The following is a 57,671-nucleotide window of genomic DNA, read 5'->3' as shown; positions in this document are numbered from 1 at the left end:
AGCCGATCGCCGGACATACCTGAATTGCCGACGTGAGTGTGCGTCGCTGCAATGAGCACATTTTGAGAGGTGTACTTGTCCCCAAACTTTTTCTGCAGTTTGGCAACCACGGCAGAGGTGATCGAGGGGAACATAGCCCCCATATCTGTGGTCACCATAGCCACTCGTTTTCCCGATTTCTGATCAGCCACGACGAAAGCACGTGAGTACAAGCGCATATGCAAGCCATCGACTTCTTGTGATGCCGCATACCCGAACATTCCTGTTTCCGCAGCAGCACCGGTGATGTCATACATACCTGAACCAACAAGATAGGAACCTGACCCATCAGTCTTCACCGCAGACGTGTGAACGCCATGTGGTTGTGCAGCAAAAGCTGTTCCTACAGGTAAGGCGAGCGCGACAACCACTGCTGGAGCCATGATTTTTGACAGGGTGATTTTTCGAGTACTTCGCGTCATTGCGGGCCTTTCAATTCCTGTGGGCATGAGGTCGATCTCAGATCGGGAGTACATCGTCCGCTGTGTGGTTCGAACTGTGTGGTGCACCACAGGAATCCAGGTTTTTTGATGTGCCAGGAACCATATGAAGTTCACTTACGCAAGCCTGGTTCAAAGCTGGGGGTATTAGCGTTAGGTATCAGTGATGAATGAGCACACATCCGTGTTAGATGTTTAAAGATTTTGCAGGCTTCAAGAGCGAGTGAGTTTTCTTTTAAATAAAATTTGGGGGTGATGGTTCCATAGAGTCGAACATCTCCCATGAGCAGCTAATGACGGGAGGCGCGCATATGGGACGTCATGTTTTTCGCGGTTATATTGCCGGGGTTGGAACGCAAGAAGGCACTCGGCTCGTTGTTGGCCGTTGGGTGGATTCTCCTTTAGGGACGTTTACTGATGTGATGGTGGAACGCGCCAATGGCTGGCGAATATTACTTGCTCCCTCAGCTGAGGTGGCTGATTTTGTGACAGCCACCTACACATTCGATGAGGTCATCACAGTTCCGGTTTCCTGTGAAGTGACCACCGTTTCACCAGGTGTAGACCATTGGGGCCTGAAGGCTGGGCCATTGGAGCTGTCATTGACGACGGGAGAACGCACTCCGTTGGGGTGGTTGCTGCACCTGATCCCCACCTACATCGCCACAAGTCCAGCATTTTGTCGTTTAACTGACGTGCCTGCTCGTCTCGTCGGGTTACGTACTGCAGGTACGGCCGGTCATGGGCGCCGAGAGTTCTATGGGGCATGTGATGTGCACGCCATCACCGACTCGATTGCTTCGTGGCAGAGACAGGATCTGGGCTCGTTGCAACGGGTGGCTCCCCCGGTGCGTTTTGGTTTTGGGTCCACTCCCCCACGTCCTGCGATGACGTCAGTAACGACAACGATTATTGACGCAAATTAACGATCAATGATAGCATCGCTACAGAGTTCAGCCCCAGAGCGTCCACGCTCTGGGGCTGAAGAAACGGCTGATTCCGGAGGCGTTAGGCTGCTTCGCTCTCGTTGAAGTTATCGATGATGGAGTGCATGCGGCCGATGAGGGTAGCAAGGCCAGCGTCGTCGTGGCGGTCAGGCAGGTGGAAGCAACGCGCCGCAACATCGTAGAAGCGGCCAAGTTCAGCGAAACCGGAGGCTGAGTTTTCCGTGAGCGCAGCCAGTGCCGGAGCAAGTGCAGCAGCAACGTCTCCCTCGGCTTCACCAGCTTCACCGCGCCACTTTGTGGAAAGACGCAAAGTGCGGTCAGCATCACGCACAGCGTCTTGAACTTGGTCAGGAACAGCCGCCAAAGCCCCACGCACCTGGGTAATTGCCGCAGCAAGCTCATCAGCCTCTTCGCCGAGGGCCTGGGTCAGGATCCGCAATGAGGGCAGAGCATCGAACGATTCTTGACTGTCGATGACCTCAACGCAGAAGCTACCGATCATGCGGTTGTGCAGGCGCAGCAGCGCAATCCGGAACCGAAGACGCGCAACGTCGGTGGCCAGGGCGGTCAGTGCTTCATCCAGCCCAGCGAGTTTGTCGATGGCTGATTCGACTTTCTCCGTCAGACGTGTGGTGAAAGTAGCAATCATCTCCGGAACATCTTCAATGTTTGCCCCGTTTTGTGCAGCGTCAGCGATGATGGTGAGCCGGTCAGAAGCAGGGCCTGCATCAGCAGCAGAAGCTTCCAAGACAGAAATGAGTGAGGCGTACTCATCGAGTTGTGCGACAGATCCAGCAGTGATGTCGTCAATTTCATGCATGAGGTGCAGCATTTCGGCTGCATAACCAGTTGCTTCAGGACGCTGAGGAATGCGTCCTACACGCTCGTGCGCTGCAACCTCTGCGGGAAGAATGCGATAGGCGAGATCTTCAGGAGACCTAATACCTGTTTTAGACAGCTCAGCAATCATGAGCTCCAGGCCCATTGTGGCCGCCTCATCAGCGCTAGCCCCGTTTTCACGAGCCTCATGCTCAGCAGCACGAATATCGGCGTATAGCTTTTCGGCGGCTTTTTTGGACTCATGAACGAGCGTGCCCATACGCACCGAAAGGAATTTCTCCCCCACCGGGATCAACGTGGAAATAAGCCAGTACGTGCTGCCGTCAGCAGCCATGTTTTTCATATAGGCGCAAGCAGGTCGGCCTGCTTTGAGCTGGCCCCAAATAGATTTGAAGACACCGGCGGGCATATCAGGGTGTCGAACGATGTTGTGCGGCGACCCTTGCAGCTGATCGTGTTCATACTGCGAAAGACGGACGAACACGGCGTTCGCGAGTTCGATGATGCCCTTGCGATCAGTGGTGGAGAAGAAGTAATCGCTCTCGCCAACGATAGTCTCAACGTTGGTCGGTTGCGGTGCTTCATGATGCGCCATGCCGTGTTCCCCTCTTTCCCGCCGCTACGCGGCGCGGCTCGTCCCGGTGTCCCCAGATGCACCGGTCATGGACGAGTGTCCTACTACGTACTCCACGTTAGGGGTTTTCACCCCAAAGTTGCGCGTCGCTGTGGGTTAACGCAGCGCACTTTCATGGTTTTGGTGCCGTTCCCTAACTCCTCAGTTCTGGCGGCACACGGCGCAGGGAACCATCTTCCTCAATACATGCCAGCGTCGTGAGAGCTTTGACCAGTACTTTTCCGTCCAGGCAGATCTTCTGATGGAAAAGAATCTTGAACGGTGATGGGGTAGAGAGAGAAGAAAGCACCTCTATGGTGTCCCCCAGGCGCGCCGACGCTTTGAAGTCAGCTTCAACCTTGGCGACCACAAAGACAATACCCGCTTCGTTGAGTGCCGAAATCGTTTGGCCTCGCTCGGAGAGATACTCGGTGCGGCCACGTTCGAGAAACCGAAAGTAGTTCGCGTAGTAGACCATACCGAGACAATCCGTGTCCTCGTAGTAGACCTTATAGAAGACAGAGCTGTACTCACTTTCGCGAATTTTGTTTGATTGACTCCCCATTCGTACACCCTAAAGGGGGCAGGGAGTCAAGAATTCACGACCTTGCCGACCGCTCCAACACATATGCCCGCACAGCAATAATCGCCCACGTCACGATCACAAACGGCCAGGTGTACATCGGAAAATGCGCTGCTTCGAATAGCTCTTCCAGCGGCAACGTCACCACTGCTCCTACTGCAGCCAGTACCCATGGAATCCACGCAGGCTTGACGTCAGCGGTGAAAACCGCCAATGCAGCAATCCCCACCAACACACCCGAATATTGACTTAGCCCGTGAGCCACCACATTTGGGTCGATCCCGAAAATCGGCGACACCAATGTCATGACCACCGCTCCCACCACTGCCCCGGCCGCAGCGCGCCAGGAACCTACGAAAAGTCCCAGAAGAATCAGCGCTCCGGCTACATAGGAATCAGCGAAGTGGACTTGCCCGATTCCTTCAAGAGCTTCTTCTACCAGCTCAGCAATACCGCTCACCCCCAGCATCTGCAACGGTGAGGCTGGCGGATGTGGAAAACCTCGCGCAATGATCGCGCTGATACCGCTGACAATGCAGAACGGTGCTGTCAGAACCGGTAGACCATACGCCGACAACTTGCCCGCCCGCAGTAGACGAGCCAATCCAACCTGAACCGGAACCACCACAACTGACCCCAACACGGCCGCAACGATGCCACTGCTCCCGCTACCCCACGTCACGAACGCGGCAGCGCCAACCAGTGCAGAGCAATACCCCCATAAGCCGTTCTCGATCTCATTACGGTCAACGCCCATCACCCATGCGGTGGACATACCAACGAGAATGCCAACCAGCGTGAACAGAGCCAGTTGAACATCGGCTATGCCTACACCGATCAGCATGAGCAGACCTGCTATCGGTTTGTCGATAAAAAACACCTGCCCCTGCCCGCGCAACACGGCCCGTATCCAGCGCACATAGTCGTGACGAGGAGCAGCCTGTGTCGGAAGAGACATGAAGAAAACCTTTCTTACCCGGCCGCTGTCACGCGGCCAAAAATGTCAGTATTTGCGCCGCGGTAGCGGCCCCCACCCAAACCAGTCTGCGCGGAGCTGATCAATCACCGCCCCAATGGCGCCATCAATCACGGCCGTGTTGACTCCCAAGGCACGGATGAGAACCCCGTTGATAGGCATCCTGCTCACCCCTGTACGCAAATGCAGATGCTTACTTTCGTGAGCAGCTAAAACGTCACGAATCGCATCGACAGTCTCGGTATCCACGTGGGGCGAGACGATAAGAAGACTTCCCACGTGAGTAAAGGTTTCTGCCAGCACTGTGTGATCAGGAGAAATCCCGAATCGCTCCGGTGCTAAGAAAAGGTTGTCGCGGGCTAGCAGCTTGCCTCGATGGTGCTCTGACGTAGGCATGCCAACTACGTCGAAGATTGTGTGCAGTTTTCGGTATTGGAAAAGTCGACCATCTGGAGCCCACCCAGGAGTGACGACGTCCTTAGCGAATAATGTCGCTGTTTTGGCCAGTTGGGCACGTGTGCGCTGCACATATCGGGCATCGGCATAGCCAATGAGTTCATCTGGCACATAAGTCAACACAGCGTCGTCTTCCACGACGAGCTCGGTGTCTTGAGTCACTTCGCTGTGCGGTGTGCGGTAGACCCGGGTCGCGGACTGGGTTGTCACAACTGCTTTAGCCCCGGCTTGGAGGGTTATGTGCTGCCGATACACATCTCCGCCGACATAGCCGCCGCCAGGGTTGAGCACGGTCAGTGTTGCTTCTGCGGCAGCAGCACCATCAGAAAGGTAGAAGGGGCGAATTACTTTCAGTGCTCCCCGATGGTGCTGGCGGGACAGGATGGTGCGTTCGTTTCGCACCGCGAATGTCACGTCAAGACTGCCCGTTGTTTTTTCAGGCTCCGCAGAGGCTGGGGCAGATGAAGGTAAGCGGGGCTGTGCTGAGCCAGATGTGAGCGTCATGCGTCGGTGAGGTCGGTCATGAGAATGTCGTGGTCAATCCACTCAATGACTTTTTCTAGCCCTTCATCGGTGCGCAGATTGGTGAAGCAGAAGGGGCGATCACCACGGAATTTTGCTGAGTCTTCCTCCATGACTGACAAGTCCGCGCCTACATGAGGTGCTAGGTCTGTTTTGTTGATGACGAACAGGTCAGATTTGATCATTCCCTGGCCTGCTTTTCGGGGGATTTTTTCCCCTTGGGCCACGTCAATGACGTAGATGGAGAAGTCCACTAGTTCGGGGGAGAACGTGGCGGACAAGTTGTCGCCGCCGGACTCGACAAAAATGATTTCTAGGTCAGGGTGTCGGCGCCGTAGTTCTTCGATCGCGGCGGTGTTGAGTGAGGTGTCTTCCCGGATTGCTGTGTGCGGGCAGCCTCCTGTTTCCACTCCGATGATGCGGTCTTCGGGCAGAACGGAGTTACGGGCGAGGATTTTCGCGTCTTCGATGGTGTAAATGTCGTTGGTGACTGCTGCCATCGATACGCGGTGACTCATCGCGCGGGTGAGACGTTCCACTAGCTGGGTTTTCCCGGCTCCGACGGGGCCGCCGACACCGATGATGATGGGGTCTTGTTCTAGAGGTTCGGTGTGTGTGTCTGTCATAGGTCTTCCTGCGTCAGGTGGTTGTTGTTCTCGGGTGTGGATGCTCACAGTCAGCTGGTGAACATTCGAGCATGCTGTCGTTCGTGCCTCATTTGGTCGATTTCCAGATGTGGGCAGGCAGCTCCCAGCAGATCGGTGGGCAGAGTGAGAGCTTCTTCGCATACTGCGGCGATCACTGGGTGGAGGTAGGCGATGACACGTTGGCCTGCCACCTGCCCGAGCGGGACCGCACGTACTGCGTTCTGCGCAAGTCCGATGCTCAGGGAGGTGGCGTAGGTGTGCAGTGTTTCAGCAAGACCGACCCCCATACCCGCGACTGCTAGGGCGTATGCGATGGCATAGTGCCCGTCCGCGTGTTTTTGTCGAACTAACTCGTCGTATGTGGTTAGCGCGGGGGTAGGGAAGCATTCGACGGCTAGCTCTAGCAGTCGTGCACCCATTGACCAGGATGCTTCTCGTACTTGAGATGCCAAGGACACGGCGGTCATCGTGGCATCCAGGTCGAGAAGCTTTCGCTTATCGACGTTTTCTTCCTTAACCAGAGCGAATGTTTCTCGCACGGCTAGCAGGTCAGTGGTCAGGACTTGCGATTTCAGGAAGGAAGCCAGCCATGCCGCTACCTCTGCCTCGTCTGTGACTGTTCCATCCGCCAGGGCTGTCTCCATACCGAAGGAGTGCGCGAATGTTCCTACCGGTAGGGCGGAGTCAGCGAGTTGGATGAGGGCCAGGTGGGGGTGGGTAGCAGTGGGCGTCAGTCTGGGGGCGTGGCGTCGGGAGCGCCTGGTCGTGGGTGTGGTCACGGGTTTTATGAGTTCCGGTCAGTGTTGGTGTTCTGCGTGGCGGAAGGGGGTGTCGAGTTCGACATCTTCGATGGTGTAGTCGACGTGGAGGCTTTCGAGGTGGTCGGTGACGGTGTGGTCGTAGGGAGTGAGGAAGACGACTTGGCCGAACTGTGCCCCGAATTGCGTGCTGTCGTCGAAGAACTGAACCTGGCGGTGCCGGTTCCCCAGGGCGTGTGCGGCTTCTCCCATCTGACGGATGCAGCTGGGCCGCACAACGATGACTCGTGTGGTGGTGGTTTCGATGGTGATGAAGCTGGTGTCAGTGACGGCAATGACATCTCCGGGGCGTAGAGCTGGCGATCCGGAGGGCAGGCGTAGGGATATTTCTCGGCCTTTGTCAGTACGTAGTCGCTGGACTCGTTTGGCGAGAGCTTCGTTGTGGAGGCGAATGGTTTCGCGCTCTCGGTGACCGTGATGGTCTCCGGGAGTGTGGATGAGGTGTTCAGGTGTGCCGTCAGTGATGTTGAAGATGACGGCGGTTGAGTGAATGGGGGGTAGTGATTCCTGGGTCTGTATTGCTGGGGTGTTGGGTGTGTCAGTCATTAGAAGAGCCAATACCTTTGTGCGCCTGCCAGGGTGGTGGCGGGGGTGGATGTGATGCGTTCGCCGTCTACGCGCACTTCGTATGTTTGTGCATCGACTTCAATGTCGGGAGTGGCGCTGTTGAATTTCATGTCCGCTTTAGTGAGCTGACGGATGTCTTCAACGGGGGCCACATGCCGTTTGAGGCGGAGCCTGCGGGCGACGCCAGCGTTGACTGCTGCCATGGACATGAAGGAAATGGAGGATTCAGCCAGTGCGCCGCCGTAGCTGGCAAATTGCTGTCGGAAGGTTTGTGGCTGGGGGGTGGGAATGGATCCGTTGGGGTCGCCCTGCATAGCGCCGAGGATGAGTCCACCTTTAATGACCAGATCGGGTTTGACGCCGAAGAAGGCAGGTTCCCAGAGCACCAGGTCTGCCCATTTTCCAACTTCGACTGATCCGATGAGGCGGGACATACCTTGGGCGATAGCGGGGTTGATTGTGTATTTGCTGATGTATCGCTTGACGCGGTTGTTGTCGTTGTATTCGCAGTCTCCAGGCAGGTGGCCGCGGGTTTTGAGCATGTGGTCGGCGGCTTGCCAGGTGCGAAGCACGACTTCGCCGACGCGGCCCATGGCTTGGCTGTCGGAGCTCATCATGGAGAACACACCCATGTCGTGCAGGACGTCTTCGGCAGCGATGGTTTCTGGGCGGATGCGAGAGTCGGCGAATGCGACGTCTTCGGGGATTTCTCGGGAGAGGTGGTGGCACACCATGAGCATGTCCATGTGCTCGTCGATGGTGTTGCGGGTGAAGGGCATTGTGGGGTTGGTGGATGCGGGGAGCACGTTTTTCAGCCCGGCCATCGTGATGATGTCGGGGGCGTGGCCACCGCCTGCGCCTTCGGTGTGGAAGGTGTGAATGACGCGTCCATCTATGGCACGAATGGTGTCTTCGACAAAGCCACCTTCGTTGAGAGTGTCGGTGTGGATAGCTACCTGGATGTCATATTCGTCGGCAACTTTGAGGGAGTTGTCGATGGAGGCATGGGTAGCTCCCCAGTCTTCGTGAATTTTTAGACCGCAGGCCCCCATGACGATCTGTTCTGCCAAGGGGGAGGTCATGGAGGCATGCCCTTTGCCGAGGATTCCCACGTTGATGGGTAGTCCTTCAAAGGCTTGCAACATGCGGCCGATATGCCAGGCGCCGGGAGTGATGGTGGTGGCCTTGGTTCCTTCGGCGGGACCAGTGCCTCCGCCGACGAAGGTGGTAACTCCTCCGGCGAGCGCGGTGGGGACTTGTTCTGGGCTGATGAAGTGGATGTGGGTGTCAATGCCGCCAGCGGTGAGGATTTTGTGTTCGCCGGCGATGATTTCTGCTGATGGGCCGATCGTCATGTCGACGTCGTCCATGATGTTGTTGTTTCCGGCTTTGCCGATGGCGCAGATGCGTCCGTCTCGGATGCCAATGTCGGCTTTGTAGATGCCGGTGTAGTCGATGATGAGGGCGCCGGTGATGACGGTGTCTGGGATCATTTCGGCGCGGTTGACGTTGCCGTCTTGGCCCATGCCATCGCGGATGGTTTTTCCGCCGCCGAAGACGGCTTCGTCTCCGTATCCGGTGAGGTCTTTTTCGACTTTGACGAACAGGTCTGTGTCGGCGAGACGGACCGAGTCGCCGGTGGTGGGGCCGTAGAGGTCGTTGTACTGGCGGCGGGGGATCCTGAGGGTCATTTTTCTGCCCCTTTCAGGGTGGTGGGGTGAGCCCAGGCTTGTTCTTCGATGATTTCGGGGGCGTCAAGGGGGCCGTTCACGCGGTTTCGGAAGCCGTAGACGCGGCGCAGTCCTGCCAGGGCGACGAGTTCGACGTTTTTGTGGTCGCCGGGTTCGAATCGCACAGCGGTGCCGGAGGGAATGTTGAGGCGGAAGCCACGGGTGGCGGGCCGGTCAAATTCCAGGGCGCGGTTGACTTCATAGAAGTGGTGGTGGGAGCCGACTTGTACTGGTCGGTCGCCGATGTTTACGACGTCGATGGTTTTTGTTTCTCTGCCGTGGTTGGCGACGATTTCTTCGTCGCTGGCCACGATTTCGCCAGGGATCATGATTGTCCTTGCTGGGGGTGTTACGGCGGGTAGTGTTTAGCGGATGGGGTCGTGCACGGTGACGAGTTTGGTGCCGTCGGGGAAGGTCGCTTCGATTTGTACGTCATGGATCATTTCGGGCACTCCTTCCATAACGTCTTCGCGGGTGAGGATGGTTGTTCCCCAGCTCATGAGCTCATCGACAGTGCGGCCATCGCGGGCCCCTTCGATGAGTTCGTAGCTGATGATGGCAACGGCTTCGGGGTAGTTGAGTTTCAGGCCGCGGGCTTGGCGTCTGCGGGCGAGGTCGGCGGCTACGACGATGAGCAGTTTGTCTTGCTCTCGTGGGGTCAGGCGCATGGTGCTCCTACGGGGCGGGACGGTAGTTCGTTCAGACCGTAAACCCGATGGGAGGCACCTATGGCACACAATAAGCGCAAATTATTTTCGCAATAATTTGCATTTATTCAGCAAGGACTCAGTTGTTCCACATGCAGGAATAGATATTAGAAATATCCATCGATAACCCGGCGAGGGCAGAAAATGAGCCCACTTCAAAAATCACCAAAAAGCTCATTTGGTTGGATTTTTCGCGAATAAGATTCGCGCAACCAAACCTCTGCACATCTTCAGACAAAAGGAGGGAGTGGACTGCTTTTCAGCCCACTCCCTCCTTAAAGAAGCATTAATGAAAGCTATTTACAGCCGCCTCACTGAAAAGCGTGGTATTTGCGTCTATTTCCAGACATCGGTAGGGATATCACGCGGCAAATTCGAGTTACCTTCACCGCAGAAGCGTGGCTCATCAATACCAGCCGCCTTTTGAGCTTCGTAGTCACGGAGCGCTCCAACAACCCACTTCGAGAGTGCAATGAGACCAATGATGTTGATGAGCGTCGTTAAAGCCATCGCGGTGTCCATGAGCGCCCACACTGTTTTTAACGCCAGTACAGCCCCGACTCCGGTGGTCAACACAACCAAGGTGGCAGCTAGGCGGTTACGTGTGTTGTAACCGCGCAGGAAGTCGACGTTGACGGAGGCATACGCGTAAGCACCCAGAATCGAGCTGAATCCGAAGAAAAAAATCATGATCGACATAGGCCACACGGCCCAGCTGCCCAGCTGTGAAGTAACTGCGTTAACGGTCAGGCTGGCGGCAGCATTTTCAGCTTCCGATGCAGCTGGCACTGCACCTGGCACATACACGTTTGATCCGCTGGACAAAATGATGAACGCAGTGGCAGTGCAGATGATCATTGAGTCGACGAGAACACCGAGAGATTGGATGAACCCCTGCTGCACCGGATGAGCAACCGTGGCAGTGGCGGCCGCGTTGGGATTGGTTGCCATACCTGCTTCATTGGTGAAAAGCCCGCGTTGAGCACCGTTAAGCACAGCTGCGGTGACTCCGCCTGCCACCCCGGCCAAGCCAGGTCGAATCCCAAAGGCACCGGAGATAATGTCAGATAGGAACCCCGGAACACTGCCGATGTTCATGATGACAACTGTGACAGCGATACACACGTATCCGATAGCCATCATGGGGCTGAGGATTTCTGTCGTGCGGGCTACGCCGCGCATCCCTGCAAAGACCACAAGCGCTGTTAGAGCCATGAGCAATAGGCCAGTAGCCCACGCCGGAATACCGTGAGCGTTTTCCAGAGCGAGGGCGATGGTGTTGCCTTGAACCATGGGCATGGCGATGACCATGCAAAACACGAGTGCAGACGCGATACCTACTCCCCATGCACGAGATTGCAAGCCGTAAGAGAGGTAGTAGGCGGTGCCGCCACGATAGGTGCCGTCTGTGTTGGAGACTTTAAATACCTGGGCCAGGGTGGCTTCAAAGAATGAGGTTGCCATGCCAACAGCGGCGATCACCCACATCCAGAAGATCGCTCCGGGGCCGCCGAGCACGAGCGCCAAGGCCACACCGGTGATGTTGCCGATGCCGATACGGGTGGCCATGCCCATGGCGAATGCCTGAAATGAGGAGATCCCTCCGTTGGCTCCTTTGCGTGAAGCTAGTGAGTGACTCAGCAGGTGGTGAAAGTGACGTATCTGCACGGCACGGGTGCGCAGGGTGAAATATAGGCCTCCGCCGATAAGGAGGGCGACGAGGAAGTAGGTGTATACGAAGCCGTTGAGGGCGCCAAGGTAGGCGGTGAGGGCGTCAATCATGAGGCGGCGGGTCCCTGTGTTGTTGTGGGCGAATCGGTGTTGCTGTGTTGAGGTTGTTGTGGTGATTACGCGCTTACCCTGTCACCCTTTGAATCTCGAGCTGGATGTAGTCCTTTGAGCGAGATGTTGGTCGGGGTCTGCGTTGCAGAGTGCTAGTCAGTGCGCCAGACGTCCCAGTAGAGACTGTTCACGCAGTTTTTTGCGTGCTTCGACGGCAGGTCGGCGCCGAGAAAGTGGCTGGCATACGGGGCACCAGAAGAGGTTGCGGTTGCCGATGACAGTGCTGCGCACCTGGGTGTGGCAGATGTAGCAGGCCTGTTCGGCGCGGCGGTAGACATAGACTTCGCCGCCGTGGGGGTCTTCTCGAGGTGGCCGGTTCATGGCTTCAGGCGTGTGTTCTGGGCGGACGGTGTCGATTTGTCCATGGTTGACGGCATAGCGCATGAGCTGGACTAAGTCTGTCCAGAGGTCATCGAATTCGCTTTTTTTAAGGGCCAGTCCCGGCAGCATGGGGTCTAGGCCTGCGCGGTAGAGAGCTTCAGCGCGGAAGATGTTGCCTACTCCGGCAAAGATTTTTTGGTCCATGAGGAGCAGGGCGATGGGCTGTTTGGATTTACGAACTAGGTTCCAGGCGCGATCGGGGTCTGCGTCCTCGCGCAGTGGGTCAGGGCCCAGGCGTTTGAGAACTTTGTTGAATCCGTCGGAATCGAGGATTTCGCAGATGGCGGGGCCGGATAGGTCAGCCCAGGCGGTGTCGTTTTCTAGTCGCCACCTGATCGCCCCGAGAACGGGACGGTCCGTTTCGCCAGAGAAGGCAGGGGTGGTTTGAGGGTCGAGAGTGATTTTTTCGCCGAGGCGTTCGGTGGCGTCTGTGGTGTGGTGAACGCTGATGCGTCCGGCCATGCCGAGGTGAACGTGGATGGTGCGTGGGCCGAAGTGGGCGAAAAAGTGTTTACCGACTGCTTCAGCGCAGACGAGTTCGAGGCCGTCGATGCTGGCTGCGCCGTCGCTGAAGCGTCCTTGGGGACTGCTGGAGCGGGTAATGGTGCCGGCGAATGCTCGGTCGTATGCGCTGGCCATGCGGTGAATGACGTGTCCCTCGGGCATGGGTTAACTGTAGTGATTCAGTGGTGCGCTGATGCTGGCCAGGCGTAGTCCTCGATTGGTAGGTGTGTGAGTTGGTGGGTGGCGACGCGTGTGACTGGTGCGTCGCCACCGTTCCCCTGCGGTTCGCCGTCGGTTCCCGTTAGCCGTCGGCGGTGGCCGGTCGCGAATCCCCCGATAACGCGTTCGGCCTGCTGGGACGCTTCATTACCCGCCTTGGTTGTGAAGCGTTGACGGTGCCGTGTGCACCGGTTTCACGGTTGTCGTGCCTCAGCCAAGGTGTGGACGGACCCCCGTTCGTCTTTTCCTCGCTGTTGTGGCTGCCGTGTAGTGGTGTTCTTTCGTGTCACGTGTCTTATCGGTTTCCGGACGGGTGACTTGAACTTTTGGCTGAAATTTTTTTGGCCGGTTGTCCAGGTTGGGTGTTTCTAGATCCGATTAGGTTTTGCGGCAGGTTGATTGGCGAATGATGAGGCGGGATCCGGTGAGGGGGGCGGGCTCGATGTGGCGGGCTTTGTGCTCAATGAGGGCTGCGAGGGTTTCGATACCGGCTTGCGCCATTTCGGTCACGGGCTGGGTGACGCAGGTTAGTGGCGGGTTGGTCAGTTCGAACCAGGGTTCGTCGTCGTAGGCGGTGAGACCGACTTGGGGGCCGACGTCGATGTTGCGGCGTTGGAGCTCGTGTAGGGCTCCTTGGGCAACGAGGTTCGATAGCGCCACGATGACATCTGGTGGCTGTGGGGATTCGAGGAGTTTTGTGGTGGCTTGGGTTCCGTGTTCTGCGGTGAAGTCCCCGTGGTGGATAGGGATGGGAAGGTCGTTGTAGCCAGCACGGGTTAGCGCTTGGAGGGCGATGTGGGCGCGGCCGTGACCGGTGGATACGGAGGTGGGGCCGCTGATGATTGCGGGGCGTTGGTATCCCTGCTCGTACAGGTGGGTGGCGAGGTCTCCCAGCGCGCAGGTGGGGTCGTTGAGGATGCTGGCGTGGGCTTCGATGGTGGTGCGTCGGTCGATGGCGACGATGGGGGTTCCTGATTGAGCAATGCGGTCTAGGCTGCCGGTGCTGTTGTCTGCTAGGACGATGAAAAGTCCGTCAACTTGTTGCCTGAGCAGTATGGAAGTCACGCGGGCTTGCTCGTCAGGGTCTTCACTGCCGGTGGCGATGGTCAGTGTCCATCCTCGGGCACGACATTGGGCTTCAATGCTGGCAGCCAGGCGGGTAATGAAGGGGTTAGCTAGCGAGGCAACAACGAGTCCGACGGTGCCGGTGCGTCCCGTGCGCATTGCTGCTGCAACAGCGTTGGGGTGGTAGTGAAGCTCAGCGGCTGCGGCTTGGACACGTTGACGAGTGGCAGGGGTGACTCGATCACTGCCGGACAGTGCGCGGGAGACGGTTGCTACGGACACTCCGGCTAGTGCCGCCACGTCACGAATAGTGGTCATCGAGTATGAGCCTAAAGGGGCTGAGGGATGCCCTGTCACGCCCCACAAAACAAGGGCACACCTAGGCGATGTGTTGGTGTGCGCTGGTGTGAGCGTGTTGTGTTGTGTGTTTGCGGTTTGATGGGGGTGTGATGTCGCAGGTATTTGCTGGTTTGTGTTGATGGGTGGGCTGTGCGGTGAAAGCTCGTTGGCTGATCGCTGGTGTGGTGGTGGCGATGTGCATAGCTGGGTGTGGTGGGAAAACGTTGGAGCCGAACGGTTCATCGGGGGTGGTGACTGTGTTCGCTGCAGCATCGTTGAAGGAGTCGTTTACGCGTATCGGTGAAGAGTTCTCGCGTACGCATCCGGGGGTGCAGGTGCGGTTCAATTTCGGTCCTAGCTCTGGCTTGGCGCAGCAGATTGAAGCGGGGGCGCCTGCGGATGTTTTTGCTTCGGCTAGTCCAGTTCCGATGGAACAGGTGCGTGGGGCTGGTCTCGTTGATGAGCCGGTGTCGTTTGCGCGCAATTCTTTGCGTATTGCTGTTCCTGCTGGTCGCGCTGGTCGGGTGGAAAAAGTGGAGGATCTTGGGCGCTCAGAGGTCAAGGTTGCCATGTGTGAACAGTCGGTTCCGTGTGGGGTTTTGGCGGCGAAGGTGTTGGAAAAGGCATCTGTAAATGTGCAACCGGTTACGCGTGAGGTCGATGTGAAGGCAGTGGTGACGAAAGTTGTTTTGGGGGAGGTTGATGCCGGGTTGGTGTACGGGACGGATGTAGTTGCCGCTGCTGGAAAGGTCAAAGGGGTGGAGATTCCCGAGCAGATGAATGCGTGGACTTCATATCCGTTGGCAGTGGTACGCCGGACACAGAATGAGCCTGCCGCGCAGGCATTTGTGCAGGCGGTACGGGGAGAAGTGGGTAAAAAAATCTTGACTTCGGCGGGGTTTGGTGCGCCGTGAGTAACGGTCGTTCACCGTTGGGGGGTACGCCGTGGCCAATGCGTGGGGTTGCGCTGGTAGGGGCAGCGTTTTTGTTGCTTCCAGTTGTGGCGTTGGCGGCGCGGGTGCCGTGGGGAGAGTTGTTTTCGTTGGTGTTCGCGCCAGCGGTTTTAGTGGCGCTACGGCTTTCGTTGGTAAGTGCCTCGGTGGCGACAGCGCTGTCGTTGGTTATGGGGGTGCCGTTGGCGTGGGTGTTGGCGCGGTCACGGCGCCGTGGTGTGGGGATTTTGCGTGCGTTGGTGACGTTGCCGTTGGTGTTACCGCCAGTAGTGGGGGGAGTGGCGTTGTTGTTGGCGTATGGGCGTGCAGGGCTGGTAGGGCGGTGGCTGGATGTGTGGTGGGGGATCAGTCTTCCTTTCACGGTGGTGGCGGTGGTGGTGGCCGAAACATTTGTTGCGATGCCGTTTTTGGTGGTGACGGTAGCTGGTGCGTTTGCGGCGGTGGATCGGGGGCTAGAGGAGGCTGCGGTGACGTTGGGGGCCTCGAGGTGGCGGGTTTTTTGGTCGGTGTCTTTGCCGTCAGTGGCGCCGTCATTGGTAGCCGGGACGGTGTTGTGTTGGGCGCGGGCGTTGGGTGAGTTTGGCGCCACAGTCACGTTTGCGGGCAGTTTGCCGGGCATTACGCAGACGATGCCGTTGGCAGTGTATTTGGCGATGCAGTCAGATCCGCAGGCGGCGATTGCGTTGTCGCTGGTGCTACTGGGTGTGTGTGTGACTGTGTTGGTGGGGTTGCGTTCGTATTGGTGGCCGGGGGTGGGGCGGTGAAGGAGTTGCTTTTTGATGGGCGGGTTCGTCGTGGTGGGTTTGTGGTGCAGGCCTCTTTTGAGGTGTATCCGGGGCAGGTGTTGGCGTTACTGGGGCCCAATGGTGCTGGCAAGAGCAGTGTGCTGCGTGCGGTGGCGGGCCTGGAGGTGCTGGATCGTGGACAGCTGCGGCTAGGTGAAGTGACGGTGGATGATCCGGAAGCGGGCGTGTTTGTGTCTGCACAGCAGCGGAATGTGGGGGTGATGTTTCAGGATTATCGGCTGTTTGGGCATATGAGCGTGGTGGGAAACGTTGCTTTTGGGCTGCGGATGCGGGGGGTGTCTAGGCGAGAGGCAACGGCGCGGGCGTTTCAGTGGCTGCAGCGGTTGGGGGTTGGGGATCTTGGACGCAGGCGTCCAGGGGAATTGTCAGGAGGTCAGGCTCAGCGGGTGGCGCTGGCAAGGGCGTTGGCTTGTGAACCGGATGTGTTGGTGTTGGATGAACCGACTGCTGCGTTGGATTCAGCTACGCGCCGGGAGGTACAGGGATGTGTGCGCGAGCATGTGGCGCAGTTTCGTGGGCCGGTTTTGCTGGTCACTCATGATCCGGTGGAGGCGATGGTGATGGCCGATGCGGTGATGGTTGTGGAAGAGGGCGAGGTAGTTCAGTACGGCCCCACGGTGCAGGTAGCTGAGCATCCGGCAACAGAGTTTGTGGCGGATCTGGTGGGGGTGAATCTCTTTGAGGGGGTTTGGGGGCACGGCGGTGCGATACGCCTTGCCGGGGGTGGGGTGTTGCATGCGGCGGCCGGGGTGAGTTTTCCGGATGGGGCACGTGTGTTTGCTGCGGTTCGGCCAGAGTCGGTGTCGGTGTTTGGGGAGCGTCCGGGGGTGGGCTCACCGCGGAATGTGTGGTGTGGCCGAGTGCTCACGGTCGACATGGTGGGTGCGCGGGTGCGGCTTCATGTTGCTGGGCCGCCTGATATTCGGGTTGAGGTGACTACTGCTGCGTTGGTTGAACTGGGATTAGCTCCTGGCATGCAGGTGTGGCTTTCGGTGAAAGCTACAGAAGTGTCCGTGTATTTTCCAGACGCCTAAAAGGTCCTTTTCTGCGACGCACCGACCCAGCAAGTTATGCCGTACGTCTTTAACGGAATTTCTGTGACAGTAACCAGGTGTGCAGATAATGACTTTATAGGGCAATGAATTAGCCTGCTTTTCTTATCAAGCTCGGTGCGCTCATCTTTTCTGCTTCGCCACAACGCAGACTCGCATATCACGTGGCCGGACAACTGTTCAGATTCACATTCTTTCTGCTCCAACGAAATACCCACCCAAAGAGCATGGACGTATACGCAGCCCACGCCGTGGGTCACTGCTGCGCTTCTAGTCTGAACCGTGAACAGGCCCACCGACTGGGTGCACTGCCCTACCGGGCCAATCCGTGTGTCAGGAACACCTCACACGACACAACACGCAGATCACGAGGTACTACCTACATGCCCACCAACACACGCCCCACCCTTGGCAAGTTCGTCGCAGCCGAATGCCTCCAGCAGATGCGTCTGCACGTCGAAGACCTCGCTGGCCCGGGTCCCGTCCTCGGCGCTGGCCGTATGCGCGGCGCTGGACTGGTCGAGCTTTTGGGAAAAACTGGCGCTTCCCCCTCTATTGATGACGCCACCGAAATCCTACAGAAAGCTCTGGGCCTGGATGGCACCCGTTTAGCCATTGTCGATGACATCACCGAAGACAACGGCACCTACACCGTGCGCATCCACGAAGGTGCCTGCTCTTTTGACCGTAAGTCCGACGAGCCAATGTGCGCTTACACCCTCGGTGTTTTCGTAGGCGCTATCGGCGGCCTTTACGGCGCAACCATGACCGGCAAAGAACTCGAATGCGAGGCCATGGGCGACTCACAGTGCGTCTACCGCATCAAGCGCCACATCGCCCTGGACTGAAAACCTTCCATCCCCTCCCTCTCCTTTTCTTTACTCTCCAACACAACAACTGCTGGACCGAGTCAGCACGGAACGCCCTCCTGTGCTCACTCGGTTCACGCAAGCCCGCGCCAACACATCAGAACCTCACCCCCAACCGCACTACTTCAACTCCTTACTAGACTGATTACTAGACTGAGTCACCATGGCGGCAGAGAGCTTCAGCGTCCAACCCCTCGAGGCAACCACTCCCCTCATCCTGGCCATCGATATCGGATCCACCGGCAGCCGTGGCTGTATCTACGACGCAACCGGACGCCCCGTCGATAAACACCGCATTAAAGTCCGCCACGCCTTCACCACCGCCCCCGACGGCCACTGCACCCTGGACCCCAGACACACTCTTCACGAAGTCATCGACATCATCGACACCCTCACGAGCAGTGACATCGCACCTCACATCGCTGGTGTCGCTATGGACACTTTTGCCCCCACTCTCATCGGCATCGACACCGATAACTACGCCATCACCCCTTGTCTGACGTACGCCGACTCACGTGCCAGCAGCCAAGCTGCTGCCCTGCGCCGTCATCTTGACCCTCACGAAATCACTCAACGCACCGGAGCCCACCTACACACCGCTCACTGGGCAGCGACTATTCGTTGGTGGCATGACAATGACCCGCAAGCCGCTCACCGCGTCCACCGCTGGGTCACCCTCGGCGAATACATCTGGCTCCACCTGCTTGGAGTCACCAACATCGCGACCTCCACGGCTGCGTGGACTGGTCTGCTCAACCGTTACACCTGCCAGTGGGACGCTCCTCTTCTCGAGGCCGCAGGAATCGTCGAGGAACACCTGTCTCCCATTGCAGACCCTGACCAACCCAGCTTCCCTAGCACCTCTTATGTGCCTAACCGGTGGCCAGCGCTGGCGCAGGTTCCCTGGTACCCAGTTATCCCTGATGGTTTTGCCGCCAATCTTGGGGCTGATGCCACAAGCACTGCCACTCCCCTAGCTTCATTCGCTACTTCCGGAGCAATACGTGTCATCACCGGCAACACTCCTACAGTTCTTCCTCCTGGACTGTGGTGTTACCGCGTTGATCAACAACGCAGCATCCTTGGTGGTGCACTCAATGATGTAGGCCGCATGAACACGTGGCTAGAAAATGTTCTGCGGTTACCCGATCCAAGAACCTGTCACGACATCCTCATGGCCGAGCCCGCGTCCATGACTCCCCTGGTATTGCCTTTCCTGACGGGTGAACGCTCTACTGGGTGGGCAGGCCATGCTCGGGGCGCGCTGCGCGATGTGAGTTACAGCGACACTCCTGCCGCTCTTTACCGTGGCTGTTTTGAAGGGGTTGCTCTTACGTATGCGCGTTTGGCGCGGCAGCTTTTTGAGGTGGTTGGTGCACCTGATCGGCTCCGCGCTGCAGGGCGCGTCTCTACTAGTGTTCCGGCTCTGCTACAGCTCGTTGCTGATGCAACTGGGGTGCCGGTTGAGCCTGTGGCCATTAAACGCTCCACTATGCACGGGACTGCTTTGTATGGCTTGGCGTCGTTAGCGCCTGAGGTTCCTCGTTGTGAGGTTTTTGTTGACGCTGAGGCTAGGCCGTTTGCGCACCGCGAGCAGTACTACGCAGACCGGATGCGGCGTTTTGAAGATCTTTACGATGCCGCCATCGTGCGGAACATTGGAGGAGCGAATTTGTGATCCTTGTTGACTGGCCTCAGTGGCCTGCACACGGATTTTTGTGGGCGCATCTCATTTCCGATACGTCTGTCGATGAGCTTCATGCTTTTGCTCGCGCCAATGCGCTCTCTCCGCGTGCTTTTGATCTGGATCACTACGATGTCGCTGCTGAGAGCATCGAGGGGTTGATCGCTGCGGGAGCCAGGCGGGTTTCTTCTAAAGAGCTGCTGCGCGCTCTGGTTGACTCTGGTTTGCGGGTGCCAGCGCATCGTCGGGATGTTGAGAGGTTCCGATATCGGCAGCGGGATCTGTGTCAGCGGTGGGCTGTGCTTGGTGATGTGGTTCCTGTGCTTTCACGCTCGTTGGATTGGCGTGCTCGCTGGTCTTCTCTTGGTGAGCAGGTCTTGCAGTGGTGGTCAGAACCTCACCGGCATTATCACGACCTTGATCATTTGCATGATGTGCTGCAGTGTTTGCAACTGCTTGGTGATCTGGGTGTTGTGATCTCGGACGCGTGTGTGGCTGCGGCGTGGTTTCACGATGTGGTGTATGAGGCGTCTCCGGGTGAGGATGAGCGTGCTTCGGCGGCGGTGGCGGATGATTCTTTGCGGCGCTTGTCTGTGAAGTCGTCTTTTGTGGATGAGGTACGGCGGTTGATCTTGTTGACGGCTGAGAGCACTGCTGTAGCTGTTGATGATCCTGGGGCTGCGTTGCTGGACGCGGATTTGGCTGTTTTGGCTGGTTCGCCAGTGAGGTATCAGAAGTATGTGCAGGGGGTGCGTCGTGAGTACGGCGTGATTCCTGATGAGGTGTTTTGTTCGGGCAGGGCTGCGTTGTTGGAACGGTTCCTGGAGCAGGAGTGGATTTATCGCACGGACGCAGGGCGGCAGCGGTGGGAGCGCTGGGCGCGGGTGAACGTGGCTCGTGAGGTCGCGGAACTGTCTGTGCAGTGAGGTGTCAGCGGCGTCGCGTGGGTGGGGTGTCGGGGTTAGGGGCGGTGCCTGCGCAGATGGCCAGGAAACGTTGGGCGACGCGATCGAGTGAGTATTCCTGCATGCGGTGGCGGGCTGCTTGGGTGAGGTCGGGGGCTTCACCGGCGAGGATTGCGCGGGCTTTGTGTTCGAATTCTTCGAGGTTGCGTGCCTTGTGGACGATTTCGTTTTCGGGTAGCCAGGAGTCATAGACGGGGATGTCGCGAACGAGGGTGGGGGTTCCGGAGGCGAGTGCTTCGAGAACGACGATGCCTTCGGTCTCTTCGTGGCTGGCGAAGCAGAAGAGGTTGGCTGCTGCGTAGGCGTCGCGGACTTCGGCTGCGGGTACGTAGCCAGGTAGGTGCACGTTGGGGGGTGCGGTGTCGATGGCTCGTTTGACGGCTTTGGACATGGTGGCGCGGGGGGTGTGGCCGAACCAGTAGAACTGGGCTTGTGGGATGCGTCGGGCAAGGTTGATCCAGTCAGTGAATCCTTTGCGGACCATGAGGTGTCCGACGGCTACGACGAGAGGTGTGTGGGGGGCGATGTTGTGACGTTCTCGGAATTGTTTTCCTGCTGTTGGTTTTCCGTGGAAGAAGTCGATGTCGACGCCGTTGGTGAGGGGGTAGATGGGAGCGTCGAGTTGATAGCGGGTGAGGAGTTTTTTGGCGTAGGGGGTGGGGGTGATGATGGCGTCTCCGCCAGCGTAGACATGTCCGAGCCAGCGCCCGAAGAGCGGTGCAATGTGGTTTGCTCCAGCCCAGGAGTTTTCAAAGTCTTGTTGGGTGGAGTGGGCGAATTGGATGACGCGGATGCCTTGTTTACGTGCCCAGCGACCGACGATGACTGAGTCAGGGAAGACGGTGTTGAGGACGAGTACGTCGGGGTGTTCGTTGAGGCGGACGAGACGGATGCCAGGGTGGTGGAGCATGTGGCGTTGGTGGCGCATTGCTGCGCCGAGTCCGCTTTGGGTGACGAGGCGTCCGGTGCCGTTGTAGTGGTGGACGCGTAGTTGGTGGCGGGGGTGTGTGTCGGTCATCGGTGCTTCCTACGGGGCGGGTGGGCTAGGCGCCGATGCCGGGGAAGATGAGGTTGATGAGTGCGAGCACTCCGAAACTGTAGGCGAGGATGGACCACGGTTTGAGCAGGATGATGATGAGGGAGAAGGTACGTAGTCTCATCGTGGTCAGGCCTGAGAGATAGCAGAGGAAATCGTCAGGGGCCACGGGCATGGCGATAGCTATGGCGAAGTAGCGGGTGTAGTGGGGGTGGGTGAGCCAGCCGAGGTATTTGTCGAGTGTTTTGGGGCTGAAGCGTGCGCGTAAGACATCCATGCCCAGTTGTCGTCCGATGAGGAAGGCGCCGATGGAGCCGATGACGGTTCCGAGGTAGGCATAGATGCTTCCTTTGACGGCTCCGAAAAGTACAGGGGCGGCTATGACGGTGATCCCCCCGGGAAGGATGGGGAAGATGGCTTGGGCGATACACAGGCCGATATAGCCCAGGGGAGCCAGGATGCCGAGGCGGTCGAGGAAGTCTCGTAGGGCTGGGACGGAGTGGAAGATTCCGGTGAGGAATCCGTAAATGACAAATGCGGCGCAGGCCAGCAGGCTGATTGCGGTGATCCAGCGGGATATGCGCAGGAATGTGGCTGCCTGGGGGCTAGTGGCCTGGCGGCGTTGGAAGTGTGCGAGGCGTTTTTCGCGGTGTGTTTGGTGGTGGTGTTCGGGTGAGGGGGGTGTGCTGTTGTTCATGCGACGCGACCGATTCGGGGTGAGATGCGGCGGCGGTCGATGACCTCTTCGTAGGCTTTGATGATTTTGTGGACGAAGGCGGTTTCGGAGTGGTTGAGAGCGGTAGCGCGGGCTTCTTGACCGAGTTGGGTGCGCAGCTTTGGGTTGGTGAGTAGTTCGGTCATGCGGTCGGTGAATTCTTCGGGGCTGTGGTATTGGTAACCGTTTACTCCTTGGGTGACGAGGTCATCCAGGACGGGGTCAGCTGCGCAGAGGATGGGTAGTTCGCTGGCAAGGGCTTCGAGGTAGGTGAGTCCTTGTGTTTCGCTGCGGGAGGAGGAGACGAATATGTCGCCGATGCGGTAGAAGGCACAGACGTATTCGGGGTCGACGGCGCCGGTGAAAATGACTTTGTCGTTGAGTCCCATGCGGTGGGCTTGCTGGTGGAGGTTGCTTGCGTAGGGCCCGTCACCGACGACGACGAATCTCCATGGGATTTCCTCGGGGAGAGTTTTGAGGAGGTTGAAGGTTTCGACGAGGCCTTTTTCTTGGGCGAGCCGTCCGACGTAGAGGATGACGGTTTCGTTTTCGTTGATGCCTAGGCGTTTGTGTAGTTCGGGGCGGGTGGTATGGGCGTCGGTGGGGGTGGGGGTGTTTATGGGGACGGTTCGGTGCAGGTGGTTGGGCACTGATGGTCCGGCGTCGGTGGGGGTGGTGCGGGGATGATCTGTGGTACCTAGTTCGGTGTGGCCCAGGCTAGAGGTGAATCTAGTGAGATTAATGCCGGTAGGTATGACGGCTACTGGGGTGGTGACGCCGTAGCCATCGAGGAGACCTTTGACTTTGCGGGTGGGGGAGATGACAAGGTCGGTAGCTCCCATCATGTGGCGGGAGCCGATGGCGACTGCCCCTTTGCCTACTTTTTCGCTGGGGCTGAAGTAGTGGGTGTAGTCCTCGTAGACGGTGTGATAGGTGTGCACGTGGGGTGCATTGGTGTGTCTGGTGAGGCGTCGTGCCCAGAGGTAGGCGGTGAATTCGGTGTGTGAGTGGAGGATATCTGGGCCCCATTCGCAGATGCTGGTGAGCACTTTGCGGTCGGTGGGGCGGGCGAGCCGGGCGCCGGGGTAGATGGCCCCGATGCCGATGGAGGCGAGTCGGTAGACGTCTCCATCGAAGGAGGAGGTGCGTGCGTCACCGGGGGTGATGACGCGGACGTCGTGTCCTTGGGCGATGAGGCCGCTTTGGAGGGTGCGCACGGAGGTGACAACTCCGTTGACCATGGGCGAGTAGCTGTCGCTGAGTAGCAGGATTTTCACAGCTGTGCTCCCTGTTCTCCTGTGCGGTTGGTGTGGCGGGGTGTACTGGTGGTCTTGTTGTGGGGGTCACATGGGGTCGACCTGCCTGTGGGGCGGGTCGTTCGAGTGTTTCGCGGACTGCTGGAGGTCCGGCTGTCTCGGGTTGCGGCCATCAGGGTCAGAATGTCATGTCGAGGTGGCGAGATGCTGAAATTGGTGGGGTGTGCCGGGCTCTGGGTCGTTGTTGGTAGCTGGTATTGCGCTGTGGGCTGGGGTGGTGGTCATGTTCTTTCGTTGTTATTGATGTCGTTGTGAAGTTGGCCTCAGGAGAGGATGACGGGTTTGGTGACTTTTTTGGGGGTTGTGGGGGAGATTTCGTTTTTTGGGTGGCTGTTTTTGTGGTGATTACGCGCTTGGCGAAGGATGACCACGGCTGCGTGTTGTGAATGAGGTTGGGTGGATTTGGTCGAGTTGGTTTGACGCATGTGGCTTTTACTATGGGGTGTTTTGAGGCTGGCGCGCCAGGCAAGCGTTTCGAGCTGCTCAATGCGAGAACGCGTTTTATGGTGTGAGTATGTCGAAGATCGGTATACGGCGTTCTCCGAGTTTGGTGATGGGTCACGCAGTGAAGGTTGCTGCGGTGACGAGCTTGGCAATTCAGGCGGGGACGGTCGCGGGCCTCATTGCTTTTGATGCATATAAGAAGCGAGGGCGGCGTAAACGCGTCCAGTTCACTCGGCCGGGAACTTTCGAAAACCGTGTGGGTGAAAATGGTGTTCAGATCTTCACATATGGCGCTGATCTATATGAAGAGATGATTTCCGATATTGAGAAAGCAAAACATTCTATTTTGCTTGAAACTTACCTATGGAAGAGCGATGAGGTAGGTACTCGCTTCCGTGATGCATTAAATGACGCGGCTCGGCGAGGAGTTGAGGTCAAAGTAATTTTTGACGGAATGGGAAACCTAGTAGTTAACCCATTTTTTTACAAGTTTGATCCCTCTGTGCAGGTATTTCGCCTTCCGATTTTTCGACCTCAGTTTATTTTTAACCCAATTGATTTCTCAGGATTAACGCATCGGAAAATGCTTATTGTTGATCATGAGTGCGCCTACGTGGGGGGCTACAACTTAGGATCCCTGTATGCAACCCAGTGGCGAGACACCCACGTGAAGCTAACGGGACCGGAAACATGGGAGCTACAGCATTCTTTCCGCGTAGTGTGGAATAGGCTGGCAGCACGAGGGCGGGGCCGCGATGTGATGCCCCGAATCGACTCAAATGAGGCTTGGGATTCAAAAATTCGTTCGGTTGATAATATTCCTGCTCGACGAACCTACCCAATTCGGTCAATGTATTTGTCAGCTATAGATAAGGCCGATGATCACATTTTCTTGACCACTGCTTATTTTATCCCAGACCAGCAAGTTCTGGATGCACTTATTCAGGCCAGTCAACGTGGAGTCGACGTACGTATTTTGATTCCTAAGGATTCGAATCACATTTTGGCTGACTTTGTGTCGCGGGGATATTGGCGAAGGCTACTTGATGCAGGGGTGACAGTACTGCTGTACGAGGACGCCATGATTCACGCGAAGACGATGACGGTGGATGGAAAGTGGTCCACGATCGGCACTGCAAATATTGACCGGCTGTCTTTGTCCTTCAACTATGAAGTCAATACAGAGATCACTGATGCTGGGGTAGCCGCATCTATGGAGAAAATTTTCCACGCAGATGCAGGCAACGCTCACGCACTGACCCGGGAAGAGTGGCAGCAGCGTCACCGGTTAGCAAGGTTCGCGGAGATCGTGGTAGCTCCATTTGCCCCACTTATGTGACTCCTCCCTCCCTGGGGGATCTAGTGGTTGGCAAGAATGTCGTCATAGCGTCCGCTGTTGCATTGAATGTGCTTACGCATGAATGAGCATTCCGGTACTACCCGGTAGGTTTGGCCAGTTTTGACATCTTCCAGGGCCCCTTCAACAAGGGCGGTCCCTATGCCTTTTCCTTCGAATTCAGGCAAGACGATCACATGGGTGAAAGTGATGATGTTGTTGTCGGTTATGTAGGTGGCGATTCCAGCCAAAGTGCCGTCGTGGCGAGCTTCGTAGCGTGTTTCGTTGGGGTTATTGGTGACGCTGATCTCAGACATGAGGTAAGGACTCCCTGCAGAAGCTATCGGATTAGAAACCGTGAGCGGTAAGCCACTCTTTGGCCACATCGCTAGCGTTGCGTTTATCGATGACTACTTTGGCGACTTCTTTGGTGAGATCTTCAGTGCTCAAGGCAGCGCTGACTTTATTGAGCCCTTGGGTTGCTTTCTCGTTTTTTGCGATGTCGGCGCTTACGAGTGGGGTGATTTGTTGTGATCCGAAGAGGTTTTTGGGGTCTTTGAGCACGACGAAGTTGTTAGCGGTGATCTGGGGGTCGGTGGTGAACAGGTTAGCTGCGTCTACTTGACCGTTTTTGAGAGCGGTGACGGTCAGCGCTCCGGCGGAGTCCAGGGGTTTGAATTCTTTGAAATTGAGGCCATATTGCTTGGTTAGGCCTTGTAGGCCATCGGGTCGTTGAGCCCATTCCGGGGGGCCGCCGAGGATCATGTCACCGGCTAGGGGGGCGAGGTCTTCGATGGATGTGAGGTGATGGATATTGGCGGTTTCTTTAGTAACGACGACGGCGTCTTTATTTTCAGCTTGTGAAGGTTCCAGGGCTGCCAAACCCTCTGGTAGGGCTTTTTTAAGGGAGTCGATAGCTTCTTTGGGTGTAGATATTTCGGCGTCTTTGTTGAGGTATTTAGCAAGGTTGCCGGTGTACTCGGGAATTACGCTGACGGAGCCGTCTTTGAGTGCGCCCATGTAGACCTCGCGGCCACCGATGTTGAGTCGGGTAGTGACGTTAAGGCCGGCTTTGCTGAGGGCTCCTGCATAAATCTCTGCGAGGAGTTGGTTTTCGGGGAAGTTGGCTGATCCGACAACGATCTGGCCAGTTCCAGAGGTGTTGTTGTCAGTGGAGGCGAGGGGGTCGTTGCTAGCTCCGCAGGCGCTGAGGGCAAAGGCTGCAACAACAGATAGGGCACATATTCGGGTGCTGCGGTGCATGGTTACTCCTGAAGTGGTCGGGGCGAGGTGGGGATGAAATTTAGGTTTTTTGACGGTTTTGGGTGCGGATGCCTGGGGAGACGACAAGCCGTTCTACGGCGATGAGAGAGAGGTCGATTGCAAGGGCTAAACCGGCTACGAGGATGGCCCCGCTGCTCATCATGGCGAAGTCGCGGAAGGCTTGTCCGTCGATGAGGAATCGCCCGAGTCCGCCTACGCTGACGGTTGCTGCGATTGTGGCTGTGGCGATGACTTGCAGCGCGGCTGATCGTAGTCCGCTGAACAGGAGGGGAAGGGCGTTGGGCAGTTCGACGCGCCAAAGAATATGCATGGGGGTCATCCCCATGCCGCGTGCTGCGTCGCGGGTGGCGGGGTCCAGTGAGCTGATGCCGGTGTAGGTTCCAGTGAGGATGGGTGGGATGGCTAAAAGGACGAGTACAGCGATGCTGGGGCCGAGGAAGGCCAGGTTGCTGTTCAGGTGTGGGCTGATGAGCAGGACGGTAACGAAGAGCAGCCCGAGGGTGGGGACTGATCTCATGCCGTTGGCGAGTTGTACGCCCCAGATGCGGCCCTTTCCGGTGTGGCCGATGTAGAGGCCGAAAGGTATAGCGATGAGAGAGGCGATCAACAGACTGATTGCGCAGTATTGAAGGTGTTCTATCAGGCGGTTGGGGATGCCGGTGGTGCCTGTCCAGTTCATGGGGTCTGTGAGCCATGTCCAGATTTTGGTGATCATGTTGGGTCTTTTCTGGTCCAGGGGGTGGCCAGGGAGCTGAGGATAACGATGGTCAGGTCGAACAAAAGTGCCAGGAGTATGCAGGCGATGGTGCCGGCGATGATGGGGGCTGGGTAGGTGCGAGCGAATCCATCGGTGAAGAGGGTGCCGAGTTGGTTGACCCCGATGATGGCGGCAACGGAGACGATGGAGACGTTGCTGACGGCAGCCACGCGTAAGCCAGCGCTGATGATGGGGGTGGCCAGGGGCAGCTCGATGGTGAAGAAGCGGCGCAGGGGCCCAATTCCCATGGCGGTGGCTGCTTGGGTGATGGTGTCGTCGATGGCGTTGAGGGCGTCGGCGATGGTGCGTACGAGGAGAGCCAGGGTGTAGAGGGTCATGGCCACGATGACGTTGATGGGGTCGAGAATTTTTGTGCCCAGGATGAGTGGCATGAGGATAAACATGGCCAGGGAGGGGATGGTGTAGAGCAGCGAGCTAGTGAGGATGATGGGCTGGTAGGCGTGGCGGTATTGGTGGGCGATTCGCCCTAGGGGGATGGCTAGGAGCAGGCCTATGAGTAGCGGGGCTGCTGCTAGGAAGGCATGGTGGGTAGTGAGATTGAGAACGTGGGTCCAGTTGTCGTAGAGCCAGTTCATGGGCGTTCCTGGCTGGTGGAGTGGCTTCTCGTGTTTTCGATGGCATCCAGTAGTTGGTTGGCGTGAATAGTGCCAGCGAATGTGCCATCGGGGTGGGTGAGTACGCCGCGTCCGCTGGGTGAGGATAGGGCAGCGTCGAGGGTTCGGCGTAGGGAGGAGTTGGTGGTGGCTAGGGTGCCGCCGCGGTGGAGGTGGTGGCTGGCCAGTGGCTGGTTGAGGGTGGTTGTCTCAACCCAGCCGAGTGGTTTGTTGTTGTTATCGAGGGCGAGGATCCAGTGTTGGCCGGCTGCGGCGGTGGTGATGTGGGTGGGGGTGTCCCCGAGGCGGACGGTTGTTTCGTGGGTGAGGGGCAGGTTTGGGGTTGCGGTGAAGGCTAGGCAGCGGTATCCGCGGTCACTTCCGATGAAGTCGGCAACGAAGTCGTCGGCGGGGTTGGTGAGTAGTTCGGTAGGTGTGCCGATTTGAGCGAGGGTTCCCCCGACGCGCAGGACTGCGATGTGGTCGCCAAGGCGGATTGCTTCGTCGATGTCGTGGGTGACGAGGACGATGGTGGTGCCGAGTTCGTGTTGGAGTCGGCGTAGGTCGTCTTGGAGTTGGGTGCGTACGACGGGGTCCACGGCACTGAAGGGTTCATCCATGAGGATGAGTGGTGGGTCTGCGGCTAAGGCGCGGGCGACGCCGACGCGTTGTTGTTGTCCGCCGGAGAGTTGGCGTGGGTAGCGGTGGGCGTGTTCGGGGTTGAGGCCGACGAGGTTGAGGAGCTCGCGGGCGCGGTCGCGGGCTTTTTTCTTGGGGGTTCCTAGCAGGAGGGGGACGGTGGCGATGTTGTCTAGGACGGTGCGGTGGGGGAACAGTCCCCCGGCTTGGATGACGTAGCCGATACCGCGGCGCAGCTGGTCGGGATTCATCTCTGCGGTGTCGCGGCCGTTGATGGTGATGGTTCCGCTGGTGGGTTCGACCATGCGGTTGATCATTCGCAGGGTGGTGGTTTTGCCGCATCCAGAGGGGCCGACCAGGACGGTGACTTTTCCGGTGGGCGCTTCTAGTGAGAGCCCGTTGACGGCTGTTGTTCCGCGGGGATAGGTCTTGACGACGTTATCCAGGTGAATCATGCGGGTCTTCCCATGCTTTCGGAAGAGAGCCGGTGTGCTCTCTGCTGTGCTGGGACCTTATCGGAGTAGTGGCTGAGGACTCCGTTGGGCAGGCGCAGGTGGGCGTCGTGTCGTGGTGAGTTTTTGATGTGTATTGGGGTAGTGACGGGCAGTGTTTGGTTGGTGTTTTCGCAGGATGGGTTACTTGCAGGGTGTTACTCGTCGCGTAAGTGAGGGTTTGTGCGTCCAAAAAGGAAGGGATTTTTCATCTCTGCCGAGAAAGCGTTCAGCTTATTTTTGGTCTGCTGGGAGAGAACATTTCTATCGGATTCTTAGGGCCAGCACAGTAAATTTCAGGCGCGTTTTTGTCTATGTCCCGATAGTTACCTGTTCTTTGAAAACACCGATCTTCTGAATGGCTGTCGTACCTTCGCTGTGACTTTTTTCAAACACAAAACCCCCGATTAGACTTGGTCTGATCGGGGGTTTTGAAGATGATCTGTGGTGCGCGAGGGGGGAGTTGAACCCCCACGCCCTTTCGGGCACACGGACCTGAACCGTGCGCGTCTGCCTATTCCGCCACTCGCGCGCTGCGGTTTATCCTGGCACGTCACAACAGATTCGACAAATTCAGAGTTCGCCTCATCCGAACAGCCCATCACAGTCCCCACAAGACACCCACAAAACTGCAGGTCAACAACATCAAGTCCTCATACACCAGATACAACAGGCATACTCACACCGATAACAACGCAATTAAAGACATCACGTTCCCAAGTAGTCCACGCCATTCCGGATAATCTGGAAGGAACCGCCACCCCGGATCAACCACGTGATCCGGCACCAGCGAGAGGAGGCACGGTGGGACTCTTCGACCGCATAGAGGCCAAACTGGCCTCAACAATCAACGGAGCATTCGCACGCGCTTTTAAAGCTGAAGTGCAACCCGTCGAGATCGGCGCAGCCATGCGTAAGGCCATGGACGACAAAGCCGCCATCGTTTCCTCCGACCGGGCCATCGTCCCCAATAACTTCGTCGTAGAGCTATCCATCAGCGACTACGACCGCCTCACTGCCTACGAAGACCTGCTCACCGAGGAACTCATCGCCAGCGCTGAAGAACACATCCACACCCAGCGTTACCACCCTGCAGGGCCCATCCGTGTATCTTTCATCGACCTTGATGACCTCGAAACTGGCGTCTTCCGTGTCCGCTCCACCAGCGGATATGACAGCCCTCCCCCGGCGGAACGTCGCCGCGGCCGCGGACCCGGTGAAGTCATCGAAACTCATTACCCCCACGATGACCCCCGCAGCCGTGTCTCCCCCAACCCAGTCTTTCCTCCCGATGCCGTCGCTGACCCAGACAGTCCATACGACATCGCAACTAACGCAGCACACGCGGCCAACAGCGCTGCCAAAGGCACCGCCGAAGTCAACCGCATGTACCAAAGACGCAACGACTCATACCTCGCCCCCCACGAACGTGAGGCACAACGCCAAGATGACCTCTCTTACTGGGGGCCAGACGAGGACGACGCACGCACCGCCCGTAACCCCATTATCGAGGAAGGCCCAGCACCATTTCCTCCCGACATCCTTCCCGATCCATCCAGCCGCCCTTGGATCGACGTCGATGGCGATGCTTACCCGCTTCTAGGCCCCATCACCATCATCGGCCGTGACACCAACGCCCAGATCTCGCTCGAAGACAGCAGCATCAGCCGCCGCCACTGCGAGATCCGCGTCACTCACGACGGCCCCCACCTCATCATCGGGCTACGTGACCTGGGGTCCACTAATGGCACCTTCCTCAACGGAGAACGCGTCCCCAGTGCAAGACTGTCTGATGGCGACCGCATCACCATTGGCCGCATCAGTTTCGTCCTACACACGCGGAGGAGGTGAGTCCACTGGGTGAATTCACACTGACCGTCGTCCGCCTCGGCCTACTCATCGGCCTATGGCTCTTTATCTTCGCCATCGTTGGTGTACTACGCACCGACCTTTACGGCACTCGCATCGTCCACCGCACACGTAACGGCGACTCCATCATCCGCCCAGCCGCAAGCACCCCTAGCCGCGGCCGAGGCAGACGCCGAGCATTCACGCACCTAGCCGTCATCGATGGACCACTACGCGGCGTCACCGTGCCTCTCAAAGAATCAGGAGTGCTCCTGGGTCGTAACCCCGAAGCCACCCTGGTCCTCGACGACGACTACGCCTCAGGCCGCCACGCTCGCATCTACTACGATGGATCCGACTGGTATGTGGAAGATCTCAACTCCACCAACGGCACCTTGGTCGACGGCGCCGCCATCGACCAACCCCAGAAAATTGGAGAACACAACCAGCTCCGCATCGGCACCACCGTTCTCGAACTGAGGCGCTGACGCATGGGTATCGCGTGGAATTACGCGGCACGCACCGACGTCGGCCTCGTCCGCAGCCGCAACGAAGACTCCGGCTACGCAGGCCCCCACCTCATCGCCATCGCCGACGGCATGGGCGGTCATGCCGGCGGCAACGTCGCCAGCTCGCTAGTCATCTCCAGAATCGCCCGTCTCGACGGAGACAGCCACGGTTGCGATGACGCCCTCGAACTCCTGGCCCGTACCGTCGCAGAAGCCAACAACGACATCAACACCGCTGTTGAGGAACACCACGAACTCAACGGCATGGGAACCACCTTCACCGGTCTTATGCGCTGCGGCGCAGACAACCTTGTTCTCGTCCACATCGGTGACAGCCGCGCCTTCATGGTCCGCGACGAGCAATTCACCCAAATCACCATCGACCACTCCTTCGTACAATCACTCGTCGATGCAGGACGCATCAGCCCCGAAGATGCAGAGAATCACCCCCAACGTTCCCTTGTCACCCGTGTACTTACCGGCGCGCCTGAAGATGAACCCGACCTATCAGTACGCCGCGCCCGCCCTGGTGACCGGTACGTCATCTGCTCAGACGGCCTGTCCGACTACGTCAGCCGCAGCACTATCGAAGAAGTCATCACCGCCGGTATGCCGCCGGTTGACACCCTCAAAAAACTTATTGACCTCGCGCTCAAAGCAGGTGCTCCTGACAACGTCACCGTCGTCATCGCCGATGTCACCGACGAAAAACCAGACTCACCCCATCACCCCATCGTCGTAGGCGCTGCCGCCGAAAACGGCGAACGCCCCGACCCCACAGCTGCCCTCTCCCCCGCCCAAAAAGCAGCTGCATTCCAGGCCCAAACTACGGGCAAACGTACCGAATCTGACACTGGCGAAGAGATCGATGACGGCTCCTCCGCTACTGACCGGCGGACCCGCCGCAGCGGTATCCTCATCACCCTGCTCACCCTCGCCACCGTCACCCTCGGACTCGTCGGTGCCTACGCCTGGACCCAACAGCAGCGATACCTCGGCATCGCTGGCGACATCGTCGGGGTGTACCGCGGAATCCCCCAAAGTATCGGCGCGATTCCCCTATCCCACGTCGAACGCGACGTCAGCGACATCAAAATCGAGAACTTGCCCGACTACTACCGCAGCAGGCTCGCCGCAGCTATCCCCGCAGCTGACGACGCCGACATCGAGAACCAAATCCAAGTTCTCCGCGTGCAACAAGCACAGTGTCTGACCCGCATGGCTGCAGGAGCCCCCTGTGGAGTCGATGCAACCCCCGCACCTCCAACTTCACAGCCAAGCCCCACCAGCACTACCTCATCACCTTCAGGGTCCGCTGCACCAACCGTGATTCCCGCATCACCGCCCACAGCCGAACCTCCGCTGCGTACTCCACGCACCGCACAGCCAGTCCCCCACACCAGCCGACACAATAAACCGCCCGCAAAGGAGGTACGACCATGAGCACCATCTCTTCATTCCGGCCACGAACACGCCGTAACCTCGAACTTCTGCTCATTCTCGCCTCCGTAGGGCTGGTCCTTCTGGCCTACCTCAACGTCGGCCTGTCCACTGTCGGCAAAGTCCCCGTGGACCTCTTCACCCAAGGCGGTTGGCTCCTAGCTTTCAGCTTAGGCTTCCACGGTGTTCTTCGCTGGCGTGCCTCCTACGCCGACCCCCTCATCCTTCCCATCGTCACGCTCCTGAACGGGCTGGGAATCGTCATGATTCACCGCCTCGACGTTGCTCACCACCGTGACGCCGCCACCGCTGGCGCACCCCGCCAAATCATGTGGACCGGTGTCGCAATGGCTATCGCCATCGCGATCGTCCTCATCCTCAAAGATCACCGCGTTCTGCGCCGATACACCTTCAGCATGATGGCTTTGGGCATCATCTTCCTGCTCCTGCCGCTGACGCCCTTCCTCGGGCAAAACATCAACGGTGCCCGCATCTGGATTCACATCGGACCTGCATCTTTCCAACCCGGCGAAATCGCCAAAATCGTTCTCACAATTTTCTTCGCCGCCTACCTAGTCCAAACCCGCGACGCGCTTTCCCTCACCGGACGAAAATTCCTCGGCATCACTTTTCCCCACGCTCGTGTTTTCGGCCCCATCCTTATGGCATGGATGGCCAGCCTCTTAGTGCTGGTCGGCCAACGCGACTTGGGCTCATCACTGCTGTTCTTCGGGCTGTTCGTGGCAATGCTCTACATCGCCACTGAACGAACCAGCTGGATTGTCATCGGGTTGACGATGTTCAGCGCTGGAGCAATCGTTGCTTACACTCTCTTCACGCACGTACAACAACGCGTTTTGTTCTGGCTTGACCCCTGGTCCAAGGAAGCCCTCAGCCAATCTGACCAGCTCGTACGCGGTCTCATGGGGATGGGTGCAGGTGGCCTGCTTGGCACTGGATTCGGTCGCGGACGCCCGGATCTGACCTACTTCGCCGAATCCGACTTCATCATTCCCAGCTTCGCCGAAGAACTCGGCCTCATCGGTATCTTCGGCATCCTCACCCTCTACATCCTTCTCGTGGAACGAGGGCTACGCACCGCTCTAGGAACTCGAGACGGATTCGGAAAACTTCTCTCTGCAGGACTCGCCTTCTCCATGACCATGCAGATCTTCGTCGTCGTTGGAGGCGTCACCCGTGTCATCCCCCTTACCGGTCTAACCTCACCCTTCTTATCGCAAGGAGGATCGTCCCTCTTGGCGAACTGGGCCATCGTTGCCCTGCTGCTGCGTATCAGCGACCACGCACGCCGTCCCATCCCTGAACCTCGCCCCACACCCGAAACAAGCACCCCCACGACCACTACGGAGGTGCAAGCATGAACAACCCCATCCGTCGCGTCGCGATCCTCGCCGCAACAATGTTCGCGGCCTTACTGATCTCCACCACGATCATTCAGTTTTTCCAAGCACAAGAACTGCGAGACAAACCGAATAACACCCGCACTCTTCTGGCCTCTTACGCCACCGCGCGCGGATCAATCCTCGTTGGCGGCAACGAAATCGCCTCGTCCCGACCCGTGGATGACCAATACCGATACCAACGCGTCTACCCCAAAGGTGACCTATACGCACACGTCACTGGCTACTACTCGCTCGTCTACGGAGCAGGAGCTGGCCTGGAGAAAGCAGCTCACGATCTCCTCAGCGGCCAAGCAAGCTCACTCATCTACCGACGCCTCGGCGATCTCATCACTGGCCAAAACCCCAGCGGAGCAACCCTGGAACTGACCATCAACCCAGCTGCACAGAAGGCAGCCGAAGCAGCACTCGGTGAACGTCGCGGAGCCGCAGTCGCACTCGACCCCAAAACTGGCGCCGTCTTAGCCATGGTCAGCCACCCCACATTCGACCCCAACTCCTTGGCAGGCCACGATCGCAGCAAAGTGACCAGTGCCTGGGAACGGTTCTCCAAAGCTAAGAGCAACCCCACCATCAACCGAGCTATCGGCGGTAACCTCTATCCACCCGGATCCACTTTCAAACTCATCACAGCCGCCGCAGCTCTCGAATCACAAAAATACGGAACCCAAACCCAACTACCCGGACCTGAACGACTCCCCCTGCCAGGCAGCAGCACAAGCCTTCCCAACGCGGGAGGTGGCGCATGCGACAACGGCACAGTCACTCTCGCACGCGCTGTACAAATGTCCTGCAACACAGCTTTCGGCTACCTCGGACAGCAACTCGGCGGTGACGCCATCCGCAGCCAGGCAGCAAAATTCGGGTTCGGTGAACAACTCAAAATTCCCATGTCAGTTACCCCAAGCACCATCCCTAAGAACAGCGACACAGCACAGAACATCCAAATTGCTATCGGCCAGTTCGATGTCCGCGCGACTCCCATGCAAATAGCTATGGTCGCTGCAGGCATCGCTAACGGCGGCGAACTGATGAAGCCATACCTCATCAGCAAAACAATGGGCGCAGACCTTGATGTCATCGAGGAAACACGTCCACAAAAACTCAGCACAGCAGTCAGCAAAGAAACAGCTAAAAAACTCACCCAAATGATGGAAGGCGTCGTGGAAGGCGGAACTGGCACCAAGGCACAGATTTCCGGCGTCAAAGTCGCTGGAAAATCTGGTACCGCCGAACACGGAGAAGGGCGCCCACCACACGCATGGTTCACGGCGTTCGCGCCGGCAAACGACCCACAGGTCGCCGTCGCCGTCGTGGTCGAAGACGGCGGAGTAGCAGGAAGCGAAGGGGGCGGCGGCAAGGTTTCGGCACCGATCGCCAAAAAAATCATGGAGGCAGTGATCAACCGATGAGGTACGAGACCGGTCTAGAATTCGGCAACCGCTACACACTCGGCGATCGCATCGCAGTAGGCGGCATGGGTGAAGTGTGGCGTGCCCGTGACAAAGTGCTCGAACGTGACGTCGCCATCAAACTTCTCAGCCCCACCCTTGCTGGCCAACCCGGGTTCGCTCAACGGTTCCGCGAAGAGGCTCGCAACTCCGCAGCTCTTGGCCACCCCAATATTGCCAATGTCTACGACTATGGCGAAGACTCTGGTGCTCACTGGCTTGTGATGGAGCTGGTGGAGGGAAATAATCTCGCGCATATCCTCAAAGATGAAGTACGCATCGACCCAGATCGCACCTCTTCAATCCTTGCTCAGGCTGCGCTTGGTCTTCAGGCAGCCCACGATGCAGGCGTGATTCACCGCGATGTCAAGACCGCGAACATCATCATCCGCAACGATGGCGTCGCCAAGATCACCGACTTCGGTATTTCTCGTGCTATCGATGCGGTTCCGATTACTCGCACCGGCGAAGTTATGGGAACCGCTCAGTACATCTCCCCTGAGCAGGCCACCGGTAAACCAGTAGGCCCTGCCAGCGATATCTACTCGCTGGGTGTGGTTGCCTACGAGATGGTTGCTGGGCACCGTCCTTTCGAAGAAACCAGTCCAGTTGCTACAGCAATGGCGCATGTCCAGGATCCTGTCCCACCACTACCTGGATGGGTTCCTGAGGACCTCTCGACGGTGATCATGTCGTGTCTGAACAAGGCACCTGAGGATCGTCCTGCTTCGGCCGGCGATCTGGCCCGTATGTTGACTGGCGGCCCCTCTGCAGCTGGATTGCTCGCAACACAACGCATTACGCAACCTGGCTCTGGACAGCGCATCACCACTCGCCCCCAGACACACCCCGTCCCTACCTATTACGAAGACGACATCGAGGAATCACCTCGTAACAAAACATGGCTATGGTTCCTCATCGCCATCGCAGTCATTGGGTTGCTTATCTTCGGAGGTATGGCTTCTGGCCTGCTCGGAGGTGGCTCGAAAACACCTGATTCACCCGAAACGATCTCTCCCACGTCCACAGCTCCAACCACATCAAGCCCGAGCTCCACAACGGCAGACAGTAGCGGCGAATCCAGCACCATTGATGCACGTGACTACATCGGTCTAACTGCTGATGAGGCGAGCGCGAAACTGCGTGAACGTGGGTTCGTTCCGAAGATCAACCACATTGATGCACCACAGTCTGCTGAAACTGTTGTATCCATTGATCCCACCGGATCTGTTTCTAAGGGCTCTGAAGTCAAACTCAACGTTTCGCGAGGTAAGGGCAGCGGCAGCAGTAAGCCTGGCAGCACAGCTACCGTCACGGTGACGCAAGCTCCAAGCCACACTCGTACGCAGAACCCGGCTCCTAGTGACAAGCAACCCCCGTCAGACCAGGAGCCGGACTCTTCAGACAAAAGCCCTGACAACAGTGGGAAGCAGAACCCTGCTCCTCCCGGTGGTGGAGCCAACGGCTTCCCGCACATGCACTCGGCACAGCAGGATCAATCGGCACAGCAGGATGCAACGCCTTTGGATGAAGGAATGGCCCAAGACAAGTGACCGACGAGACCCGCAAACTCGCCAATCGCTATGAGGTCCGTGGCCTCGTAGGCCGAGGCGGCATGGCCGATGTCCACGCCGGATTCGACACACGGCTTGGGCGCGAGGTCGCAATCAAAATTCTTCGCTCCGAACTTGCTCGCGACCCCGCGTTTCTTCACCGTTTCCGCCGTGAAGCGCAAGCGGCTGCGAGTTTGAACCACCCGTCGATCGTGGCTGTGTTCGATTCAGGCGAAGATGAGCACACTGATACGCACGGTCAAACTCTTGTTCAGCCGTTCATTGTCATGGAGTACGTTCACGGAATCACTTTGCGTGAACGTCTGGCTGAGGCAGGCTGCCTTTCGCTCAAGGAAGCCTGTGACACACTGACTCAGGTACTCGCTGCGCTCGGGTATAGCCATAGTCACGGCATCGTTCACCGCGATATCAAGCCTGGCAACGTGATGGTTACTCCCACTGGCGTCGCCAAGGTCATGGACTTTGGTATTGCTAGGGCTATTGCGGACTCTGCAGCAACAATGACGAACACTTCCGTAGTCATTGGCACTGCTCAGTACCTCTCGCCCGAGCAAGCCCAAGGCCGTGAAATCGATGCGCGTTCAGACATCTACTCGGCGGGTTGTTTGCTCTATGAACTCGTAACTGGGCGCACCCCGTTTATTGGTGAGTCGCCGGTGTCTATCGCCTATCAGCACGTAGGTGAGCCACCTCAGTCTCCTTCTGTTTTCAATGAAGAGATCCCCGCAGCGCTGGATCATGTGATTCTTCACGCGTTGGAGAAGAGCCCCGCAGATCGCTATCAGAGCGCTGAAGAGTTTGATGATGACATCAAGGCTTTTCTCAAGGGCGATTCGCCTCGGGCACATGGATCAGATTCAGCGACTGCGGTATTCGGCGCGGCCAAAAATGGCGAAGCAACTGATGTTCATCAGGTGGTAACGGCTAAGCCACAAGAACCTGCTCGCCGCAAGCGACGCTGGTTAATCCCTCTGGTAGCTACTTTCGTAGTTGTTTCTGCTTTCTTAGGGGTCCTTGCTTCTCAAGGTTTGTTGACGTTTGCGGAGAAAACTGTCGCTGTGCCCAATCTGGTGCAAAAGACAGATGCCCAGGCACAACAGGCTCTTTCTGAACTTGGGCTAGCTGCGGGGAAAGAGACGACAAGTAATCCTGCCAAGGCCGGGACTGTACTTTCTCAAAATCCGGCGGCAGGCAATCATGTTCAGGTTGGGAGCACCGTGTCGTATGTGGTCTCTTCAGGACCAGCGACTTTACAGGTGCCAGACTTACGTAATTTTGAGCAGGCTGCTGCACGTCAGACGCTGGAAGATCGTGGTCTTGCAATTCAGGCTGTCGAACCTATCGATAGCAAGGATGTTTCGGCGGGTAACGTTGTCTCTACTGACCCGCCAGCAGGAACATCGGTGAAAGAGGGCACCAAGGTCACACTGAATGTCTCCACTGGCCGGGTAACTGTGCCGAATCTAGTTGGTTTGAGCAGAGAAGACGCGATCCGCAAGTTGAAGGAAGCTGGGCTTGGCCGAGTGTTCACTCCCGTGCGGGGTAATGGCAAGCCAGGAACGGTGTTGTCGCAGAGTTACCAAAAGGGCGAGAAGGTCCCGGTTGGTACTGTGATCGAACTCAACATTGTTTCGGAGCCGCCTCCTGCGCCTACTGCTACTGCAACTGTCACGGTTCCGCCTTCTCCTTCTCCTTCTCCCCCGGCGAGTGGCCCGATTGGAGAGGGAGATGACCCTGGTGAAGAGCCGGATCCTAACCACTCGATAAATTCGGGTAAGCCTTGATAACAGAGGCTTTAGTTGCTTCCAGGGTTTGACAGTCGTGGAGCGGCGTTGTGGTCGTACACCTCTAGCTTCATCTGGGGTGAGCGGTCAGAACGCCGCTTCTTTGATGAGGGGGCTCATTGTTGCGCTAGCTTCAATAACGCCGGAGAGACCGGTGGTTGCGAGCCAGTTGGCTAGTAGCCGGTGGCCTTGAGCAGTCATGACGCTTTCGGGGTGGAACTGCACGCTAGATAGAGGAAGGGTTGCGTGCCTGAGTCCCATGATAATGCCGTTATCGGTGCGGGCATCGACGATGAGTTCAGGTGGCAGGGTCTTTTCGTCAACGGCAAGTGAGTGGTATCTGGTGGCGCGGAAGGGATTACTGATACCTGCGAATACCCCTGTATTGTCGTGAAATACGTCGCTTACTTTGCCATGGATGAGTTCTGGTGCACGTGTCACTGATGCTCCGTAAGCTACAGCGAGTGCTTGCAGGCCGAGGCAGACCCCAAACATGGGTACGTGTTTTTGGGCACATGCGTGGATAACGTCGATGGATTTGCCTGAGTTTTCTGGGGTTCCTGGGCCTGGTGAGATAAGCACGCCGTCGTATTGGCCTACTGTCTGTGGGATAACGATGTCGTTGCGGATGACGTGACACTCGGTTCCTAGTTGTTCCAGATACCCCACAATTGTGTAGACAAAGCTGTCGAAGTTATCGACTACTAGTACTTTGCTTCCGGCATCTGTTGTCACGTGTGTTGCCTTTCTTTTCCGATCTGTTTTCGGGTCGTTGGTGACCGCGTGTAGATCGTCCACAACCGTAATCCAGGTGTGGCGTCTAGAGGATGGCCACGTTGGTCGGGCTGCTTTGTGTGTAGGCCGTAATGTTGGTCTCTGGAGCCATCAAAAGTGTTCTTTGAGAGCACTTACACTTCGATCAGCGCAGGAGATTTCGCAGTGTCTGACCTATCCCGCAATGAGCCCGCGGACGTGGCAGGCTCGCCGTCCGGCTACGCATCAGCTATGGACGACTACGACAACCTTTCTCCGAAGGAGCAGAAAGCCCTGCGCAAAGCCCAGAAGAAAGAGGAGCGAGCACAGCAGAAGATCGCTCGTAAATCGATGGGTGGCAATCGTCCTTGGTTTGTCCCGACGATGCTTGGCTTGATGCTTATTGGTCTTGTGTGGGTTGTTGTTTTCTACTTGAGTAGTTACAAGTATCCAATTGAGTCGTTGCAGAACTGGAATTTAGGTATTGGCTTCGCGTTCATCATGGCTGGTTTTTTGATGACGACTCAGTGGAAGTAAGACCGGTTCTCACTTCGACTTCATTGGATGGTGGGTGCTACTGCGGTGGCCCCACCATCGTCGTATGTGAACGCTGGGCCATCTCGGGATGGCTGTAAACCGTTTTTGTGGAGTTTCGCATCGTTCTCCACAGGCTTGTGCACAGCTGGGGATGAATTACATGGATGTAAGAGAACCTAGCCTCGTCGAGCGTGAAGCATGGTTGACCTGCACTTTCAGCATTAATTGGTCTTACTCAACGTTCTCGTAGTGTTTCTTTCCACCGATGTGGATATCCCTCCGGATGTGCTGCTGTGGAAATCAGCTGCTGCACTCACACGGTCACCAACTAAGGTGAGTGATGCTTCCGACTACCTCGTACTTGTGCCAGGCAAGGGCTATGAGTACTGCTGCGATGGCAGCAAGTCCCAGCCAGCGCAATGTGCGGATGCAGATTTTGCGTTGGAGAGCGCAGAGGGCACCGATCATGAAGCCGGTGAACAAACCACCGAGTTGGCTTTGCCAGACGATTCCTTCAATGAAGAGGGGCAAAGTTGCGTTGATGAAAAGAGCTGCAAGTATGCCTCGTATGTCGGCGCCAACTGTTGGTGCGAGGACAAAGAGCATCGCGAAGAGACCGAAAATGGCTCCGGAAGCACCGACTGTTGCCTGCATCCAGGTTCCGTTGGGGTCGGTAATAGAGGTGGAAAACCAGATAGATCCGACTGATCCACCGATAGCGCACACGCAGTAGGAAGCCAGGAAAAACTTTGTGTTTATTGCTGGTTCAAGTGTGCGTCCCAGTACCCAAAGACAGAGCATATTGAACAGCAAGTGCCAGATTTGGGGTGCGTGGAGGAAAGATGCGGTCAGGAAACGCCATGGTTCTAGTGCCCCGAGGGAAGGCATAAAGGCACCATTTTGGAACAGAAGATGGTCGAGGCTGGGGATGAGTTGGGCGAACCAGACTAGGACGCAGAGCGCGATGAGGGTGTATGTGACCGGTGTGGTGAGGTATTGGCGCGCGGTGAGGGCTGCGTAGTGGCTACGGTTGGTGGGGGGTGAGGGGGCCTTCTGGTCCACCGTTGTCTCTGCTTTCGGCGTATCGCTTTGTGGGTGGGGCGCGTTGTGGTGGATAAGCGTGCGGGGCACCTGCAGCGTGTGCTGCGGATGCCCCGCACGTTATCGAGCCTAGGTGGCCATGGATTGTGCTTTCACGTGGTGTGTCAGCGTGTCGTTGTCACTCGGTGATGGTGACGGACTGAATAGTGATGTCTTCGGTGGGGCGGTCCTGCGCACCGGTCTGAGTGGCGGCGATGGCATCGACAACGTCGCGGCTTTCCTGGTCGGCAACTTCGCCGAAGATGGTGTGCTTGCCCTGCAGCCAGGTGGTGGGGGCAACGGTGATGAAGAACTGAGAGCCGTTGGTGCCGCGCCCCATGCGTTTGCCTGCGTTAGCCATGGCAAGGATGTAAGGCTTGGAGAAGTCCAGGTCAGGGTGGATCTCGTCATCAAACATGTAGCCGGGGCCACCTGTGCCGATACCCAAGGGGCATCCGCCTTGGATCATGAAGCCGGGGATGACGCGGTGGAAAATCACACCGTCGTAGAACGGTTCCGGGGACGTTTTGCCGCCGTCTGCCTGGTATTCCTTGGTGCCGTTGGCAAGGCCGACGAAGTTTTCTACGGTCTTGGGCGCGTGGTCGGGGAACAGGGTCAGGTTGATGTCGCCCTTGTTCGTGTGAAGTGTGACGTTCATGGGGTCCATCCTTCCATGCCCTCGGGAGCGGGTCGACAAGAGTTGGTGGGATACATTTCGCCCATGGCTGCACCCTTAAGGGTGTAAATAGTGCGTTTTTGTGCAGCTGGCGGTCAGTTGCAACTTTTAGGGTTGAGCGAAATGCAGTTATTAGGACTGTCTTTTGAGTGCTTTACGTGCAGGATGGTAAATACACAAATCCGCAACTGACGCACAGGAGGCCAGTGGTGGCGAAGAAAAAGAAGACGTACAAGATTCCGTCGCTCAAGGTGACCGTGCCCACGTTGGCTGGTCTGTGGGAAGCGGCCGAGCCGAAGCTGAGCGACGCGGCCGATACGGCTAGGGAGACCGCGACCTCCGTGGCGCAGCGCGCTGAGGAGAGTTTCGAGAAGGCTCGCGTGGCTGCGCGTGACACTGCGGATTCTGTTGCAAGTCAAGCCGAGGGGCGAGCTGGTGACTTGCGTTCAAAATGGAGCGAGATCGTAACGCAGCTTGAAGAGGCCAGTGATGTTGACCCTCAGGTGTGGCGCGAACGTGCCGTTGGTGCTCGTGCGGTGATGCGTGGCGATGCGGTAGCAACTCCAGTGAAAAAGAAGTGTGCTGGTTTTGGTGGAGTGCTGGGTGTTGTTGTTGTGCTTGCGGCTGCGGGGGCGGCGTACTACGTGTTGAAGCAGCGTCAGGCTGAGTATGAAGACCCATGGGCACGTCCGTTGACTGACCCTTATGCTGCGCCCACTAGTGGTCGAGCTTCGAGCGTTTCGGATGGTGCTGCATCGGGGCCGAAGCCTGGACAGATCTCCACGTTGGGTGAAGCACCGACGGGTGATGGCGTGGCTCCAACGAATCCTGAGCAGGTGCATGACGCTTCGGCTGAGGCGCCGGAGAACCCGAAAAACAGTTAATTTTGCTGATATGCGTGAGGCGGGGCTTGAGTTTCTAGGCTCCCGCCTCACGTGTGTTCAGACTCGCCGCGCGGCGAGGTATTCGCTGATACGGCAGATGGCGTCGGTAAGGGTTTCTTCGTCGGGTAGGAAGGTAAGGCGGAAGTGGTCGGGGCGGGGCCAGTTGAAGCCTGTTCCGTGCGTGACGAGGATTTTTTTGGAACGGAGCAGGTCGATGACGAAGGTTTCGTCGTTGTCTATGGGGTAGATGTCTGGGTCAAGGCGGGGGAAGCAGTAGAGGGCTCCTCGGGGTTCAACGCAGCTCACTCCGGGGATCTCGTTGAGTAGGCGTGAGGCGAGTTTTCCTTGTTCGTAGAAACGCCCGCCGGGTTTGATGAGTTCGGTGATGGATTGGTATCCGCCTAGGGCTGATTGGATGGCGTGTTGGGCGGGCACGTTGGCGCACATGCGCATGTTGGCGAGGAGGGTGAGGCCTTCGATGAAGTTGGTGGCGTGTTCTTTGGGGCCGGAAATCATGACCCACCCGGCACGGTAGCCGCAGACGCGGTAGGCCTTGGAAAGTCCTGAGAAGGTGAGGCAGAGCACGTCATCGCCGGCATAGTGGGCTGTGTGGTGGTGAGTGGCGTCGTCGAAAAGGATTTTTTCGTAGATCTCGTCAGAAAAGATGGCCAGTTCGTGGCGTCGGGCGATATCTACGATGTTTTTGACGGTTTCTGCGCTGTAGACGGCGCCGGTGGGGTTGTTTGGGTTGATGAGGACGATGGCTTGGGTGTTAGGGGTGATTTTGGATTCGATGTCGGCCAGGTCGGGGTTCCAGTTGTTGTTTTCGTCGGCGAGATAGTGGACGGGGGTTCCGCCGGCGAGAGAGACTGCGCCTGTCCATAGCGGGTAGTCAGGTGCGGGTACGAGGATTTCGTTGCCGTCGTCGATGAAAGCGGATAGGACCATGCTGATGAGTTCGGAGACTCCGTTGCCGATGAAGATGTCGTCGACGTCGACGTGGTGGAGGCCTTCGGCTTGGTAGAACTGGGCGATTGCGGTGCGGGCGGAGTAGATACCGCGGCTGTCTGAGTAGCCTTGGGCCTCGCCCAGGTGGCGGATCATGGCGTTGGTGAGGGCGGGTGGGGCTTCAAATCCGAAGGGGGCGGTATTGCCGATGTTGAGCTTGAGGATTTTGTGTCCTTCGGCTTCGAGTCGTTCGGCTTCGACGAGGATGGGGCCGCGGACGTCGTAGCGGACTGATTGGAGTTTTTTGCTCTGGACGAATCGGCGCATGTGGGTCAGCTTCTCACTGGTGGATGGTTGTGGGAGGTGTTTAGGGGGTGTTCTTAAGGGTTGGTTTCTTCTTGGCAGGTGTGGTGGCTGTTCAGGGGAGGGTGGGTGCGATGGTGGGGCGGTTGGGTAGGAGGCGTTCGAGTTGGGCAGCGAGGGTTAGCAGGCGTTGTTCGTCGCCGCCAGGGGCGTAGAGCTGAATGCCGATGGGTAGTCCGTCGGGGGTGTAGCCGGCTGGGAAGGATAGGGAGGCGTGGCCGGTGGTGTTGGCGAGGGTGGTGAAGGCGACCATGGGTAGTGAGCGGATGAGTGCGTGAAAGCTGCCTGTGGTGTCAAGTTGTCCGAGTTTGGGGGGTGCTGTGGCGATGGTGGGTGTAATGACGATGTCGTATTCAGCGAAGCGTGTTTCGATGTCGGTGGCGAGTTTGGTGGCAGTGGTGTGGGCGTGTTTGAGCAGGGCCGGGGGGATGAGCCGCCCGGCATTAGCGGTGTGGCGGGTACGGGTTTCGAGGCGGTTGGGGTGTTCGACGCGTTTGCGTTCTTGGGCGAGGGCGTGGGCGAATTCGATGAGGTAGTTGGGTTGGTCATTGGGCCATCGCTGAGTGAGGTGGGTGATGGTGTGGCCTGCTTTGGCGAGTGTGCGGGCTACGTCGTGAACGGTTTTTGCGATGTGGCGCTCGACGTGGATGAGTGGATTGGCTGGGGTGGTGAGCCAGGCGATGCGTAGGCGCTGGGGGGCTTGGTTGGCGGCGTCGGTGAAGGTGTTGTAAGGGCGGGGTAGCGGGAAGGCGTCGTGGTCGCTGGGGCCGGCAATGATGTCGTAGACGAGTGCTGTGTCGGCAGTGGTGCGGGTTAGTGGTCCGATGGTTCCTAGTCGTCCCCATAGGTCTGGCCACGGGGAGGTGCTGACTCGCCCTCGTACGGGTTTGAGGCCGATGAGTCCGCAGCAGGAGGCCGGAATGCGGATGGATCCGCCGCCGTCGCTGCCGATGGCGAAGGGAACGCATCCGGCTGCGACTGCGGCTGCGGATCCTCCGCTGGAGCCGCCGGTGCTGTGGTGGGGATTCCAGGGGTTGCGAGTGTGGCCGAATGAAGCTCCTTCGGTCCATGGGAATTGGCCGAATTCGGGCATGTGTGTGGTGCCGAGGATGATGGCGCCTGCTGCTCTGAGTCGTGATACGACGGCGGAGTCATGTTGTGCAGGTGTGCTGTTGCCGTATCCGCCGAGAGTGGTGGGGATGCCTTTGATGTCGTGTTCGGCTTTGATGAGGGTGGGCACTCCTGCTAGGGGGAGGCTTGGGTCGATGGTCTCAGCATCAGCTAGCGCTTGCTCTCGTAGGAGGGTGTGGACGGCGTTGATGTGAGGGTTAGCGCGTTCGATGCGGGCTATGGCTGTTTCGGTGACGAGGCGGGCGGTGGCGCGGCCCTCGCGGATGGCTGCAATGGTTTCTGTGATGCTCCAGCGAGCCATTTCTTCGATGTGCGTGGGTTTTTCGGAGGCCATGTGCACATGGTGTCATCGTGGACGTGAAGAGGCTTTGTGCATGGAGAATTGTGGTGGCGTTCCCAGGCGCTCAAGATATTTGGTGACTTTGGCCGTCTTCACAAGGTCGGAGAAAAAGCAGCACCCACCAGCTGCTGATCTGTCAGCTACTGGTGGGCGGCGGTGGAGCCTAGGGGACTCGAACCCCTAACCCCCTGCTTGCAAAGCAGGTGCGCTACCAATTGCGCCAAGGCCCCGAAGCGAATTTCGCTTGGTCGAGCTTTTCAGCTCCGTACTAATCTTACGAGTGTTTTTTTACTGTGTGGGCAACTTGTTCCCACATAGCGTTTTCTGCGCTTCGAGTGCGCGCATGCTTCCACGTTACTAGACCGCCGACAGCTGCTGCGACTAGTGCGAGGTATCGATGCATGTGCACCTCTTGCTTATCCTGGACTACTTTGAGGTAGTCGGATTGAGTCACTCGGATACACAAGCAGGGCAACTCCATTATGTGGGAATTGCCCCGCTGTGTATCGTGGGCCTAACAGGACTTGAACCTGTGGCCTCTTCCTTATCAGGGAAGCGCTCTAACCGTCTGAGCTATAGGCCCTCAACAAGGTTTTACATTACCCGAATGTTGTCTCGGTTCCCAAATCGGCTGCGAACCACACAGGTACGCCCCTCCCATCGACTCTAAAGAACCAGTTCAGAGCCGCATCAGTCATCGACGAGAGTCACCTGCGCGCCACCAACCAGAGCAGCGCACATGTTGTAGATGAAAGCCACCACGGTCGCGATTGCTGTCAGCAAAATCACGTCAACCACGCCAAACACGATCGTCAAGGAGAGCACACGACCGAGGCTGAGAAATTCAACGAGGTTAAACCGCGCGTCTGCTTCTCCCCCTTGCTGCAAGTGCAGGCTCTCTACCGCAGCATTAATCTCTGCAAACACACCCATGCTGTTGAGCATTAACCACAGCGCAATCACAACGATGACCATGGCAATCCCAAATGCCACTGATAGCAAGAATGAGATCCGCATAACAGAGATCGGATCCACGCGCGCCAGCGTGAGCTTAACGCGCCGTGGATCTGCATCCCCAGGCGCAGCCGTAGGACCTATACGCCCTGCCGGGCGCGCACCAACTCGAACACCGCCTACTGTCATTGTGCGCGGTGCAGCGGCTGGCCCATTGGCTTGCCCCTTGGGATTGCTCATGCCTGACCTCCGTCATCGTCCTGCATCGTGGCAGCAGCCTCCTGGGCATGAGCGGATTCGGAGTCCTCTCCTCCTTCGGTACCGATGTCGGTCCTCGGCTGGGCCGGGTCGTGCATCGCCGCTAATGCTTCGGCGCTGTCCGTGGTATCGCCGTCCTCGATGGCTTCGACATCGGCTTCGGCAGCGGGCTCGGGGTTACGCGCCACCGCAACGATGGCGTCGTTTCTATCCGGCTTCGCGAACTGCACACCCATGGTGTTACGTCCAGTGCGTCGAACCTCGTCGACACGCGAGCGAACGACCTTGCCCTTTTCCATAACGACCATGACTTCTTCATTTTCACCAACGGTCAACGCACCAACGAGGTCGCCAGCCCGTTCACTCATCGAAGCAACTTTGACGCCTAAGCCCGCGCGACCTTTCACCGGATAGTCGGAGGCAGGCGTGCGCTTGGCAATACCGTTCTCAAACACAACAAATACGTCCGGATCCATGGCATCAGGAACTAAGCACATAGCTAGGAGTTCGTCTCCGGCACGGAATTTCATACCCGTAACACCGCTGGTGGCACGCCCCATCGGACGAAGAGTGCTGTTGTCCCCCTTAACCCGTAAAGACTGGCCTTTGCGAGAAACGAGTAGCAGGTCATCTTCATCATGCAAAGCGGTTACTCCGATGAGCTCATCACCATCGCGTAGGTTCACGGCGATCAGGCCACCCGAACGGGGCGAGTCGTACTCGCGCAAGTAGGTTTTCTTAATCAACCCCTTACGTGTAGCCACAACCAAATACGGAGCTACCTCATAGTTCGGGATCGCCAGCACAGCAGCAATACGTTCATCGGGCTGGAACTCGAGCAGATTCGCAACGTGCTGACCCTTCGAATCCCGCGCACCCTCAGGCAATTCATACGCCTTGATCCGGTATACCCGACCGAGGTTAGTGAAGAACAAGATCCAATGATGCGTTGTCGTCACAAAGAAGTGCTCAACGATGTCATCGCCTCGCAAGGTTGCTCCGCGAACCCCTTTACCACCACGTTTTTGTGATCGGTACTCATCGACTCGTGTGCGCTTGGCATACCCGCCGCGGGTGATGTTGACAACGACGTTTTCTTCAGGAATGAGGTCTTCCATCGAGACTTCACCGTCGTAGGGCATGATCTGCGAACGACGTTCATCGCCCCATTTCTCGACTGTCTCGGTCAGCTCCTCGGAGACGATCTGCCGCTGCCGCTCAGGCTTGGCGATGATGTCTTGGTAATCCTTGATAAGGGCGGCGAGTTCATCGTGCTCTTCAAGGATTTTCTGCCGTTCCAGGGCGGCCAAACGACGCAGCTGCATGTCAAGAATCGCGTTTGCTTGCAATTCATCAATGCTCAGTAGCCCCATCAATCCAGTTCGGGCTTCATCAGGCGTGGGCGAACGTCGGATAAGAGCGATCACCTCATCGAGCATGTCCAACGCTTTGAGCAGCGCACGCAGAATGTGCATACGTTCCTCGGCCTTGCGCAGACGGTACTTAGTACGGCGCAAGATGACGTCTACCTGATGGTCGACCCAGTGCCGAACGAATGCTGAAATCGGCAGCGTACGCGGAACACCGTCGACAAGTGCAAGCATGTTTGCGCCGAAGTTCGTCTGTAGTTGCGTGTGCTTGTACAAGTTGTTCAGTACAACTTTGGCAACTGCATCTCGCTTCAGCACAATCACCAGACGTTGCCCGGTACGCCCAGAAGACTCATCGCGAATATCGGCAATCCCCGACACACGCCCTTCTTTAGCTAGCTCCGCGATTTTTGTAGCCAACGTGTCCGGGTTAACCATGTATGGCAACTCGGTCACCACCAAGCATGTACGCCCTTGGATCTCTTCAACCAGCACACGCGCCCGCATGATGATTGACCCTCGGCCTGTGCAGTAAGCGTCTTCAATTCCTTGACGCCCCATGATCAAACCAGCCGTGGGGAAATCTGGTCCCTTAATAATGGAAATACATGCTTCTAAACGTTCTTCTTTTGTTGCGTCAGGATGCGCCAGCACCCATTGGGCTGCCTCGGCGACCTCACGCAAGTTATGTGGAGGGATTAAGGTAGCCATCCCCACAGCAATTCCATTAGACCCATTGACCAGTAGGTTCGGAATTCGTGCTGGCAGGATGTCTGGCTCTTGATTCTTGCCGTCATAGTTCGGCGAGAAGTCGACTGTATCTTCATGGATGTCACGAACTAGCTCCATTGCTAAGGGAGCCATCCGGCATTCGGTGTATCGCGCGGCAGCAGGGCCGTCGTTGCCTGCGTTACCGAAGTTTCCTTGACCGTCAATGAGCGGATATCGCATCACCCATGACTGGGCCAAACGTGCCAATGCATCGTAGATAGCCGAATCACCGTGTGGGTGATATTGCCCCATCACTTCACCGACAACGCGCTGACACTTGTTGTAACCGCGGTCAGGCCGGTACCCACCATCAAACATCGCGTAAATAATCCGCCGATGTACCGGCTTGAAGCCATCTCGTACATCTGGCAATGCGCGGCTGACGATCACGCTCATCGCGTACTCGATGTAGCTACGCTGCATCTCGGTGTTCAGGTCTACTGGCGCGACCCGGTCGTAGCCGGATCCAGCTGCCTCAACATCGACACCAGGAGGCTGTTCGTCGCTCACAACAAATCCTTCACAATCATGTTCGGGCGGAGATCGACACGATCACCAACGGGAAAGACCAACTGACATTTGTGGGTGGAAGCGGAAAACCAACGTTGAGAGCCGATCTCTGCCTCTGCCCCTGCGGTAATCGCTACGCGTCAAGGAACCGAACGTCCCGCGCGTTCCTCTGGATGAAGTCACGTCTTGACTCAACGTCTTCTCCCATAAGCACGGAGAAGATTTCGTCAGCTGCAGCCGCATCGTCGAGATTGACCTGGAGAAGCTCACGGTGCTCTGGGTCCATCGTGGTGTCCCACAACTCACTGGAGTTCATTTCTCCCAGACCCTTGTACCGCTGGATGCCATCTTTGGGCAGCCTCCAGCCGGCGCTCTTACCGGCTTGGAGCTGGCGGTCTCGTTCCTCATCGGAGAACACGTACTCGTGTGGATGGTTGATCCATTTGAGTCGATACAACGGAGGCTGGGCTAGGTATACGTATCCGGCCTCAATGAGCGGTCGCATAAACCGGAACAACAGTGTCAATAGCAACGTACGGATGTGCATACCATCCACGTCGGCATCGGCCATGAGCACAATTTTGTGATAACGCGCTTTCTTCAGATCAAAGTCTTCACCAATACCAGTACCAAACGCGGAGATCAATGCTTGCACCTCCATGTTGCTCATAATTCGGTCGATGCGAGCTTTTTCGACATTGAGGATTTTTCCACGAATAGGAAGAATCGCTTGATTAAAAGGATCGCGGCCATCTTTGGCAGATCCACCGGCGGAATCTCCCTCGACAATGTAGATCTCACTGACGGATGGGTCTTTTGATTGACAGTCACGCAGTTTTCCTGGCAGTCCCCCGGACTCCATCAGGCCTTTGCGCCGTGTTGCTTCACGCGCTTTACGCGCAGCTAGCCGAGCATGTGCAGCATTAATTGCTTTCTTGACAATCTCTCGACCTTCGTTTGGATGACGTTCAAACCAGTCGCCTAGGCCTTCTGTCATGGTCCCTTGCACGAAACCACGTACTTCAGAGTTACCCAATTTGGTTTTTGTTTGTCCTTCAAACTGGGGTTCGCCGAGTTTCACAGAGACGACTGCGGTAAGGCCTTCACGTACATCCTCACCGGTGAGGTTGTCGTCTTTGTCTTTCAGGAGGTTCTGAGCCCGCGCGAACCTGTTGACCAGATTGGTCAGCGCAGATCGGAATCCTTCCTCGTGTGTTCCGCCTTCATGGGTGTTGATCGCATTTGCGTAAGTGTGCACCGACTCGGAGTAAGCCGTTGTCCACTGCAAAGCGATTTCCACAGACATGGATCGCTCTGAATCTTCACGGTTGAAATCGATGATTTGTTCATGCACTGTCTCGCTGCGCTTACTGGAGTTCAAGTGCTGGACGTAGTCAACGAGTCCACCGTCGTAGCGATAGGTGATGACGACTGGTTTCCACACGCTTTCTGTGAGTTCGTCACTGCCCTCAGCGTCCTTGGGAACGGAGAGATCAGCTTCGTCTACAGCATCGTCGACTACTGATTCGTCGTGCTCTGGACGGCGTTCATCCGTAACAGAGATCGTCAGCCCTTTGTTAAGGAATGCCATCTGCTGAAACCGAGCACGGACGGTTTCGAGATCGTAGGTTGTGGTTTCGAAGATCGCCGGGTCAGCCCAGAAAGTGATCGTCGTTCCGGTTTCTTCTGCCGGTATCTCTTCCATTTCCTGCAGCGGCCCGGTGGGGACTCCATGTTCGAAGGCCATGCGGTACACATGGCCTTTCTGTCGAACTTCGGCTTCTAGTCGAGTGGACAGGGCGTTGACGACAGAGGACCCCACACCGTGAAGACCGCCAGAGACTTTGTAACCTCCTCCACCGAATTTTCCGCCTGCGTGCAGCTGGGTAAGCACAAGTTCGACAGCAGAGACTTTCTCCACAGGGTGGATATCAGTGGGGATGCCTCGCCCATCATCTTGGACTCGTACGCCTCCGTCGTTCAACAGTGTCACATCTACGCGAGTGGCATACCCAGCGAGAGCTTCGTCTACACAGTTATCGACGATCTCCCAGATGAGGTGATGTAATCCTCGCTCGCCTGTAGATCCGATGTACATGCCGGGGCGTTTACGAACCGCTTCCAGGCCTTCCAGGACGGTGATGGCGCTGGCATCGTAGGCAATGGATGTGTTTTCAGATGCAGGCAACGCCTCTGCACCGGTCACGGGTTCAGAGCTCGAGTCGGTCACAGGACTCCTCGGTACGCAGGCCGCTGGGGCGCGGGATCAGAACAGCTGACCACAGAGAAGCACGCATGAATGCTGCCCTCTCATACACGGTCGAGCATTCAGTCTACCTTCACTCCACAGCGAATATCGCAATGGGGCTCCCCTCAAGCCCTTGAGTCGCATTGAAACCCGAGACATGTGGGTGGGTATGCAGAAGATCTTTGCGGACCAGAGATCGGCTCAGGTCGCTTTAGTGAGTTCTTTGTGGGAACTTTATGGGGTGACGTGCCTTTTCGACTAGCCGTAAGTATCTCGAGGCCCTGGCCCCCGACTACGCCTTGGTCCTCGTTTCCAGGACGGCGCACTGGGCCCTGTTACCCGAATATTGGTGACTACTCCGTTACCTATCGCGTCATCAATGCGGGCCTGCAGTTGCGGAATCATGTAGGTCAGCTGCGTAGCCCACGCTGTTGATTCAGCGCGTACTACCAAAATTCCTTCTTCAAAACTCACCGGTACTGAATGTCGAGCAATATCGAGTCCAGCTACTGCTGGCCAGCTCCCCATAACCGACGCTGCGGAGACATCTTTGCGCCATCCGCGTGTTTCTATTAATCGGCCGAGTTCATCACCGAGAAGCTGTGGGTCTCGTCGATCGGGGCCAGCGGAGCTGGTTAATGGCTCGCTGTTTCTTCTTCGACGTTTCCGTGGAAGCATGCCAGGCCGAAGTCCTGCTTCACGGGCTGTATTTCGTGCGCGTGCCAGAGCTGCACGCGCGGCATCATCGCGCAGCGCGGAGTCTTCACATAAATCGGGTATGGGAGGTGTAGGCGCATGTTGATATACGCCTACACCTCGGAAAGATGAAACTTGACGAAAATATTTTTTCTCATTCATCTCGCACATTTCCGGCGAAGATATTAAGCGTTTTTCCCTGCAGTAGAGGAGGAAGATCCTCCTCTACTGCAGCGGTAATTAAAACTTGTTCAGCATCTTCGATCAGCTCCGCTAAACGTGCACGACGACGAGCGTCAAGCTCAGCAAAAACATCATCAAGAATCAGAACAGGATCTTCTCCGAGGTCATGGCGAAGAAGATGATAGGAAGCAAGCTTCAACGCGAGGGCAAAAGACCAAGTTTCTCCGTGCGAGGCATATCCCTTTGCAGGCATCTCCCCAAGAGAAAGCTCTACTTCATCTCGATGCGGCCCAAACAGGGTTACTCCCCGTGCGAACTCAGCTTGATGAGATCCTTGCAAGGATTCAAAGAGGGCCTGTTGTAAATCTTCCACATCAGGAGTCTCGTTAGAATTAATGAGGGAAGAAACTTTAAGAGAGTGTTCTGAGGTAAGACTTGTTCTATACGTAGCACGCGCGAAAAAGTTTTCTGTTTCGTCTTCAGAAATTGAAGAATAAGCGTCCTTCAAACGGGGAGAGAGATCGTGAAGAAGCCTGAGACGCGCATACATAAGTCGCCCACCTAACCCCGCAAGCTGGTCATCCCATATAGATAAAGTCGACTCAAAATAAGGATCTTTTGGATAGCTAGTTTTTCTTCCACCTCCACCAAGGGACACAGCTTTCTTCAATAAAGCATTACGCTGCTTCAAAGCTCGAGCGTAGTCTCCTTGAACTGACGCCCATTTGGGCTGCCGCGCAACAAGAAGCGTATCTAGAAAATCACGTCTTCCAGATGGATCACCTTTAATAATCGATAGATCCTCTGGGGCAAACAAAACGGTCCTTACGTTCCCCAGAATGTCTCTAGGACGCGACACTTGAGTTCTATTAATCCCAGCTTTATTTGCGCGACCAGGAATAATGTCAACCTCAACAGTGGTACTGCGCCCTCTTTTACTAACAGCTGCCCTGATGACGCTATGATCTGCGCCGAATCGAACAAGTGGACCGTCACTGGCGACTCTATGTGATCGAAGAGTTGCGAGGTATCCGATAGCTTCGACTAGATTTGTCTTACCTTGACCATTGGGGCCAACGAGAAACGTGACTCCTGGCTTGAGGGAAACATCTGTGGAGATGTAGTTACGAAAGTCTGCAACCCATAGATGTGTGACGTGCATAATCCACTTTCTTATGAGTTTTACTATCGGAATATTGTTACAAAATAAATTAAATGGTGGAGAGGATCCCCCTCCCCACCATTTAATAAAGATCAGTTAGTAAAACGCACTGGCATGAGTACATATCGGTACGAAGAGTCACAGTCACCATCTGCTTCTCTTTGACCGCTGAGAACTGCTGGCTTACCAGGCTGAGTGAAAGCAAGTCTGGTAAAGGGAGATGAAACAGCGTTAAGCCCATCGATCAGGTAAGTCGGGTTGAAGGCAATTTCGATGTCAGGCCCAACTAACTGACACTCAACCGCTTCGCTAGCCTGTGCATCCTCTCCTGTCCCCGCATCGATGCTCACTTGTCCATCAACGAATCGAAGACGAACGGGTGTGTTTCGTTCTGCAACAATGGAGACTCGCTTGACAGCTTCGATAAGCACTTGAGTATCCACAATTGCTTCGGTATCGACGCTATTAGGGAAAATCGCTGAAACTTTGGGATAGTCGCCATCGAGAAGGCGACTAGTTGTGCGACGTTGCCCTGCATCAAAGCCAATAAGGCCGTCACCTCCAGCTGCTTCCCCAAGGGCAACCGAAACCGAGCCAGATGCCCCTAGAGATTTTGCTGTGTCGGAGAGCGTCCGAGCAGGAACAAGAACAACGGCGTTAATGTCCTCATCATCAGGACGCCAAGTCAGCTCACGCATGGCCAAGCGATAACGATCTGTAGCCAACAATGTCATGCGCTCACCGTCGACCTCCATGCGAACACCCGTAAGAATGGGAAGCGTATCTGAACGATCAGCAGCAACACTGACCTGGGCTACTGCATGAGTGAAGACATCACCAGGAATGTGACCGCTCGGCTCAGGAGATACCGGGAGTGTGGGATATTCTTCCACGGGCATTTTTAGCAAGGAAAAACGACTAGATCCACAAGCGACAGAAACTTTATTTCCGTCAGTAGTCACATCGACGGGTTTTCCTGGAAGTGTTTTTGAAATATCTGAAAGCATTCGCCCTAAAACTAATGCTCGGCCTGGTTCATGCACATCTGCCTCAACAGTTATACGTGCAGATACTTCGTAATCGAACGCAGATAAAGTCAATGACCCGTCAGCATCAGCTTCGAGAAGAATTCCGGCTAGAACCGGCGTAGGTGGACGGTTAGGCAGGCCACGAGCTACCCAAGTGACTGCTTCAGTCAGCACGTCGCGCTCTACACGGAATCTCACAGTCACCGCTCCTCAAACTCAACACAGCGCGTGGGGCCACATCAATGAATCCACTTCGGTGGCCATGGTCGTTTCGGTTTCAGGCTTTCGACTCGAAACGGTTTGACACATCGATGCTAACCACTTTGGAGCCTGCTCTTCTCCCAAAGTGGCCCAAATTTTGGAACTTGACCTAGTCGGGCCACCTGCCTCGAGGTGCTTCCGTACGCAGTCGCGCATAACTAGAGGTATAGGTTCATCGTCTTAATAGGCCCTGTGGATTTTGTGGATTTCCTCGATATAACCAGGTCAAGAGCCCTTAAGGGGTGGGGATCTTGTCTGTGGATTTTTAGTGGATGACCTATACGACCCTGTGGAAACTCTCACTGCATCCACACTGCATCCACAGTCTTGTATCTATCTTTCCTCATGCAATACGCACTTCTCCCCAGGGTTACCCACTGATTTATCCACAGGGAAGAGTAGAAAATCTTCACAAGATATCCCCAATCTTGTCCCCAGTTGTGGATCCAACAAGGCAGGTCAAGGGCTAATTAGATCCGCAGTGGATTACGAAAACGATTACTCTCCTGACTTATGAACAAGTATGTGGATAAGTCAGGAGAGTCCCCTTGCAGTGGAGAGTAGCAACTCTTCAACCCCTAAAATCCGACCCAAAAAGGATGAAAAATATTTGAAGAGTCAGTGTGGTGGTGTCTGTTTTTCGCGCGTGTCGCTGCCTACGTGCCAGTGAGGCACTGCGAGGGGGTTGGGAGATGACGTCATCTCCCAACCCCCTCGCAGGTGAAACTAGGTCGTCTAAGTGGACTGTTGAGATCGGATACGCGTGGTTAGCTCTGTTACCTGGTTATAAACAGAGCGCCGCTCTGCCATGAGCTGCCGGATCTTCTTGTCTGCATGCATGACAGTTGTGTGGTCACGCCCACCGAACTGCTGGCCAATTTTGGGTAGAGAGAGCTCAGTCAGTTCACGGCAAAGGTACATAGCAATTTGACGAGCATTGACGAGAGTGCGTGACCTAGAGGCACTGCACAGATCATCAATAGTGAGGTCAAAGTACCCAGCTGTTTGCGCCATGATTGTCGCAGCTGTGATCTGACTGATTTGTTGATCAGGCATGAGATCACGCAAAACAATTTCTGCTAGCCCGAGATCCACTTCTTGTCTATTTAAGCTGGCGAAAGCAGTTACGCGTATGAGCGCTCCTTCTAGCTCACGAATGTTGCTAGATATCCGACTCGCAATGAATTCAAGAACTTCGTCAGGAACTTTTAATTGTTCCTGACGTGCTTTTTTTGAAAGAATCGCGATTCGCGTTTCTAAATCTGGCGGTTGGACATCAGTAAGTAAGCCCATTTCGAACCGAGACCGCATGCGCTCTTCGAATCCAGAGAGCTGCTTTGGTGGAACATCGGAAGTGATGACTACTTGCTTATTGGCATTGTGTAAAGTGTTAAAAGTGTGGAAAAACTCTTCCTGAGTTTGCATTTTTCCTGACAGGAACTGAATATCGTCAATAAGTAGAATATCAGTTTCGCGATAACGGCGCTGAAAGCTGCTAGCGCGATCATCGCGGATTGAGTTGATAAAATCATTTGTGAATTCTTCAGAGTTCACATATTTAACTCGAACTTTTGGGTAGAGATTCTGTGCGTAGTGGCCTATCGCATGCAGCAGGTGTGTCTTGCCTAGGCCTGAATCGCCATAGATAAAAAGCGGGTTATAAGCTCGAGCTGGGGCCTCAGCGACAGCCACTGCGGCCGCATGAGCAAAACGGTTACTAGAGCCAATCACGAATGTGTCGAAGGTGTATTTAGGATTGAGATGGTCGCCACCTGAATCATTTGTTGTTTGATTCTTGGTGTTACTTCCTGCTGGTTTACGTGGCCTGTCTGGTCCAGAATCGTGATGAGCAGTTTCCGTGGAAACAGTATCTGCCACCCCCCCAAAGCGTTCTTGAGCGGCAGCAGAAGTTGCGGGAAGCGAATTGTCTCTGCTGGTCTTGCTTGAGGAATGGATATCTTCAATTTTCCAACTGTCGTTTTCGCTGTACATATCAAGAGTTGGCTGACTCGATTCCTCGATAGCTCCACGAATAGAGGAATCTACTGTTACTGCGAGGCGAATATCACGGCCAGTTTCCCGCGCTAGGGATTCCGTAAGAGACTCGCGAACGCGTGTCTCCACAATGTCTTTAGTGAATTCATCAGGTACAGCAATGATTGCGGTTGAGTCGAGAATTCCAACCAACGCACATTGTGCGACGAAAGCTCGTTGCGGAGCAGGGATGCCTGCTTCCTGCAGAGAGTGCAGCGTCGCCGTCCAGATCCGGCTGGTGTCGCTTTGTTTTTCCGACAC

Annotated in this window: 53 protein-coding genes and 3 tRNA genes (1 of these 56 running past the window's edge); 17 read left to right on the top strand and 39 right to left on the bottom strand. The window is 56.7% G+C overall.

Translation table 11 applies throughout. The features are described from left to right. Nucleotides 1-461, bottom strand: partial view of a neutral/alkaline non-lysosomal ceramidase N-terminal domain-containing protein gene (locus AC2T9U_RS00280; RefSeq protein ID WP_208304138.1) — the 5' portion only. The gene continues 1,657 nt to the left of window position 1, outside the view; the window shows 461 of its 2,118 coding nt (coding positions 1-461); the start codon lies at nt 459-461; its stop codon lies beyond the left edge, outside the window. A 329-nt stretch (nt 462-790) separates the two neighbouring features. Here AC2T9U_RS00280 and AC2T9U_RS00275 point away from each other — a divergent pair, with 329 nt between their 5' ends. Further along, entirely contained in the window at nt 791-1,405 is a 615-nt protein-coding gene (locus tag AC2T9U_RS00275; RefSeq protein ID WP_493696226.1) for a hypothetical protein, read from the top strand. 82 nt (nt 1,406-1,487) lie between these two features. Here AC2T9U_RS00275 and AC2T9U_RS00270 read toward each other — a convergent pair whose 3' ends face one another. The 13 genes from AC2T9U_RS00270 to AC2T9U_RS00210 form a co-directional block, all read right to left on the bottom strand. Further along, a complete protein-coding gene (locus AC2T9U_RS00270; RefSeq protein ID WP_115031914.1) occupies nt 1,488-2,861 on the bottom strand; it encodes a PAS domain-containing protein in 1,374 nt (457 codons plus the stop codon). A gap of 172 nt (nt 2,862-3,033) precedes the next feature. Then, entirely contained in the window at nt 3,034-3,444 is a 411-nt protein-coding gene (locus tag AC2T9U_RS00265; protein ID WP_115031916.1) for a YbgC/FadM family acyl-CoA thioesterase, read from the bottom strand. 34 nt (nt 3,445-3,478) lie between these two features. After that, complete coding sequence (locus AC2T9U_RS00260) at nt 3,479-4,420, bottom strand: urea transporter (RefSeq protein ID WP_493696225.1); 942 nt, start codon at nt 4,418-4,420, stop codon at nt 3,479-3,481. Between the two features lie 45 nt (nt 4,421-4,465). Then, nucleotides 4,466-5,308, bottom strand: a complete 843-nt coding sequence (locus tag AC2T9U_RS00255) for an urease accessory protein UreD (protein ID WP_493696224.1) — start codon at nt 5,306-5,308, stop codon at nt 4,466-4,468. Nucleotides 5,309-5,394: 86 nt separating this feature from the next. Next, entirely contained in the window at nt 5,395-6,042 is a 648-nt protein-coding gene (gene ureG, locus AC2T9U_RS00250; protein ID WP_115032873.1) for an urease accessory protein UreG, read from the bottom strand. 50 nt (nt 6,043-6,092) lie between these two features. After that, nucleotides 6,093-6,842 carry an urease accessory protein UreF gene (locus AC2T9U_RS00245; protein WP_493696223.1) on the bottom strand — a complete coding sequence of 250 codons (750 nt, stop codon included), beginning with the start codon at nt 6,840-6,842 and terminating at the stop codon, nt 6,093-6,095. A gap of 18 nt (nt 6,843-6,860) precedes the next feature. Continuing rightward, nucleotides 6,861-7,427, bottom strand: a complete 567-nt coding sequence (locus tag AC2T9U_RS00240; protein ID WP_208304143.1) for an urease accessory protein UreE — start codon at nt 7,425-7,427, stop codon at nt 6,861-6,863. After that, complete coding sequence (gene ureC / locus AC2T9U_RS00235) at nt 7,427-9,139, bottom strand: urease subunit alpha (RefSeq protein WP_493696222.1); 1,713 nt, start codon at nt 9,137-9,139, stop codon at nt 7,427-7,429. Before ureC ends, AC2T9U_RS00240 begins: the two co-directional genes overlap by 1 nt. Then, nucleotides 9,136-9,507, bottom strand: coding sequence for an urease subunit beta (locus AC2T9U_RS00230; RefSeq protein WP_115031927.1), 372 nt, complete (start codon nt 9,505-9,507; stop codon nt 9,136-9,138). Before AC2T9U_RS00230 ends, ureC begins: the two co-directional genes overlap by 4 nt. Nucleotides 9,508-9,543: 36 nt before the next feature. After that, complete coding sequence (locus AC2T9U_RS00225) at nt 9,544-9,846, bottom strand: urease subunit gamma (RefSeq protein ID WP_115031929.1); 303 nt, start codon at nt 9,844-9,846, stop codon at nt 9,544-9,546. Nucleotides 9,847-10,221: 375 nt separating this feature from the next. Next, a complete protein-coding gene (locus tag AC2T9U_RS00220) occupies nt 10,222-11,667 on the bottom strand; it encodes an alanine/glycine:cation symporter family protein (RefSeq protein ID WP_493696221.1) in 1,446 nt (481 codons plus the stop codon). 156 nt (nt 11,668-11,823) lie between these two features. Next, nucleotides 11,824-12,774: an Fpg/Nei family DNA glycosylase gene (locus AC2T9U_RS00215; RefSeq protein WP_115031933.1), complete on the bottom strand. Its 951-nt coding sequence runs from the start codon at nt 12,772-12,774 to the stop codon at nt 11,824-11,826. Nucleotides 12,775-13,209: 435 nt separating this feature from the next. Continuing rightward, nucleotides 13,210-14,214, bottom strand: coding sequence for a LacI family DNA-binding transcriptional regulator (locus AC2T9U_RS00210; RefSeq protein WP_181816119.1), 1,005 nt, complete (start codon nt 14,212-14,214; stop codon nt 13,210-13,212). Between the two features lie 176 nt (nt 14,215-14,390). Here AC2T9U_RS00210 and modA point away from each other — a divergent pair, with 176 nt between their 5' ends. The 6 genes from modA (at nt 14,391) to AC2T9U_RS00180 (ending at nt 20,525) form a co-directional block, all read left to right on the top strand. Continuing rightward, on the top strand, nt 14,391-15,149 hold the full coding sequence (modA, locus tag AC2T9U_RS00205) for a molybdate ABC transporter substrate-binding protein (protein ID WP_493696220.1): 759 nt from the start codon (nt 14,391-14,393) through the stop codon (nt 15,147-15,149). A gap of 38 nt (nt 15,150-15,187) precedes the next feature. Further along, complete coding sequence (locus AC2T9U_RS00200) at nt 15,188-15,952, top strand: ABC transporter permease (RefSeq protein WP_493696963.1); 765 nt, start codon at nt 15,188-15,190, stop codon at nt 15,950-15,952. After that, nucleotides 15,949-17,028, top strand: coding sequence for an ABC transporter ATP-binding protein (locus AC2T9U_RS00195; RefSeq protein ID WP_493696219.1), 1,080 nt, complete (start codon nt 15,949-15,951; stop codon nt 17,026-17,028). The genes AC2T9U_RS00200 and AC2T9U_RS00195 overlap by 4 nt, the downstream gene beginning before the upstream one ends. A gap of 401 nt (nt 17,029-17,429) precedes the next feature. After that, nucleotides 17,430-17,894: a V4R domain-containing protein gene (locus tag AC2T9U_RS00190; RefSeq protein WP_208304148.1), complete on the top strand. Its 465-nt coding sequence runs from the start codon at nt 17,430-17,432 to the stop codon at nt 17,892-17,894. 184 nt (nt 17,895-18,078) lie between these two features. Next, complete coding sequence (locus AC2T9U_RS00185; RefSeq protein WP_493696218.1) at nt 18,079-19,593, top strand: gluconokinase; 1,515 nt, start codon at nt 18,079-18,081, stop codon at nt 19,591-19,593. Next, nucleotides 19,590-20,525 carry a DUF4031 domain-containing protein gene (locus tag AC2T9U_RS00180; protein WP_493696217.1) on the top strand — a complete coding sequence of 312 codons (936 nt, stop codon included), beginning with the start codon at nt 19,590-19,592 and terminating at the stop codon, nt 20,523-20,525. Before AC2T9U_RS00185 ends, AC2T9U_RS00180 begins: the two co-directional genes overlap by 4 nt. A gap of 4 nt (nt 20,526-20,529) precedes the next feature. On the opposite strand, the gene AC2T9U_RS00175 is transcribed toward AC2T9U_RS00180, so the two are convergent. From AC2T9U_RS00175 to AC2T9U_RS00160, 4 genes are all read right to left on the bottom strand, one after another. Continuing rightward, nucleotides 20,530-21,582, bottom strand: a complete 1,053-nt coding sequence (locus AC2T9U_RS00175; protein WP_493696216.1) for a glycosyltransferase — start codon at nt 21,580-21,582, stop codon at nt 20,530-20,532. 25 nt (nt 21,583-21,607) lie between these two features. Then, nucleotides 21,608-22,297 (bottom strand): TVP38/TMEM64 family protein, encoded by a 690-nt coding sequence (locus AC2T9U_RS00170; protein WP_084441040.1) that lies wholly within the window; start codon nt 22,295-22,297, stop codon nt 21,608-21,610. After that, the gene (locus tag AC2T9U_RS00165) at nt 22,294-23,592 is read right to left on the bottom strand and encodes a glycosyltransferase (RefSeq protein WP_115031948.1); all 1,299 of its coding nucleotides are present in this window, start codon (nt 23,590-23,592) and stop codon (nt 22,294-22,296) included. The genes AC2T9U_RS00170 and AC2T9U_RS00165 overlap by 4 nt, the downstream gene beginning before the upstream one ends. A 302-nt stretch (nt 23,593-23,894) precedes the next feature. Continuing rightward, nucleotides 23,895-24,056 (bottom strand): hypothetical protein, encoded by a 162-nt coding sequence (locus tag AC2T9U_RS00160; protein ID WP_181816120.1) that lies wholly within the window; start codon nt 24,054-24,056, stop codon nt 23,895-23,897. An 89-nt stretch (nt 24,057-24,145) separates the two neighbouring features. Here AC2T9U_RS00160 and AC2T9U_RS00155 point away from each other — a divergent pair, with 89 nt between their 5' ends. Continuing rightward, nucleotides 24,146-25,414: a phospholipase D-like domain-containing protein gene (locus AC2T9U_RS00155; protein WP_493696215.1), complete on the top strand. Its 1,269-nt coding sequence runs from the start codon at nt 24,146-24,148 to the stop codon at nt 25,412-25,414. Nucleotides 25,415-25,434: 20 nt separating this feature from the next. Here AC2T9U_RS00155 and AC2T9U_RS00150 read toward each other — a convergent pair whose 3' ends face one another. The 6 genes from AC2T9U_RS00150 to AC2T9U_RS00125 all read right to left on the bottom strand — a co-directional run bounded on the left by AC2T9U_RS00150 (nt 25,435) and on the right by AC2T9U_RS00125 (nt 29,728). Beyond that, nucleotides 25,435-25,728, bottom strand: coding sequence for a GNAT family N-acetyltransferase (locus tag AC2T9U_RS00150; protein ID WP_493696214.1), 294 nt, complete (start codon nt 25,726-25,728; stop codon nt 25,435-25,437). A gap of 31 nt (nt 25,729-25,759) precedes the next feature. After that, nucleotides 25,760-26,674, bottom strand: coding sequence for an ABC transporter substrate-binding protein (locus AC2T9U_RS00145; RefSeq protein ID WP_115031954.1), 915 nt, complete (start codon nt 26,672-26,674; stop codon nt 25,760-25,762). Between the two features lie 40 nt (nt 26,675-26,714). After that, a complete protein-coding gene (locus AC2T9U_RS00140) occupies nt 26,715-27,410 on the bottom strand; it encodes an ABC transporter permease (protein WP_115031956.1) in 696 nt (231 codons plus the stop codon). After that, nucleotides 27,407-28,048 (bottom strand): ABC transporter permease, encoded by a 642-nt coding sequence (locus tag AC2T9U_RS00135; protein WP_493696213.1) that lies wholly within the window; start codon nt 28,046-28,048, stop codon nt 27,407-27,409. The genes AC2T9U_RS00140 and AC2T9U_RS00135 overlap by 4 nt, the downstream gene beginning before the upstream one ends. Further along, complete coding sequence (locus AC2T9U_RS00130) at nt 28,045-29,160, bottom strand: ABC transporter ATP-binding protein (RefSeq protein WP_493696212.1); 1,116 nt, start codon at nt 29,158-29,160, stop codon at nt 28,045-28,047. Before AC2T9U_RS00130 ends, AC2T9U_RS00135 begins: the two co-directional genes overlap by 4 nt. Before the next feature lie 481 nt (nt 29,161-29,641). Further along, nucleotides 29,642-29,728, bottom strand: a tRNA-Leu gene (locus tag AC2T9U_RS00125). 272 nt (nt 29,729-30,000) lie between these two features. Between AC2T9U_RS00125 and AC2T9U_RS00120 the strand changes: the two genes are divergently transcribed. Genes AC2T9U_RS00120 through pknB form a run of 7 tightly spaced genes read left to right on the top strand, consistent with a single transcriptional unit; the run spans nt 30,001 to nt 39,223 of the window. After that, nucleotides 30,001-31,047 (top strand): FHA domain-containing protein, encoded by a 1,047-nt coding sequence (locus AC2T9U_RS00120; RefSeq protein ID WP_493696211.1) that lies wholly within the window; start codon nt 30,001-30,003, stop codon nt 31,045-31,047. Then, nucleotides 31,044-31,532: an FHA domain-containing protein FhaB/FipA gene (locus tag AC2T9U_RS00115; protein ID WP_306747161.1), complete on the top strand. Its 489-nt coding sequence runs from the start codon at nt 31,044-31,046 to the stop codon at nt 31,530-31,532. The genes AC2T9U_RS00120 and AC2T9U_RS00115 overlap by 4 nt, the downstream gene beginning before the upstream one ends. Before the next feature lie 3 nt (nt 31,533-31,535). After that, nucleotides 31,536-32,996 (top strand): PP2C family protein-serine/threonine phosphatase, encoded by a 1,461-nt coding sequence (locus AC2T9U_RS00110; protein ID WP_493696210.1) that lies wholly within the window; start codon nt 31,536-31,538, stop codon nt 32,994-32,996. Further along, entirely contained in the window at nt 32,993-34,375 is a 1,383-nt protein-coding gene (locus AC2T9U_RS00105; protein WP_493696209.1) for an FtsW/RodA/SpoVE family cell cycle protein, read from the top strand. The genes AC2T9U_RS00110 and AC2T9U_RS00105 overlap by 4 nt, the downstream gene beginning before the upstream one ends. Then, on the top strand, nt 34,372-35,826 hold the full coding sequence (locus AC2T9U_RS00100) for a peptidoglycan D,D-transpeptidase FtsI family protein (RefSeq protein WP_208301907.1): 1,455 nt from the start codon (nt 34,372-34,374) through the stop codon (nt 35,824-35,826). The genes AC2T9U_RS00105 and AC2T9U_RS00100 overlap by 4 nt, the downstream gene beginning before the upstream one ends. Beyond that, nucleotides 35,823-37,418, top strand: a complete 1,596-nt coding sequence (locus AC2T9U_RS00095; protein ID WP_208304161.1) for a protein kinase domain-containing protein — start codon at nt 35,823-35,825, stop codon at nt 37,416-37,418. Before AC2T9U_RS00100 ends, AC2T9U_RS00095 begins: the two co-directional genes overlap by 4 nt. Next, nucleotides 37,415-39,223 (top strand): Stk1 family PASTA domain-containing Ser/Thr kinase, encoded by a 1,809-nt coding sequence (pknB, locus tag AC2T9U_RS00090; RefSeq protein WP_493696208.1) that lies wholly within the window; start codon nt 37,415-37,417, stop codon nt 39,221-39,223. The genes AC2T9U_RS00095 and pknB overlap by 4 nt, the downstream gene beginning before the upstream one ends. Nucleotides 39,224-39,310: 87 nt before the next feature. Here the strand turns inward: pknB and AC2T9U_RS00085 are convergent, their stop codons facing one another. After that, on the bottom strand, nt 39,311-39,958 hold the full coding sequence (locus AC2T9U_RS00085) for an anthranilate synthase component II (RefSeq protein ID WP_493696207.1): 648 nt from the start codon (nt 39,956-39,958) through the stop codon (nt 39,311-39,313). Nucleotides 39,959-40,228: 270 nt separating this feature from the next. Here AC2T9U_RS00085 and AC2T9U_RS00080 point away from each other — a divergent pair, with 270 nt between their 5' ends. Then, nucleotides 40,229-40,513 (top strand): cell division protein CrgA, encoded by a 285-nt coding sequence (locus AC2T9U_RS00080; protein ID WP_084441127.1) that lies wholly within the window; start codon nt 40,229-40,231, stop codon nt 40,511-40,513. Between the two features lie 321 nt (nt 40,514-40,834). On the opposite strand, the gene AC2T9U_RS00075 is transcribed toward AC2T9U_RS00080, so the two are convergent. Both AC2T9U_RS00075 and AC2T9U_RS00070 read right to left on the bottom strand, forming a co-directional pair. Continuing rightward, on the bottom strand, nt 40,835-41,575 hold the full coding sequence (locus AC2T9U_RS00075) for a rhomboid family intramembrane serine protease (RefSeq protein ID WP_493696206.1): 741 nt from the start codon (nt 41,573-41,575) through the stop codon (nt 40,835-40,837). Between the two features lie 157 nt (nt 41,576-41,732). Continuing rightward, complete coding sequence (locus AC2T9U_RS00070; RefSeq protein ID WP_028327220.1) at nt 41,733-42,251, bottom strand: peptidylprolyl isomerase; 519 nt, start codon at nt 42,249-42,251, stop codon at nt 41,733-41,735. 227 nt (nt 42,252-42,478) lie between these two features. Between AC2T9U_RS00070 and AC2T9U_RS00065 the strand changes: the two genes are divergently transcribed. After that, complete coding sequence (locus AC2T9U_RS00065; RefSeq protein ID WP_208304165.1) at nt 42,479-43,153, top strand: hypothetical protein; 675 nt, start codon at nt 42,479-42,481, stop codon at nt 43,151-43,153. A 57-nt stretch (nt 43,154-43,210) separates the two neighbouring features. On the opposite strand, the gene AC2T9U_RS00060 is transcribed toward AC2T9U_RS00065, so the two are convergent. The 12 genes from AC2T9U_RS00060 to dnaA form a co-directional block, all read right to left on the bottom strand. Further along, nucleotides 43,211-44,428, bottom strand: coding sequence for a pyridoxal phosphate-dependent aminotransferase (locus AC2T9U_RS00060; protein WP_493696205.1), 1,218 nt, complete (start codon nt 44,426-44,428; stop codon nt 43,211-43,213). Between the two features lie 91 nt (nt 44,429-44,519). Further along, nucleotides 44,520-45,929 carry an amidase gene (locus AC2T9U_RS00055; RefSeq protein ID WP_493696204.1) on the bottom strand — a complete coding sequence of 470 codons (1,410 nt, stop codon included), beginning with the start codon at nt 45,927-45,929 and terminating at the stop codon, nt 44,520-44,522. 163 nt (nt 45,930-46,092) lie between these two features. Beyond that, nucleotides 46,093-46,165 (bottom strand) — tRNA-Ala (locus AC2T9U_RS00050). Between the two features lie 44 nt (nt 46,166-46,209). Beyond that, complete coding sequence (locus tag AC2T9U_RS00045) at nt 46,210-46,338, bottom strand: DLW-39 family protein (RefSeq protein WP_243894191.1); 129 nt, start codon at nt 46,336-46,338, stop codon at nt 46,210-46,212. Nucleotides 46,339-46,444: 106 nt separating this feature from the next. Continuing rightward, a tRNA-Ile gene (locus tag AC2T9U_RS00040) sits at nt 46,445-46,518 on the bottom strand. Nucleotides 46,519-46,625: 107 nt separating this feature from the next. After that, entirely contained in the window at nt 46,626-46,970 is a 345-nt protein-coding gene (locus AC2T9U_RS00035; protein WP_231935422.1) for a DUF3566 domain-containing protein, read from the bottom strand. 155 nt (nt 46,971-47,125) lie between these two features. Beyond that, nucleotides 47,126-49,711 (bottom strand): DNA gyrase subunit A, encoded by a 2,586-nt coding sequence (gyrA, locus tag AC2T9U_RS00030; RefSeq protein WP_493696962.1) that lies wholly within the window; start codon nt 49,709-49,711, stop codon nt 47,126-47,128. Nucleotides 49,712-49,931: 220 nt separating this feature from the next. Next, complete coding sequence (gene gyrB / locus AC2T9U_RS00025; protein WP_208304170.1) at nt 49,932-52,028, bottom strand: DNA topoisomerase (ATP-hydrolyzing) subunit B; 2,097 nt, start codon at nt 52,026-52,028, stop codon at nt 49,932-49,934. 276 nt (nt 52,029-52,304) lie between these two features. Continuing rightward, nucleotides 52,305-52,724, bottom strand: a complete 420-nt coding sequence (locus tag AC2T9U_RS00020) for a DciA family protein (RefSeq protein ID WP_258553268.1) — start codon at nt 52,722-52,724, stop codon at nt 52,305-52,307. 172 nt (nt 52,725-52,896) lie between these two features. After that, nucleotides 52,897-54,087: a DNA replication/repair protein RecF gene (gene recF, locus AC2T9U_RS00015; RefSeq protein ID WP_493696203.1), complete on the bottom strand. Its 1,191-nt coding sequence runs from the start codon at nt 54,085-54,087 to the stop codon at nt 52,897-52,899. Nucleotides 54,088-54,179: 92 nt separating this feature from the next. Beyond that, nucleotides 54,180-55,313 (bottom strand): DNA polymerase III subunit beta, encoded by a 1,134-nt coding sequence (gene dnaN / locus AC2T9U_RS00010; RefSeq protein WP_115031988.1) that lies wholly within the window; start codon nt 55,311-55,313, stop codon nt 54,180-54,182. Between the two features lie 798 nt (nt 55,314-56,111). Further along, nucleotides 56,112-57,671 (bottom strand): chromosomal replication initiator protein DnaA, encoded by a 1,560-nt coding sequence (dnaA, locus tag AC2T9U_RS00005; protein ID WP_493696202.1) that lies wholly within the window; start codon nt 57,669-57,671, stop codon nt 56,112-56,114.

It is taken from the genome of Dermatophilus sp. B7861-1, from assembly GCF_058996045.1.
Note: the sequence above shows the minus strand (reverse complement) of the source record. Positions and strands in the feature narration are given on the sequence as shown.

What these genes read in the sequence shown, in the direction of transcription:
- AC2T9U_RS00225 (WP_115031929.1), bottom strand. Translation starts at nt 9,846, where the DNA reads ATGCGCCTGACCCCACGAGAGCAAGACAAACTGCTCATCGTCGTAGCC.
- AC2T9U_RS00105 (WP_493696209.1), top strand. Translation starts at nt 32,993, where the DNA reads ATGAGCACCATCTCTTCATTCCGGCCACGAACACGCCGTAACCTCGAA.
- AC2T9U_RS00155 (WP_493696215.1), top strand. Translation starts at nt 24,146, where the DNA reads ATGTCGAAGATCGGTATACGGCGTTCTCCGAGTTTGGTGATGGGTCAC.
- AC2T9U_RS00260 (WP_493696225.1), bottom strand. Translation starts at nt 4,420, where the DNA reads ATGTCTCTTCCGACACAGGCTGCTCCTCGTCACGACTATGTGCGCTGG.
- AC2T9U_RS00110 (WP_493696210.1), top strand. Translation starts at nt 31,536, where the DNA reads ATGGGTATCGCGTGGAATTACGCGGCACGCACCGACGTCGGCCTCGTC.
- AC2T9U_RS00150 (WP_493696214.1), bottom strand. Translation starts at nt 25,728, where the DNA reads ATGTCTGAGATCAGCGTCACCAATAACCCCAACGAAACACGCTACGAA.
- AC2T9U_RS00200 (WP_493696963.1), top strand. Translation starts at nt 15,188, where the DNA reads ATGCGTGGGGTTGCGCTGGTAGGGGCAGCGTTTTTGTTGCTTCCAGTT.
- AC2T9U_RS00175 (WP_493696216.1), bottom strand. Translation starts at nt 21,582, where the DNA reads ATGACCGACACACACCCCCGCCACCAACTACGCGTCCACCACTACAAC.
- AC2T9U_RS00095 (WP_208304161.1), top strand. Translation starts at nt 35,823, where the DNA reads ATGAGGTACGAGACCGGTCTAGAATTCGGCAACCGCTACACACTCGGC.
- gyrA (WP_493696962.1), bottom strand. Translation starts at nt 49,711, where the DNA reads ATGCAGCGTAGCTACATCGAGTACGCGATGAGCGTGATCGTCAGCCGC.
- AC2T9U_RS00210 (WP_181816119.1), bottom strand. Translation starts at nt 14,214, where the DNA reads ATGACCACTATTCGTGACGTGGCGGCACTAGCCGGAGTGTCCGTAGCA.
- AC2T9U_RS00275 (WP_493696226.1), top strand. Translation starts at nt 791, where the DNA reads ATGGGACGTCATGTTTTTCGCGGTTATATTGCCGGGGTTGGAACGCAA.
- AC2T9U_RS00080 (WP_084441127.1), top strand. Translation starts at nt 40,229, where the DNA reads ATGGACGACTACGACAACCTTTCTCCGAAGGAGCAGAAAGCCCTGCGC.
- AC2T9U_RS00230 (WP_115031927.1), bottom strand. Translation starts at nt 9,507, where the DNA reads ATGATCCCTGGCGAAATCGTGGCCAGCGACGAAGAAATCGTCGCCAAC.
- AC2T9U_RS00070 (WP_028327220.1), bottom strand. Translation starts at nt 42,251, where the DNA reads ATGAACGTCACACTTCACACGAACAAGGGCGACATCAACCTGACCCTG.
- AC2T9U_RS00160 (WP_181816120.1), bottom strand. Translation starts at nt 24,056, where the DNA reads ATGCGTCAAACCAACTCGACCAAATCCACCCAACCTCATTCACAACAC.
- AC2T9U_RS00020 (WP_258553268.1), bottom strand. Translation starts at nt 52,724, where the DNA reads ATGCTTCCACGGAAACGTCGAAGAAGAAACAGCGAGCCATTAACCAGC.
- AC2T9U_RS00100 (WP_208301907.1), top strand. Translation starts at nt 34,372, where the DNA reads ATGAACAACCCCATCCGTCGCGTCGCGATCCTCGCCGCAACAATGTTC.
- AC2T9U_RS00145 (WP_115031954.1), bottom strand. Translation starts at nt 26,674, where the DNA reads ATGCACCGCAGCACCCGAATATGTGCCCTATCTGTTGTTGCAGCCTTT.
- AC2T9U_RS00140 (WP_115031956.1), bottom strand. Translation starts at nt 27,410, where the DNA reads ATGATCACCAAAATCTGGACATGGCTCACAGACCCCATGAACTGGACA.
- AC2T9U_RS00185 (WP_493696218.1), top strand. Translation starts at nt 18,079, where the DNA reads ATGGCGGCAGAGAGCTTCAGCGTCCAACCCCTCGAGGCAACCACTCCC.
- AC2T9U_RS00060 (WP_493696205.1), bottom strand. Translation starts at nt 44,428, where the DNA reads ATGCGCCGATTCGTCCAGAGCAAAAAACTCCAATCAGTCCGCTACGAC.
- AC2T9U_RS00220 (WP_493696221.1), bottom strand. Translation starts at nt 11,667, where the DNA reads ATGATTGACGCCCTCACCGCCTACCTTGGCGCCCTCAACGGCTTCGTA.
- ureC (WP_493696222.1), bottom strand. Translation starts at nt 9,139, where the DNA reads ATGACCCTCAGGATCCCCCGCCGCCAGTACAACGACCTCTACGGCCCC.
- AC2T9U_RS00055 (WP_493696204.1), bottom strand. Translation starts at nt 45,929, where the DNA reads ATGGCCTCCGAAAAACCCACGCACATCGAAGAAATGGCTCGCTGGAGC.
- AC2T9U_RS00270 (WP_115031914.1), bottom strand. Translation starts at nt 2,861, where the DNA reads ATGGCGCATCATGAAGCACCGCAACCGACCAACGTTGAGACTATCGTT.
- AC2T9U_RS00240 (WP_208304143.1), bottom strand. Translation starts at nt 7,427, where the DNA reads ATGACTGACACACCCAACACCCCAGCAATACAGACCCAGGAATCACTA.
- AC2T9U_RS00170 (WP_084441040.1), bottom strand. Translation starts at nt 22,297, where the DNA reads ATGAACAACAGCACACCCCCCTCACCCGAACACCACCACCAAACACAC.
- AC2T9U_RS00190 (WP_208304148.1), top strand. Translation starts at nt 17,430, where the DNA reads ATGCCCACCAACACACGCCCCACCCTTGGCAAGTTCGTCGCAGCCGAA.
- recF (WP_493696203.1), bottom strand. Translation starts at nt 54,087, where the DNA reads ATGCACGTCACACATCTATGGGTTGCAGACTTTCGTAACTACATCTCC.
- AC2T9U_RS00265 (WP_115031916.1), bottom strand. Translation starts at nt 3,444, where the DNA reads ATGGGGAGTCAATCAAACAAAATTCGCGAAAGTGAGTACAGCTCTGTC.
- AC2T9U_RS00215 (WP_115031933.1), bottom strand. Translation starts at nt 12,774, where the DNA reads ATGCCCGAGGGACACGTCATTCACCGCATGGCCAGCGCATACGACCGA.
- AC2T9U_RS00045 (WP_243894191.1), bottom strand. Translation starts at nt 46,338, where the DNA reads ATGCATCGATACCTCGCACTAGTCGCAGCAGCTGTCGGCGGTCTAGTA.
- ureG (WP_115032873.1), bottom strand. Translation starts at nt 6,042, where the DNA reads ATGACAGACACACACACCGAACCTCTAGAACAAGACCCCATCATCATC.
- AC2T9U_RS00135 (WP_493696213.1), bottom strand. Translation starts at nt 28,048, where the DNA reads ATGAACTGGCTCTACGACAACTGGACCCACGTTCTCAATCTCACTACC.
- AC2T9U_RS00130 (WP_493696212.1), bottom strand. Translation starts at nt 29,160, where the DNA reads ATGATTCACCTGGATAACGTCGTCAAGACCTATCCCCGCGGAACAACA.